Origin of the sequence: Streptomyces sp. NPDC001980 (assembly GCF_040296885.1) — a bacterium.
In the GTDB taxonomy this organism is placed as follows: Bacteria; Actinomycetota; Actinomycetes; order Streptomycetales; family Streptomycetaceae; genus Streptomyces.
Genome location: NZ_JBEOYD010000022.1, coordinates 113,237 through 162,056 on the forward strand (window position 1 = coordinate 113,237; position 48,820 = coordinate 162,056).

The 48,820-nt window shown below is 71.5% G+C and carries 38 protein-coding genes and 2 pseudogenes (1 of these 40 only partly in view); 14 read left to right on the plus strand and 26 right to left on the minus strand.

Translation table 11 applies throughout. The features are described 5' to 3' along the window. From ABT137_RS29965 to bldG, 9 genes are all read right to left on the minus strand, one after another. Nucleotides 1-555, minus strand: the start of a protein-coding gene (locus ABT137_RS29965; protein ID WP_351714227.1) for a DNA polymerase III subunit delta'. The gene continues 651 nt to the left of window position 1, outside the view; only the first 555 of its 1,206 coding nucleotides appear in the window; the start codon lies at nt 553-555; the stop codon falls past the left edge of the window. 253 nt (nt 556-808) lie between these two features. Next, nucleotides 809-4,108 carry a dTMP kinase gene (gene tmk, locus ABT137_RS29970; protein ID WP_351714228.1) on the minus strand — a complete coding sequence of 1,100 codons (3,300 nt, stop codon included), beginning with the start codon at nt 4,106-4,108 and terminating at the stop codon, nt 809-811. Nucleotides 4,109-4,309: 201 nt separating this feature from the next. Continuing rightward, nucleotides 4,310-7,144 (minus strand): type I DNA topoisomerase, encoded by a 2,835-nt coding sequence (topA, locus tag ABT137_RS29975; RefSeq protein ID WP_351714229.1) that lies wholly within the window; start codon nt 7,142-7,144, stop codon nt 4,310-4,312. Between the two features lie 254 nt (nt 7,145-7,398). Continuing rightward, nucleotides 7,399-7,596, minus strand: a complete 198-nt coding sequence (locus ABT137_RS29980; RefSeq protein WP_351714230.1) for a hypothetical protein — start codon at nt 7,594-7,596, stop codon at nt 7,399-7,401. 330 nt (nt 7,597-7,926) lie between these two features. Beyond that, complete coding sequence (locus ABT137_RS29985; RefSeq protein ID WP_351714231.1) at nt 7,927-9,456, minus strand: DUF7059 domain-containing protein; 1,530 nt, start codon at nt 9,454-9,456, stop codon at nt 7,927-7,929. Nucleotides 9,457-9,589: 133 nt separating this feature from the next. Further along, the gene (locus ABT137_RS29990; protein ID WP_351714232.1) at nt 9,590-10,264 is read right to left on the minus strand and encodes a small secreted protein; all 675 of its coding nucleotides are present in this window, start codon (nt 10,262-10,264) and stop codon (nt 9,590-9,592) included. A 349-nt stretch (nt 10,265-10,613) separates the two neighbouring features. Beyond that, nucleotides 10,614-13,025 carry a sodium-translocating pyrophosphatase gene (locus tag ABT137_RS29995; protein ID WP_351714233.1) on the minus strand — a complete coding sequence of 804 codons (2,412 nt, stop codon included), beginning with the start codon at nt 13,023-13,025 and terminating at the stop codon, nt 10,614-10,616. A gap of 382 nt (nt 13,026-13,407) precedes the next feature. Next, complete coding sequence (locus ABT137_RS30000; protein WP_351714234.1) at nt 13,408-13,842, minus strand: ATP-binding protein; 435 nt, start codon at nt 13,840-13,842, stop codon at nt 13,408-13,410. Between the two features lie 249 nt (nt 13,843-14,091). Then, a complete protein-coding gene (bldG, locus tag ABT137_RS30005) occupies nt 14,092-14,433 on the minus strand; it encodes an anti-sigma factor antagonist BldG (RefSeq protein ID WP_010986038.1) in 342 nt (113 codons plus the stop codon). A gap of 162 nt (nt 14,434-14,595) precedes the next feature. Between bldG and ABT137_RS30010 the strand changes: the two genes are divergently transcribed. Next, the gene (locus tag ABT137_RS30010) at nt 14,596-16,965 is read left to right on the plus strand and encodes a DEAD/DEAH box helicase (protein ID WP_351714235.1); all 2,370 of its coding nucleotides are present in this window, start codon (nt 14,596-14,598) and stop codon (nt 16,963-16,965) included. Between the two features lie 115 nt (nt 16,966-17,080). Here the strand turns inward: ABT137_RS30010 and ABT137_RS30015 are convergent. The 7 genes and pseudogenes from ABT137_RS30015 to ssd form a co-directional block, all read right to left on the minus strand. After that, a pseudogene (locus ABT137_RS30015) lies at nt 17,081-17,447 on the minus strand (Rv3654c family TadE-like protein); the annotation flags it as partial. 29 nt (nt 17,448-17,476) lie between these two features. Next, nucleotides 17,477-17,791 carry a TadE family type IV pilus minor pilin gene (locus tag ABT137_RS30020; protein ID WP_351714236.1) on the minus strand — a complete coding sequence of 105 codons (315 nt, stop codon included), beginning with the start codon at nt 17,789-17,791 and terminating at the stop codon, nt 17,477-17,479. Between the two features lie 28 nt (nt 17,792-17,819). Continuing rightward, the gene (locus ABT137_RS30025) at nt 17,820-18,008 is read right to left on the minus strand and encodes a DUF4244 domain-containing protein (protein ID WP_351714237.1); all 189 of its coding nucleotides are present in this window, start codon (nt 18,006-18,008) and stop codon (nt 17,820-17,822) included. Between the two features lie 66 nt (nt 18,009-18,074). Then, nucleotides 18,075-18,863, minus strand: coding sequence for a type II secretion system F family protein (locus tag ABT137_RS30030; protein WP_351714238.1), 789 nt, complete (start codon nt 18,861-18,863; stop codon nt 18,075-18,077). Continuing rightward, nucleotides 18,860-19,720, minus strand: a complete 861-nt coding sequence (locus ABT137_RS30035; RefSeq protein WP_351714239.1) for a type II secretion system F family protein — start codon at nt 19,718-19,720, stop codon at nt 18,860-18,862. Before ABT137_RS30035 ends, ABT137_RS30030 begins: the two co-directional genes overlap by 4 nt. 102 nt (nt 19,721-19,822) lie before the next feature. Further along, nucleotides 19,823-21,004, minus strand: coding sequence for a TadA family conjugal transfer-associated ATPase (locus tag ABT137_RS30040; RefSeq protein ID WP_351714240.1), 1,182 nt, complete (start codon nt 21,002-21,004; stop codon nt 19,823-19,825). Continuing rightward, nucleotides 21,001-22,101, minus strand: a complete 1,101-nt coding sequence (ssd, locus tag ABT137_RS30045) for a septum site-determining protein Ssd (protein ID WP_351714241.1) — start codon at nt 22,099-22,101, stop codon at nt 21,001-21,003. Before ssd ends, ABT137_RS30040 begins: the two co-directional genes overlap by 4 nt. Before the next feature lie 582 nt (nt 22,102-22,683). Between ssd and ABT137_RS30050 the strand changes: the two genes are divergently transcribed. Then, nucleotides 22,684-23,508 (plus strand): HAD family hydrolase, encoded by an 825-nt coding sequence (locus ABT137_RS30050; protein WP_351714242.1) that lies wholly within the window; start codon nt 22,684-22,686, stop codon nt 23,506-23,508. 390 nt (nt 23,509-23,898) lie between these two features. Here ABT137_RS30050 and ABT137_RS30055 read toward each other — a convergent pair whose 3' ends face one another. Further along, nucleotides 23,899-24,723, minus strand: a complete 825-nt coding sequence (locus tag ABT137_RS30055; protein WP_351714243.1) for a Fic family protein — start codon at nt 24,721-24,723, stop codon at nt 23,899-23,901. A gap of 101 nt (nt 24,724-24,824) precedes the next feature. Here ABT137_RS30055 and ABT137_RS30060 point away from each other — a divergent pair, with 101 nt between their 5' ends. Next, nucleotides 24,825-25,805 (plus strand): ATP-binding protein, encoded by a 981-nt coding sequence (locus ABT137_RS30060; RefSeq protein WP_351714244.1) that lies wholly within the window; start codon nt 24,825-24,827, stop codon nt 25,803-25,805. 25 nt (nt 25,806-25,830) lie between these two features. Here ABT137_RS30060 and ABT137_RS30065 read toward each other — a convergent pair whose 3' ends face one another. Further along, nucleotides 25,831-27,093, minus strand: a complete 1,263-nt coding sequence (locus ABT137_RS30065; RefSeq protein WP_351714245.1) for a polysaccharide deacetylase family protein — start codon at nt 27,091-27,093, stop codon at nt 25,831-25,833. Nucleotides 27,094-27,374: 281 nt separating this feature from the next. Between ABT137_RS30065 and ABT137_RS30070 the strand changes: the two genes are divergently transcribed. The 6 genes and pseudogenes from ABT137_RS30070 (at nt 27,375) to ABT137_RS30095 (ending at nt 35,430) form a co-directional block, all read left to right on the plus strand. Then, nucleotides 27,375-29,756 carry a SulP family inorganic anion transporter gene (locus ABT137_RS30070; RefSeq protein ID WP_351714246.1) on the plus strand — a complete coding sequence of 794 codons (2,382 nt, stop codon included), beginning with the start codon at nt 27,375-27,377 and terminating at the stop codon, nt 29,754-29,756. Between the two features lie 266 nt (nt 29,757-30,022). Then, complete coding sequence (acs, locus tag ABT137_RS30075; RefSeq protein WP_351714247.1) at nt 30,023-31,981, plus strand: acetate--CoA ligase; 1,959 nt, start codon at nt 30,023-30,025, stop codon at nt 31,979-31,981. 209 nt (nt 31,982-32,190) lie between these two features. After that, nucleotides 32,191-33,641: pseudogene (gene nhaA / locus ABT137_RS30080) on the plus strand (Na+/H+ antiporter NhaA). Between the two features lie 79 nt (nt 33,642-33,720). Next, nucleotides 33,721-34,206, plus strand: coding sequence for a phage holin family protein (locus tag ABT137_RS30085; RefSeq protein ID WP_351714248.1), 486 nt, complete (start codon nt 33,721-33,723; stop codon nt 34,204-34,206). Further along, a complete protein-coding gene (locus tag ABT137_RS30090) occupies nt 34,203-35,123 on the plus strand; it encodes an alpha/beta fold hydrolase (protein ID WP_351714249.1) in 921 nt (306 codons plus the stop codon). The genes ABT137_RS30085 and ABT137_RS30090 overlap by 4 nt, the downstream gene beginning before the upstream one ends. Before the next feature lie 127 nt (nt 35,124-35,250). Beyond that, a complete protein-coding gene (locus ABT137_RS30095; RefSeq protein ID WP_351714250.1) occupies nt 35,251-35,430 on the plus strand; it encodes a hypothetical protein in 180 nt (59 codons plus the stop codon). Between the two features lie 37 nt (nt 35,431-35,467). Here ABT137_RS30095 and ABT137_RS30100 read toward each other — a convergent pair whose 3' ends face one another. From ABT137_RS30100 to nth, 3 genes are all read right to left on the minus strand, one after another. After that, entirely contained in the window at nt 35,468-36,667 is a 1,200-nt protein-coding gene (locus ABT137_RS30100) for a MarP family serine protease (protein ID WP_351714266.1), read from the minus strand. A 13-nt stretch (nt 36,668-36,680) separates the two neighbouring features. Next, nucleotides 36,681-37,385 (minus strand): NUDIX hydrolase, encoded by a 705-nt coding sequence (locus ABT137_RS30105; RefSeq protein ID WP_351714251.1) that lies wholly within the window; start codon nt 37,383-37,385, stop codon nt 36,681-36,683. A 100-nt stretch (nt 37,386-37,485) separates the two neighbouring features. After that, nucleotides 37,486-38,511 (minus strand): endonuclease III, encoded by a 1,026-nt coding sequence (gene nth, locus ABT137_RS30110; protein ID WP_502984593.1) that lies wholly within the window; start codon nt 38,509-38,511, stop codon nt 37,486-37,488. Between the two features lie 276 nt (nt 38,512-38,787). Here nth and ABT137_RS30115 point away from each other — a divergent pair, with 276 nt between their 5' ends. Both ABT137_RS30115 and ABT137_RS30120 read left to right on the plus strand, forming a co-directional pair. After that, on the plus strand, nt 38,788-39,462 hold the full coding sequence (locus tag ABT137_RS30115; RefSeq protein WP_018547939.1) for a Crp/Fnr family transcriptional regulator: 675 nt from the start codon (nt 38,788-38,790) through the stop codon (nt 39,460-39,462). A gap of 55 nt (nt 39,463-39,517) precedes the next feature. Then, a complete protein-coding gene (locus ABT137_RS30120) occupies nt 39,518-40,348 on the plus strand; it encodes a nucleotidyltransferase domain-containing protein (protein ID WP_351714253.1) in 831 nt (276 codons plus the stop codon). 151 nt (nt 40,349-40,499) lie between these two features. On the opposite strand, the gene ABT137_RS30125 is transcribed toward ABT137_RS30120, so the two are convergent. From ABT137_RS30125 to sp36, 4 genes are all read right to left on the minus strand, one after another. Beyond that, complete coding sequence (locus ABT137_RS30125) at nt 40,500-41,342, minus strand: MBL fold metallo-hydrolase (RefSeq protein WP_351714254.1); 843 nt, start codon at nt 41,340-41,342, stop codon at nt 40,500-40,502. 2 nt (nt 41,343-41,344) lie between these two features. Further along, nucleotides 41,345-42,220 carry an NUDIX hydrolase gene (locus ABT137_RS30130; RefSeq protein ID WP_351714255.1) on the minus strand — a complete coding sequence of 292 codons (876 nt, stop codon included), beginning with the start codon at nt 42,218-42,220 and terminating at the stop codon, nt 41,345-41,347. Between the two features lie 123 nt (nt 42,221-42,343). Next, nucleotides 42,344-42,808: a RidA family protein gene (locus ABT137_RS30135; protein WP_351714256.1), complete on the minus strand. Its 465-nt coding sequence runs from the start codon at nt 42,806-42,808 to the stop codon at nt 42,344-42,346. Beyond that, a complete protein-coding gene (gene sp36, locus ABT137_RS30140) occupies nt 42,808-42,963 on the minus strand; it encodes a Sp36 family protein (RefSeq protein WP_181806301.1) in 156 nt (51 codons plus the stop codon). The genes ABT137_RS30135 and sp36 overlap by 1 nt, the downstream gene beginning before the upstream one ends. 107 nt (nt 42,964-43,070) lie before the next feature. Between sp36 and bagA the strand changes: the two genes are divergently transcribed. Both bagA and bagB read left to right on the plus strand, forming a co-directional pair. Continuing rightward, the gene (bagA, locus tag ABT137_RS30145; RefSeq protein WP_351714257.1) at nt 43,071-44,048 is read left to right on the plus strand and encodes an ATPase BagA; all 978 of its coding nucleotides are present in this window, start codon (nt 43,071-43,073) and stop codon (nt 44,046-44,048) included. Further along, nucleotides 44,045-45,499 carry an ATPase BagB gene (gene bagB / locus ABT137_RS30150; protein WP_351714258.1) on the plus strand — a complete coding sequence of 485 codons (1,455 nt, stop codon included), beginning with the start codon at nt 44,045-44,047 and terminating at the stop codon, nt 45,497-45,499. Before bagA ends, bagB begins: the two co-directional genes overlap by 4 nt. 31 nt (nt 45,500-45,530) lie before the next feature. On the opposite strand, the gene wblA is transcribed toward bagB, so the two are convergent. After that, nucleotides 45,531-45,869 (minus strand): transcriptional regulator WblA, encoded by a 339-nt coding sequence (gene wblA / locus ABT137_RS30155; protein WP_132856581.1) that lies wholly within the window; start codon nt 45,867-45,869, stop codon nt 45,531-45,533. Between the two features lie 561 nt (nt 45,870-46,430). On the opposite strand from wblA, the gene ABT137_RS30160 reads away from it, so the two are divergent. Next, nucleotides 46,431-48,713 carry a transglycosylase domain-containing protein gene (locus ABT137_RS30160; protein ID WP_351714259.1) on the plus strand — a complete coding sequence of 761 codons (2,283 nt, stop codon included), beginning with the start codon at nt 46,431-46,433 and terminating at the stop codon, nt 48,711-48,713. Nucleotides 48,714-48,820: the final 107 nt, after the last annotated feature.

Below are 48,820 nucleotides of genomic sequence, written 5' to 3' on the forward strand. Positions count from 1 at the left end.
GTTCAGGTGGCGGCAACGGGAGCGGATCGTGGGCAGCACGTCCTCCAGCGAGGGCGCGCACAGCAGCCAGACCGTGCGGGGGGCGGGCTCCTCGACGGCCTTGAGGACGGCGTTGGCCGACTTCTCGTTCAGCCGCTCGGCGTCCTCGACCAGGATGATCTGCCAGCGGCCGGTCGCCGGGGCCGTGTACGACTTGCGGACCGTGTCGCGCATGTCCTTGACCAGGATCTCGGCGCCGACGGCGGCGACCGTGGTGACGTCCGCGTGGGTGCCGACCAGAGCGGTGTGGCAGCCGTCGCAGAAGCCGCAGCCGGGGACGCCGCCCAAGGCTCGGTCGGGACTCACGCACTGGAGGGCGGCGGCGAAGGCCCGCGCCGTCTGGTTGCGGCCGGCGCCGGGCGGGCCGGTGAAGAGCCAGGCGTGCGTCATCTTCGACGACTCCGGCGGCGGCTGGCCGGTCGCGGCGGCGGTGACGAGGGCGTCGGCGTCCCGGGCGGCGGCGGTGAGCACCTCACTCACCCGCTCCTGCCCGACGAGGTCGTCCCACACGGTCATGGGTCACGCCGCCCTTTCGTCATATCGCCATGCGTACCGGTTCATATCGCCGTACGTACCGGTTCGAAGATCGGGGCCCACCGGTTTCCGTGGGCCGAAGTCCACGGTCTCGGTGGGCCGAAGTCCACGGTCCCGGTGGTCCGAAGTCCGCCGGTTTTGTGGTCCGGACTCCATTGTGCGGGTGCCCACTGACAACGGCGGGGCGGCACCGGTCGGCATCCCGACCCGCACCGCCCCCGCCGCGCCTGAACCCTCAGCCGCGCCGACCGCGACCCCGACGGCCCCGCTCGTCGTCGTACTCCGGCTCCTCGTACGACCCCAGCAGTTCGTCCGCCAGCGACGGCAGGTCGTCCAGCGGGGTCTCCTCGGCCCAGTCGGGCCGAGGGCGCCGGCGCCGGGCCGAGCCGTCGGCGGCGGCGTCCGCGTCGACCTGTGGCATCTCGCGGGTGCGACCCTCGGAGCCGTCGGGGTCGCCGCCCGCCCGCTCGTCCCGGAAGAAGCCGGGCGGCATCCGGTCCGCCGGGACGTCGGTGGGAGCGCCGGCGTCGTCGCGTACGGGAGGCAGCACGGCGGTCTCGTCCGCCGCGCCCGGCGTCACCGGCGGCAGCACGGCCGTCTCGTCGGCCGCGCCCACGGGAGGCAGTACGGCCGTCTCGTCGGCGGCGCCCGGCGTCACCGGCGGCAGTACCGCCGTCTCGTCGGCCGCCCCCGCAGGCCGCACCGGCGGCTGCGGCAGCTCCGCCGTCACCTCGGCGTCGGACTCGTGGGCCGCGGGTGCCTGCTCGTCCCGCACCGGGCGCAGCACCTTCGTCTCGTCGTCCCGGGCGTCCGGCCGGCCGTCCCCGGCCTCCGGCCGCACCACCGGCGTCGGCATGGTCGTCGCCTCCGGTGTGACGCCGGGAGCCGTCGGCCGGCGTGCGGCGGACTGCTGGGCGGCCACGTCGGCCGCTGCCGCCGCCTCCGCCGCGGCGCGCCGTGCCTGCTCGGCCTTGAGCAGGGCATCCTCGGCCTTGCGCTGCTTCTCCAGGCGCCGTTCCTCGGCCTCGGCGCGCAGCCGGGCCTCTTCCTCGGCCTGCTTGCGGCGCTCTTCCTCCTCGGCCTTGCGGCGGGCCTCGGCCTCCGCGCGGGCCTTCTCCTCGGCGAGCAGCCGGGCCTGCTCCTCCTCGGCCCGCCTGCGCGCCTCCTCGGCCCGCAGCCGGGCCTCCTCCGCCTGCCGTTCGGCCTCGCGGCGCTGCGCCTCCTCCAGCTCGCGGCGCTTGCGCTCCTCCTCCTCGGCACGGAGCTTGGCGAGCTGTTCCTGGCGCTCGCGCTCCAGGCGCTCCTCCTCGGCCTTGCGCGCGGCCTCTTCCTCGGCCTTGCGGCGAGCGTCCTCCTCGGCCTTCTTGCGTGCCTCCTCGGCCGCCTTGATCTCGGCCTCGGACAGCGGCAGCACGGTGTCGAGCCGGGCCCGGATGACGGTGGTGACCGACTCGGGCTCCTGGCCGGCGTCGACCACCAGGTAGCGGCCGGGGTCGGAGGCGGCGAGGGTGAGGAATCCGGCCCGTACGCGCGCGTGGAACTCGGCGGGCTCGGACTCCAGCCGGTCGGGCGCCTCGGTGAACCGCTCGCGGGCGGTCTCCGGCGCCACGTCCAGCAGGACGGTCAGATGCGGCACGAGTCCGGCGGTGGCCCAGCGGTTGATGCGGGCGACCTCGGTCGGGGACAGGTCGCGGCCCGCACCCTGGTAGGCGACGGAGGAGTCGATGTACCGGTCGGAGATGACGACCGCGCCGCGCTCCAGGGCGGGCCGGACGACGGTGTCGACGTGCTCCGCGCGGTCGGCGGCGTAGAGCAGGGCCTCCGCGCGGTGCGAGAGACCGGCGGACGAGACGTCGAGGAGGATCGAGCGCAGCCGCTTGCCGACGGGGGTGGCGCCGGGCTCGCGGGTGAGGACGACCTCGTGGCCCTTGGCGCGGATCCACTCGGCGAGGGCCTCGGCCTGGGTGGACTTGCCGGCGCCGTCGCCGCCCTCCAGGGCGATGAAGAAGCCGTTGGCCGTGGGGGCCTGCGCCGGGTCGTCGCCGCCGAGCAGCGCGTCCCGCAGGTCGTGGCGGAGCGGTACGCCCGCGCGGTCGTCGACCTTGGCGAGCACCAGCGCGGCTACCGGCAGCAGCAGCGCGCCGACCAGCATCAGCGTGAACGCGGCGCCGCCGTGCGCGAACACGAACTTGCCGTTCTCCAGGCGGTGCGGTCCGATCAGCGCGGCCACCAGGGGGGCGATCAGCGCGCCGAGCGCTATGGCGACCCGGACCACCGCGTGCAGGTGCTCGGTCGTCCGTGCCCGGCGGGAGTCCTCGGTCTCCTGGTCGAGCAGGGTGTGCCCGGTGTTGGCGGCCACGCCCGCGCCGATGCCGGCCAGCGCGACGATCAGCAGCACCGTGGTGACGTCGGGAACCAGGCCCGCGGCCAGCAGCGCGACGCCGGTGAAGGCGATCGCCAGGGACAGCAGGCGGCGGCGGGAGAGCGTCGGGAGCAGCGAGGGCGCCGTACGGATGCCGACGGCGACGCCGCCGGTCAGGGCGAGCACCAGCAGGCCGTACAGCACCGGGCCGCCGCCCAGGTCCTTGGCGTGCAGCACGGCGACGGCGACGGCGGCGGAGATCGCCCCGGCGACGGCGGCGCAGGCCAGCACCAGGAGCGGGATGACGCCGGTGCGGCCGGTGTCGGTGCCTGCGGCGGTCTTGGGGCGGCGCAGGCCCTCCAGCGGCGACCGCGCGCGGGGGGTGCGGGTGCCGGGCACCTCCAGGTAGACCAGCACCGAGAGGGACGCGGCGAACAGGCCCGCCGCCAGGTACGAGCCGAGGGCCGCCTGGTGCTGGGCGAACCAGGCGATGCCCGTGCCCAGCAGGTTGTTGACCAGCGACGCGACGACCAGGGCGGCGGCCGCGAGCGGGACCGCGAGGAACGTCGTCCGCAGCGAGAGGCGGCGCAGGGCGTCCAGGTGGTCGGGCAGCGGCCGTACCGTCGCGCCCTCCGGGGGCGGGGCGGGCAGCAGCGCGGGGGCCGCGCTCTCCCGGCAGACGGTCCAGAAGCGCTCGGCGACCCCGGTGACGAAGGCCGTCGCCAGGACGAGCGACAGGGCGTTCGCCGGGGTCCAGTCGATCCACAGGGGCGCGATGATCAGCAGAACCGTGCGCAGGCCGTCGGCGCCGACCATGGTCCAACGGCGGTCGAGCGGGCCGTCCTGCGCGGTCAGCGTGGTGAGCGGGCCCAGCAGGACCGCGCCGAACAACAGAGTGGCGAGAATGCGCACCCCGAAGACGACCGTCACCGCGAGCGCCGCACCGCGGTAGCCGCCGCCGAACGAGTTCTGGGCCACGGCTGCCTGGAGCGTGAGCACGACAAGCACCAGCAACGCCAGGCTGTCGCCGATCCCGCTCACGAGTTGGGCGCCCCACAACCGCCTCAGTTCGGGTCGGCGCAGCAGCGACCGGACGGCGCGCTCGCGGGAATCCGCTACCAGCGCGTCGTCCGGATCTGTCTGGGGGGCCGTTGGCTGCTCGGCTCGCGTCATGCTTTCAGCCTATCGGCAGCCGCGGACAGCCTGCCGCGACCGTCCACAGGTACGCACGCCCCGACACCAAGTTGATGCCGGGGCGTGCACAATGCGAAGCCGATGTGAGGATCTGAGGGCGCCTCAGCCGTTCCGGGCCGACCGCCTCGGGCCGACTCAGGCCGGCTCAGTCCCCCGCGGCCGCCTCGGAGACGGGCCGGCTCAGTCCTCCGCAACCGCCTTGGAGGCAGTCGCCTTCTTGGCGGGCGCCTTCTTCGCGGCCGTCGTCGTCTTCTTCGCCGCGGTCTTCTTGGCCGCCGTCTTCTTCGCCGGCGCGGCCTTCTTGGCGGCCGCGGTCTTCTTCGCGGGCGCCTTCTTCGCCGTCTTCTTGGCGGGCGCCTTGGCCCGCTTCTCGGCGAGCAGCTCGTAGCCGCGCTCCGGGGTGATCGTCTCGACGCTGTCGCCGGAGCGCAGGGTCGCGTTGGTCTCCCCGTCGGTGACGTACGGCCCGAAGCGGCCGTCCTTGACCACGACCGGCTTCTCGCTGACCGGGTCGGTGCCCAGCTCCTTCAGCGGCGGCTTGGCGGCGGCCCGGCCGCGCTGCTTGGGCTGGGCGTAGATCGCCAGCGCCTCTTCGAGGGTGATCGTGAAGAGCTGGTCCTCGGAGGTGAGCGAGCGCGAGTCCGTGCCCTTCTTCAGGTACGGCCCGTAGCGCCCGTTCTGCGCGGTGATCTCCTGGCCCTCGGCGTCGGCGCCGATGACCCGCGGCAGCGACATCAGCTGCAGCGCGTCCGCCAGGGTGACCGTGTCCAGGGCCATGGACTTGAAGAGCGACGCCGTGCGCGGCTTGACCGCGTTCTTGCCGGTCTTCGGGGTGCCCTCGGGGAGCACCTCGGTGACGTACGGGCCGTAGCGGCCGTCGCGGGCGATGATCTGGTGGCCGGTCTCCGGGTCGGCGCCCAGCTCGAAGTCGCCGCTCGGCTTGGCGAGCAGTTCCTCCGCGAGCTCGACGGAGAGCTCGTCGGGGGCCAGGTCCTCCGGCACGTCCGCGCGCTGGTGGCCCTCGGAGTCCTTCTCGCCGCGCTCGATGTACGGGCCGTAGCGCCCGACCCGCAGCACGATGCCGCTGCCCACCGGGAACGACGACACCTCGCGCGCGTCGATCGCGCCCAGGTCGGTCACCAGTTCCTTGAGGCCGCCGAGGTGGTCCCCGTCGCCGTTGCCGGCGTCGGCCGCGCCGCCGGGGGCCGTGCCCTCGCCGCCCTCGCCGAAGTAGAAGCGCTTCAGCCACGGCACGGCCTGGGCCTGACCTGCGGCGATGCGGTCGAGGTCGTCCTCCATCCGGGCGGTGAAGTCGTAGTCGACCAGCCGGCCGAAGTGCTTCTCCAGGAGGTTGACCACGGCGAAGCTCAGGAAGGAGGGCACCAGGGCCGTCCCCTTCTTGAACACGTATCCCCGGTCGAGGATCGTGCCGATGATCGACGCGTACGTCGACGGGCGGCCGATCTCGCGCTCTTCCAGCTCCTTGACCAGCGAGGCCTCGGTGTACCGGGCCGGGGGCTTGGTGGCGTGCCCGTCGACCGTGATCTCCTCGGCGGACAGCGGGTCGCCCTCGGTGACCTGGGGCAGCCGGCGCTCGCGGTCGTCCAGCTCGGCGTTCGGGTCGTCGGCGCCCTCGACGTAGGCCTTGAGGAAGCCGTGGAAGGTGATCGTCTTGCCGGAGGCGCTGAACTCGACGTCCCGGCCGTCGGCGGCGGTGCCGCCGATCTTGACGGTCACGCTGTTGCCGGTCGCGTCCTTCATCTGGGAGGCGACGGTCCGCTTCCAGATCAGCTCGTAGAGCTTGAACTGGTCGCCGGTGAGGCCGGTCTCGGCGGGCGTGCGGAAACGATCGCCCGAGGGGCGGATCGCCTCGTGCGCCTCCTGGGCGTTCTTGACCTTCGCGGCGTACGTCCGCGGGGCGGAGGGCAGGTAGTCGGCGCCGTACAGCTGCGTGACCTGGGCGCGGGCGGCCGCGATCGCGGTGTCGCTCAGCGTCGTGGAGTCCGTACGCATGTACGTGATGTAGCCGTTCTCGTACAGCTTCTGGGCCACCTGCATGGTGGCCTTCGCGCCGAAGCCGAGCTTGCGCGAGGCCTCCTGCTGGAGGGTCGTCGTACGGAACGGGGCGTAGGGCGAGCGGCGGTACGGCTTGGACTCGACCGAGCGGACCGAGAACCGGGTGTTCTCCAGGGCGGCGGCGAGCGCTCGGGCGTTCGCCTCGTCGAGGTGGAGGGTGTTCGCGGACTTGAGCTGCCCGAGCGAGTCGAAGTCACGGCCCTGGGCGACGCGCTTGCCGTCGACGGCCTGGAGGCGGGCGACCAGGGACGACGGGTCGCTGGAGTCGCCGGCCCGGCCGGTCCCGAAGGTGCCCGTCAGGTCCCAGTACTCGGCGGACCGGAACGCGATGCGCTCCCGCTCCCGCTCCACCACGAGCCGGGTCGCCACGGACTGGACACGGCCGGCCGACAGGCGCGGCATGACCTTCTTCCACAGGACCGGCGAGACCTCGTAGCCGTAGAGGCGGTCGAGGATCCGGCGGGTCTCCTGGGCGTCGACGAGCTTCTGGTTGAGCTGGCGCGGGTTGGCGACGGCGGCCCGGATCGCGTCCTTGGTGATCTCGTGGAAGACCATCCGCTTGACGGGGATCTTCGGCTTGAGGACCTCCTGGAGGTGCCAGGCGATGGCCTCGCCCTCGCGGTCCTCATCGGTGGCGAGGAAGAGCTCGTCGGAGTCCTTCAGCAGGTCCTTGAGCTTCTTGACCTGCGCCCTCTTGTCGGCGTTGATCACATAGATGGGCTGGAAGTCGTGTTCGACGTCCACGCCGAGGCGCCGGACCTCGCCGGTGTACTGCTCGGGCACCTCCGCGGCGCCGTTGGGAAGGTCACGGATGTGCCCGACGCTCGCTTCGACGACGTATCCGGGGCCCAGATAGCCCTTGATCGTCTTCGCCTTGGCAGGGGACTCGACGATGACGAGTCGGCGGCCGCCCTGTGCGGTCTCGCTGGTCGGGGACAACTTCGCTCTTCTCTCCGGTCGACGCTGGGGCCTCCCCAGGCCTTGCTCCCGGGGTCGCGGCACGGGCACGGAGCCCGCTCACTTGGTGACGCTGCGGAGTGTGACGGTACATCCCGCCCCCGTGTCAAACGGGAAAAGCCCACAACGGCCACTCGAACGGTAACCCGACTACCGCCATTCCTGCCGCCCGGAGTCCCCACTCGCCCTCTGGGCCCTGTCCGGAGCGTGATGCTCCGATTACCGGAGGGGCACCTTCAGAGGCGGGTGAGGCAGTACGCCCCGAGGCCCAGCGCGATCACCGCGGCGAGGCTCGCGAGGGTCGCCGATGCGACCTGACTCACACCCTGGGCGACGGGTTCGCCACGCCGGAGCCGGGTGCCGGTCCACACCAGCAGTGCACCTCCGAACAGGGCGAACACCACCCCCGCGAAGATCGCCGGTGCGCTCTCCATGGCTCGCGCTCCTCTTCCCTGCCGCCCGTGACTGCCCAGCGCCCGGAGACTGGCACGCACGGGCGGCGGGAGGGAGGCCGACGGGCGAAATCGAGGTGAACGAGCGGCCGCCATCATCTCGAACATCCGATCGACGGACGAGGGGCGGACCGGCGATGGACCGGCGATGGATTCCGGGGCGAACGTTCCGACCAGATTTTTCCGGCCTTTTTCTTCTCCGGCGTGTCCCGCAGGCCTGCCCGGGGGTCCTCCCCCAGCCCTCCTTCCCGCCCTCCCCCGTGCCCTCCCGCGAGGCGGCCGGGCACGCCGCCGGGCGCGTCTTCCGGCCCGTCAGACCGCAGGCTCCAGGAATCCCTGCTCCACCAGCAGCCGGATCTGTGCGGGCGTGCGGTCGCGCAGCAACACCGGATCCTCGCCCGTCAATTGGGCGATGGCATCGAGAATCCGCCCCGCGCTCAGCGTGCCGTCGCACACCCCTGCGAACCCGGCACCCACCGTGTCCACCTTGGTCGCACGGCGCATCCCGCGGTGCTGGCGCAGCACCACGTGCTCCGGGTCCTCGGCGCCGGGCAGCCCGACCTGCTCCTGGACCACCTCGACGGCGAGCCTGAAGTGGCCTTCCAGAAGATCCGCGTCGTCGTGGTCACGGAGGTAGTCGAGGCGGTCGAAGTGCGCGCGAATCGCCTCGCCGAGCGGCTGTTCGATCGGATGCGGCCACTCCTCGACGGTGACCGAGGGCACGGCGGCGCCCGTCTTCCGCAGCGTGATCCAGCCGAATCCCACCCCCTTCACCTTGCGCGCCTCGAACTCGTCGAGCCACGCGTCGTACCGCGCCTGGTACTCCGCCGGGTCCCCACGATGGTCGCCGGAGTCCCGGAGCCACAACTCGGCGTACTGGTTGACGTCCTGCACCTCGCGCTGCACGATCCACGCGTCGCAGCCGCGCGGCACCCACGACCTGACCCTGTCCTGCCAGTCCTCCCCCGCGACGTGCTGCCAGTTGGCGAGGAACTGCGCGAACCCGCCCTCGTTCAGCCGCTCCCCGGCCTGTTGAACGAGCGAGCGGCACAGATCGTCCCCGCTCATCCCGCCGTCCCGGTACGTCAGCCGGGCCCCCGGAGAGATCACGAACGGCGGGTTGGAGACGATCAGGTCGTACGTCTCCCCCTCCTTGACCGGCTCGAACAGCGAGCCCTCGCGCAGGTCGGCCGCCGGTGCGCCGGAGAGCGCCAGCGTGAGCGCCGTGATGTGCAGCGCGCGCGGGTTGAGGTCGGTCGCCGTCACACGCGTGGCGTGCTGGGCGGCGTGCAGTGCCTGGATCCCGGAGCCGGTGCCGAGGTCGAGGGCGGCGGCGACGGGCGTGCGGACGGTGATGCCGGCCAGGGTCGTGGACGCGCCGCCGACCCCGAGGACGACCCCTTCGTGCCGCTGGCCGATGCCGCCCGCGCCGCCGACGGCACACCCGAGGTCGGAGACGATGAACCAGTCCTCGCCGTCGGGGCCGCCGTACGGCCGTACGTCCACGGTGGCCGCGACCTCGTCGCCGCCCACACGGGTCAGCCAGCCGCTGTCCAGGAGGTCGTCGACGGGCAGCACGCCGGCCACGCGCGCGTGCGGCACGGGCTGCTGGAGGAGGAACAGCCGGACGAGCGTCTCCAGGGGCGTGTCCCCGCGGGTCGCCCGCAGCGCGGGCACCGTCTCGCTGCGGGCCAGCGCCGCGTAGGCGGGGGCGCCGAGCAGGTCGAGCAGCCCGTCGGCGGTGAACGAGGAGCCCAGCAGGGCGGTGCGCAGCCGGGCGGCGGCGTCGGGGCGGTCGGAGGCGGGCAGGATGGCGAGGCCGGAGTCAGTCACGCCCTCCATTGTGGCCCGCGGCCACGCCCGACCAAGGGCTCAGCACACGGCCGCGGACCGCCGAACTCCCCACGACGCGCGACCACGGACCGCCGAACTCCGCCGAACACACCGCCCCGGCCGCCGAGGCTCGGCCCCTGCCTCAGCCCGCGGTCGACGAGGCCGACGACGAAGCCGACGAATTCGACGAAGCCGACGACGACGGCGCCGACGCCCCGGTCGACGTCGTCGAAGAGACCTTCTTGCAGCTGGCCTGCTCGGCGATCGCGTCCTTGACCTCGCCCTGCTCCAGGGCGTTCAGCGCCGCGGTGCCGCTCTTGCTCTGCGTCTCCAGCTGCGTCGTCTGGGAGGCGATGTCCTGCAGACCGGAGGCGAACTTCGCCTGGTCCTTGGTGTCGAGCGCGTCGACCTTCTTCTTCAGGTCGGCGTAGGACGCGGAGAGGCTGTTGAGGGTCGTGACGACGTTCTGCTGACGCTTGGCGCCGTCGTCCACCCCGGGGGGCGCTCCGGCGCTGCTGATGGCCGCTGCGAGCGCCTTGTAGCCGTCGGACATGTCCTGGAAGGCCTGGGAGTCGGTCTTCTTGATGGTCGCGGCCGAACTCGTGGTGTCCGAGGCCGTCGTGGAGATCGCCTCGTTCGCCGCCTTGATCTTCGCGTCCTGCGCCGGCACCGCGTCGCACACGGTCTTGGCCCAGGCGATCAGCTTCGGGTCGGTGCCCTTGTTGTTGCTGCTGCACCCGGACAGCGCCACTACCAGTACCGCACCGCCGGACAGTGCGGCCGCGAGCTTCTTGTTCACCGGATCGGTCCCTTCCATGGCTCTCGGCCCCCGGAATCTACACGGCGGACGGACAGCACCCCCATGTAGGCACCCATTAAGTATGCTTTTGGGTAAATTTGCACCAAGGGAGAGAAGGCTCACGGCGAGACGACGCGCACATCCCCGCCCCCAAGCACACTCCGGCACGCCCCGACGCACTTCGCCGCACTCCGGCGCACGCCAGGCGGCTCGCGGCTGGAGGCAGGCGGCAGGCGGCAGGCGGCAGGTGGCAGGCAGCAGGCGCCCCGGCGTACGAAACAGGCGGACGGCGTGTCAGCACACGCCGTCCGCCCGCTCGTTGACCGGTCCCCTCTCGCGAGGGCCCCGGTGGGCGTCGTAAGACCGCCTACGAAACCACCGCGGGATCGGCCGGCTTGGCCACCCGTTCGGCACTGTCCTCGTCGTCGCCGACGGCGATACCGCGCCGCTTGGAGACGTACACCGCGCCGACGATCACGATCAGCGCGAGGACCGCGATCGTGATCCGGATGCCGATGCTCTTGTCATGACCGTAGGAGAACTTGATCACCGCGGGCGCGATGAGCAGGGAGACCAGGTTCATGACCTTGAGCAGCGGGTTGATCGCGGGTCCTGCGGTGTCCTTGAAGGGGTCGCCGACCGTGTCGCCGATCACCGTGGCGGCGTGGGCCTCGCTGCCCTTGCCGCCGTGGTGGCCGTCCTCGACGAGTTTCTTGGCGTTGTCCCAGGCACCGCCGGAGTTGGCCAGGAAGACGGCCATCAGGGTGCCCGCGCCGATCGCGCCGGCGAGATAGGAGCCGAGGGCCCCGACGCCGAGCGTGAACCCGATGAAGATGGGCGCCATCACGGCGAGCAGTCCCGGCGTGGCCAGCTCCCGCAGGGCGTCCTTGGTGCAGATGTCGACGACCTTGCCGTACTCGGGCGTCTCCGTGTAGTCCATGATCCCGGGGTGCTCGCGGAACTGCCGCCGCACCTCGTAGACCACCGAACCCGCCGACCTCGACACCGCGCTGATGGCGAGTCCGGAGAAGAGGAACACGACCGCCGCGCCGGCGATGAGACCGACGAGGTTGTTGGGCTGTGAGATGTCCATCGACAGGGTCAACGGAGCGCCCGCACCGGTCAGTTTCACCCCCACGTCCTGCACGTTCGTGGTGATCGCGTCCCGGTACGACCCGAAGAGCGCCGACGCCGCGAGGACGGCGGTGGCGATGGCGATGCCCTTGGTGATGGCCTTGGTGGTGTTGCCGACGGCGTCCAGGTTGGTGAGCACCTGCGCGCCCGCGCCCTGGACGTCGCCGGACATCTCGGCGATGCCCTGGGCGTTGTCGGAGACCGGCCCGAAGGTGTCCATGGCGACGATCACGCCGACCGTGGTGAGCAGGCCGGTGCCGGCCAGCGCCACCGCGAACAGCGCCAGCATGATCGACGTACCGCCGAGCAGGAACGCCCCGTAGACGCCGAGGCCGATCAACAGGGCGGTGTAGACGGCCGATTCGAGGCCGATCGAGATGCCGGCGAGGACCACGGTGGCCGGGCCGGTCAGCGAGGACTTGCCGATGTCCATGACCGGACGCCGGTTGGTCTCGGTGAAGTAGCCGGTCAGCTGCTGGATGACAGCCGCCAGCAGGATGCCGATGGCGACCGCGACCAGCGCGAGGATCCGCGGATCGCCGTCCTTGGCCCTGATGGCCGCGTCGGAGATGCCGTCGAGGTCGGCGTACTTCCCCGGCAGGTACACGTAGACCGCGATCGCGACCAGCACGAGCGAGATCACCGCGGAGATGAAGAAGCCGCGGTTGATGGCGCTCATGCCGCTGCGGTCGCTGCGGCGCGGGGCCACCGCGAAGATGCCGATCATGGCGGTGAGCACACCGATGGCCGGCACCAGGAGCGGGAAGGCAAGACCCGCGTCCCCGAAGGCCGCCTTGCCGAGGATCAGCGCGGCGACCAGGGTCACCGCGTACGACTCGAAGAGGTCGGCCGCCATGCCCGCGCAGTCGCCGACGTTGTCGCCCACGTTGTCGGCGATGGTCGCGGCATTGCGCGGGTCGTCCTCCGGAATGCCCTGTTCGACCTTTCCGACCAGGTCGGCGCCGACGTCGGCGGCCTTCGTGAAGATGCCGCCCCCGACACGCATGAACATGGCGATCAGGGCGGCACCGAGACCGAAGCCTTCGAGCACCTTCGGCGCGTCGGCCGCGTACACCAGCACCACACAGGAGGCGCCGAGCAGGCCGAGCCCCACCGTGAACATGCCGACGACGCCGCCCGTGCGGAAAGCGATCTTCATGGCTTTGTGCGAGACGGCGGTGAGATCCTTTTCAGGTTCGCCTTCCGCCGGGGTGGCTTCCCGGGCGGCCGCGGCGACGCGCACATTGCTGCGTACGGCGAGCCACATGCCGATATAACCGGTGGTCGCCGAGAAGACCGCGCCGATCAGGAAGAAGATCGATCGGCCGGCGCGCTGATTCCAGTCGTCCGCGGGCAGCAGCAGGAGCAGGAAGAACACCACGACGGCGAATACGCCGAGGGTGCGCAACTGCCGGCCCAGATAGGCGTTGGCGCCTTCCTGGACCGCCGCCGCGATCTTCTTCATGCTGTCGGTGCCCTCGCCCGCCGCGAGCACCTGGCGGACCAGGATCCAGGCGACCACGAGCGCGGCCAGCGCCACGGCGGCGATGACCGCCACCAGGACCCGGTTGTCGTCGGTCAGGACTGCGGCTGCGAAGGTTGTGGGGTGGTGGCCCAACTGATGAGGGGTAGAAAGCCCCGCCATTCGTCCTCCTTGACGCTTGGACTGAGCTCAAGATGTGGACGGATTCTAGGTACCCGCGAGTGATCTAAACAGGGGACGGTAAACGGAATTGGCCTTCTCGTGCTCTTCAGCAAATGATCGAGGTCGCGCCGACGAACCCGAAAGCGGTAATGCCCTAAAAGCGTTGACGGCGGCGTTTACTTGATCGAATTATCGCCTGATTGATCGTGAATGAATTCACTAAACCCATCGCACGAGATCACTGTACGACCGGCCGTGGGTGACGCGGGGCGCTGACGTGGGCGACGCCGGGCCGGCCACCGGCCGCGGACGTGCGGACATGCCGAAGGGCCCCACTCAGGGGGCCCTTCGGCACACGTACAGGGTGACGCGCGGGTGACTCTCAGGTGAGCGCGACTCCGGACGGGGTCGTCGGCCAGGTCATGCGGATCAGCCCGCCGTGCTCCCCTGCGGTGACCTCCACGTCGTCCACGAGGCCGCTGATGACCGCGAGGCCCATCTCGTCCTCCTCGGCCTCCACGTCCGCGTCCGCCGCGCCACCGGACGCCCGGTCGCCGGGAACGGAACGGGGTGCCTCGTCGCCGACCTCGATGGAGAACTGTTTCTCCTCCTCGATCAGCGCCACCCGCACCGGTTCGGTGATGCCGGCGGCCTGGTGCAGCCCCACGGCACGGGAACAGGCCTCGCCGACGGCCAGCCGGACCTCGTCCAGGACGGCCTCGTCCACTCCGGCCCTGCGAGCCACCGCCGCCGCCACCAGTCGGGCGGTGCGGACGTGCTCGGGCAGCGCGCTGAAGCGGAGTTCAACGGTGGCCATACGTCCCCCTCGGAACTACGGGCGTGCGATGGGGGGGCCGGGCCGCCGAAGAACCCGGAACCCCCCGATGAATTGCGTCCGCCGCGGGCACTGCGGCCCGTGCACGGCTGCCGGCACGGGCACGCAGGCCCGAACGGGCGGGGGTGACACGGACGTCCGTGCGGCGCGTGGCGCGCACGAGCCCGTGCCGGGGGCCGGCCGGACGGCACGAACCGATCGGCGGTCCGGGGTACGTCGGCCGGCCCGGGGTCAGTCGGTGGCCGCCACCGCTTCCTCGACCGAGGTGTGGATCGGGAACACCTTGGTGAGGCCGGTGATACGGAAGATCTTCAGAATGCGCTCCTGGTTGCAGACCAGGCGCAGCGAGCCCTCATGGGCACGCACCCGCTTCAGGCCGCCGACCAGCACGCCGAGCCCGGTGGAGTCGAGGAAGTCCACGCCCTCCATGTCGACGACGAGGTGGAAATTCCCGTCGTTCACCAGCTCGACCAGCTGCTCACGCAGCTTGGGCGCGGTATATACGTCGATTTCGCCACCGACCTCGACGACCGTACGATCGCCGACTGTACGAGTCGACAGGGACAGGTCCACGGATCCTCCAGCACCTTGCTATCGAGCGGTCGCCCCTCGGGACACCTCGGCTTGCGGCCCCCGGGACGGTTCGCCAGCCGCGATGGCATTCAATCACTTACGGCAGGCGTGCACGACGCCTTGGCCCCATTGTCCGTCACGCCAGTGACACACTCGGTCCCGATGGCCATAAATCACCGATCCGATCGACCGCCGGTTCCGGCCGTGTCCGGGTTCTCTCCGGGCACGGTCCTGGACCGGCTCGCCTCCGGGCCGAGCCGGGCTTCGCGCATCACTCATACGGAGCACTTGCCCCCGCGCGCGGGTCGGCATGCCGTCTGGCCTGACCGGATTCGTTCGGAGGTCGTCGCGGCCGTGCAGGAGTGCGGCATCGAACATCCCTGGGAGCACCAGGCGCTGGCCGCCGAGCACGCCCTGGACGGGGATTCGGTGGTGGTGGCCACCGGCACCGCCTCCGGCAAGTCCCTGGCCTACCTCGTGCCGGTGCTGTCGACCCTCCTGGACGGCTCCGAGGCCGCCAACGGCCGCGGCGCCACCGCCCTCTACCTGGCGCCCACCAAGGCGCTGGCGGCCGACCAGTGCCGTGCCGTGAAGGAACTTTCACAACCGCTGGGAAACTCGGTGCGCCCCGCGGTGTACGACGGCGACACCCCGTACGAGGAACGGGAGTGGATCCGCCAGTACGCCAACTACGTGCTCACCAACCCGGACATGCTGCACCGCGGGATCCTGCCCGGGCACGCCCGCTGGTCCTCCTTCCTGAAGTCGCTGAAGTACGTCGTCGTCGACGAGTGCCACACCTACCGGGGCGTCTTCGGCTCGCACGTCGCCCAGGTGCTGCGCCGGCTCCGCCGCCTGTGCGCCCGCTACGGCGCCTCCCCGGTCTTCCTGCTGGCCTCCGCGACCGCCGCCGAGCCGGCCGTGGCCGCCGGCCGCCTCACCGGCCTGCCGGTCGTGGAGATCGCCGACGACGCCTCCCCGCGCGGCGAGCTGGTCTTCGCCCTCTGGGAGCCGCCGCTGACCGAGCTGCACGGCGAGAAGGGCGCCCCGGTCCGCCGTACCGCCATCGCCGAGACCGCCGACCTGCTGACCGACCTCGCCGTGCAGGGCGTGCGCTCGGTCGCCTTCGTGCGCTCCAGACGTGGCGCGGAGCTGATCTCCGTCATCACGCAGGAACGGCTGGCCGAGATGGACCGTTCCCTCGCCCGGCGTGTCGCGGCCTACCGCGGCGGTTACCTCCCCGAGGAGCGGCGCGCCCTGGAACGCGCGCTGCACTCCGGGGAACTCCTCGGACTTGCCGCCACAACGGCCCTGGAGCTGGGCGTGGACGTCTCCGGGCTGGACGCCGTACTGATTGCCGGATACCCCGGTACGCGGGCCTCTGTGTGGCAGCAGGCGGGTCGCGCGGGCCGCGCCGGGCAGGGCGCCCTCGCGGTCCTGGTCGCCCGCGACGATCCGCTGGACACCTTCCTCGTCCATCATCCCGAGGCCCTGTTCGACCAACCGGTGGAATCGACCGTCCTCGACCCCGACAACCCGTACGTCCTCGCCCCCCACCTGTGCGCCGCCGCGGCCGAGATCCCCCTCACCGACGACGACCTCGACCTCTTCGGCCCCGCCTGCAAGGAGCTGCTGCCGCAGCTGGAGGCCGCGAAGCTGCTGCGCCGCCGGACGAAGGCCTGGCACTGGACCCGCCGGGAGCGGGCCGCCGAGCTGACCGACATCCGCGGCGAGGGCGGCCGCCCGGTACAGGTCGTCGAGGCGGGCACGGGACGCCTGCTCGGCACGGTGGACGCGAGCGCCGCGCACTCCACGGTCCACGAGGGCGCCGTCCACCTGCACCAGGGCCGCACCTACCTCGTGCGCTCCCTCGACCTGGAGGACTCGGTGGCCCTGGTCGAGCAGGCCGAGCCGCCGTACTCCACGGTCGCCCGCGACACCACGGCCATCTCCGTCCTGGAGACCGACGTCGAGGTCCCCTGGGGCGACGGCCGCCTCTGCTACGGCTCCGTCGAGGTCACCAACCAGGTGGTCTCCTTCCTGCGCCGCCGGCTCATCACCGGCGAAGTGCTGGGCGAGACGAAACTCGACCTCCCCCCGCGTACGCTGCGCACCCGCGCGGTGTGGTGGACCGTCACCGAGGACCAGCTCGACGAGGCCCGGATCAACCCGGAGATCCTCGGCGGCGCCCTGCACGCCGCCGAGCACGCCTCCATCGGCCTGCTGCCGCTCTTCGCGACCTGCGACCGCTGGGACATCGGCGGCGTGTCGATCCCGCTGCACCCCGACACCCTGCTGCCGACCGTCTTCGTCTACGACGGCCACCCAGGCGGCGCCGGCTTCGCGGAACGCGCCTTCCACACGGCCCGCACGTGGCTGACGGCGACCCGGGAGGCGATCGCCGCGTGCGAGTGCGACGCCGGGTGCCCGTCCTGCATCCAGTCCCCCAAGTGCGGGAACGGGAACGAGCCGCTGCACAAGCGGGGGGCGGTGCGCCTCCTCACGGTGCTCTTGAAGGGGGCGCCGGGGTAGGCGGGTGCGTCGGTGCGGGCCGGTGAGGGCTGGTCGCGCAGTTCCTCCCCCAGCCTTCGGCCGGGGGTACCCCCAGCGCCCCTCTGGGGCGCGTTGCAGGCGCCGCTCGCCGGAAAGGCCGCCGGGCCTGCTCTGGCCCTGACCTCGGCCGCGAAGGGACCCTCTCCCGACCTCGCCGACACATCCGAGACGTCCCCGACGATCACGCACCGCGTCAGCCGCGCGGCCTGTGCCTGCGCCACCCGGTCGGCTCGGGCGCAGGCCTTCGCCTGCCCGTCGGCCCAGTGGTCGGCAGCAGTGAGTGCCGCCATGTCGGCGCCACCCGCCGCGCGATGCCGGACGACTACGGCGTGCCCCAGCCCCAGCACCACCCCGAACACCACGCACAGCACGGCGATCGCACCGACGCTCCAGACTGTGGCGGACCCCCGGTCAGGCGCGCCACAGGGGCGCGGGGAACTGCGCGACCAGCCCCCACGCAGCGGCAGCCGAAAGACCAACCGTTGCCCCCTCACGGCTCCTCCGCCAACGCCACCGCCGACTCCCGCACCTCGAACGGCAACGCGCCCAGCACCGGCGGCCTCGCCACCACCGTCACCCGCACCACGTCGCCCTCCCGGCCCACCGTCACCGCAGCCCCGTCCGGCGCCGCCTCCTTCGTCACCGCGATCACCGCGTCCTCGGCGTCCTGCCGCGCCGCGGCCCGCGCCCCGGTGCGGGCGGCGTCCACGCACCGGATCTGGGCGGCCACCACGAGCAGCCCCCACACCAGCGCCATCGTGAACGCCACCAGCACCGGCAGCACCACGGCCGCCTCCGCGGTCACGAACCCCCGGTCCGCCCCGCGCCCCCGCTCACATCCGCGCACTGAGGGCTCGTTTCACGATGGCCTGGAGCTCCGCGCTGACCTGACCGCTCGTCACGACCGCGTAGAGGACCGCCGCGAACCCGACGGCGGCGATGATCCCCATCGCGTACTCGGAGGTGACCATCCCGGCGTCCCTGCGCAGCAGCTTCCACATCTTCCAGCACATCTCACGCATTTCGACTCCCTTGAACTCGCTTGGTTTTGACTTCAGTTCCTGTCGGCGGCCCCGCTGTCGCGCCCTTCATCCACCACCCCCTCGCAGCACCCCGCCCGCGAGTCCGATCACCACGGGCAGCACACCGACCGCGATGAACGCGGGCAGGAAGCACAGCCCCACCGGCGCCGAGATCAGCACGGCCGCCCGCCGTGCCCGCGCGGTCGCGCTCCTCGCCCACTCGGCGCGGGCGTCCGAGGCGAGCCGGGCGACGGGCGCGGCCGCCGGCATCCCGGACTCGTCCGCGCGTTCCAGCAGCCGGGCCAGGGCGGCGGCACCCGGCAGCCCCGCCAACCGCCGCCAGGCAACTGCCGGTTCGCCGCCCAGCCGCACCTCCGCCGCGCCCCGCGCGAGCCCCTCCCCGACAGGCCCGCCGAGGGCCTCTCCGACCGCCTGGGCGCCGACCACCGGACCGGCCCCCGCGGCGATGCAGGCCGCCAGGAGGTCGGCGGCGAGCGGGAGTTGACGCACGGCCTCGGCCGCCTCCGCCTGAGCCGTCCGGTCCGCGTCGCCCGCCCGGCTCCGCCACCGCCACAGCCCCACCGCGACGCCCAGCCCCAGCAGCGCCCCGACGACCCCGCCGACCAGCACCCAGCCGCCGCACACCACCCCGACGACCGGCAGCCACCTGCGGACGGCATCGCCGACGGCGGAGTGCATCTCCGCCTGCTCCAGCCTCTCCAGGCCGAGCAGTTCGGCCGCCTTGTGCCGAGCCCAGCGCCTGTGCCTGGCCCGCTCCAGCCGCCATGCCGACCAGCCCAGGGCCGCCAGCACCGCGACCGTCACCCCCAGCCTGTGGACAACCTCCGCGCTCACGCCGCCTCAGCTCCCCGCACGATCCGGGCCGCCCACCACATCCCGGCGCCCTCGAACACCGCGCCGACGACCAGGCAGCCCAGGCCGGCCCCGGTGTGCAGCAGCACCCGCAGCGGGTCGGCGCCCATGGCCGAGCCGAGCAGGAGGCCGAGGGCGGGCAGCGCGGCGAGCATCACCGCGGTGGCCCGGGCGCCCGACAACTGGGCGCGCAGATCGGCGCGTTGGTCGCGTTCGGCACGCAGGGCGGCGTCCAGGCGGTCGAGACCGGCCGCGAGTCCGGCGCCCTGGTCGACCGCCACCCGCCAGCAGGCCGCGAGCCCCAGCAGGCCGTCGGCGCCGGGCTGCCGCGCCGCCACCGCCAGCGCCCCCGGCACGTCCCCGCCGAAGCGCGCCGCCGCGACCACGGCCGACTGCGCCTCACCGAGCCCGCCGGAGTCCCGTGCGGCCCGCAACAGCGCCTCACCCGGCTGCCGTCCCGCGCGCACCTCACCGGCGAGCGCCCCGCACAGCGCGATCACCGCGTCGGCGCGCGCCTGCCGGGTCCGCCGCGCCCGGCGGACCAGCCGCACCCGGCGCAGCACCGGCACCCCGGCCGCCCCCGCGAGGACCGGAAGGACCGAGGCGGCGAGAAGCGCGAGCGCGACACCGGCGGCCAGGGCCCACCACTCACCCCGCCAACGGCCGCGCAGCCGTCGCAGTTCCCCGAGCGCCTGCTCCCAGGAGGGCGGCCCGGTGGCCACCACCCCACCGCCGGCGAGCAGCAGCCGCGTCCGCCGTACCTCGCGCTGCCGCTCGGCCAGCAGCCAGGCCATGACCCCGCCGCACACCACGGCCGCGCCGACCGTCGTCCCACCCATCACACAATCCCCTTTCAACTCATAGATCACTGAAGTCGCTTTTCAACTCATGGATCACTGACGTCACTTCAGACCGGACCGAGTTCACGGACCGGACAGAGCTCACAGACCGGTCGCGTCACTCCCGAGCAGCCCCCGCAGCCGCTCCCATCCCCGCTCCCGCGCGAACGCCGCCGCGTCCCAGCGCAGTGCCGGTACCGTCCGCACCAGCCCGGAGGAGTCCCGCTCCAGGACGTGCACCTCGGCGATCCGCCGCCGGCCCGCGCCGTCCCGTACGAGGTGCAGCACCACCGACAGCGCGGCGGCGAGCTGGCTGTGCAGGGCCGCCCGGTCGAGCCCGGCCGCCGTGCCGAGGGCCTCCAGGCGGGCCGGTACGTCCGCGGCCGCGTTGGCGTGCACGGTGCCGCAGCCGCCCTCGTGGCCGGTGTTGAGCGCGGCCAGGAGGTGGACCACCTCGGGCCCGCGGACCTCGCCGACGACGAGCCGGTCGGGCCGCATCCGCAGGGCCTGCCGGACCAGGTCCTCCAGGGTGACGAGGCCGGCGCCCTCCTGGTTGGCGGGTCTGGTCTCCAGCCGTACGACGTGCGGGTGTTCGGGCCTGAGCTCCGCCGAGTCCTCGGCGAGCACGATCCGCTCCCCCGGTCCGACCAGGCCGAGCAGCGCGCTCAGCAGGGTCGTCTTGCCGGTGCCGGTGCCGCCGCTGACCAAAAAAGAGAGCCGGGCCGCGAGGAGCGCCCGCAGGATCCGGTCGCCGCCCGGGGGCACGGTGCCGGCCGCGACCAGTTCGTCGAGGGTGAACGCCCGGGGACGGACCACCCGCAGGGACAGGCAGGTGCAGCCGACGGCCACCGGGGGCAGGACCGCGTGCAGGCGGGTGCCGTCGGGCAGCCGGGCGTCCGCCCAGGGACGCGCGTCGTCCAGGCGCCGGCCGGCCACCGCGGCCAGCCGCTGCGCGAGGCGCCGTACCGCCGCCGCGTCCGGAAAGGCGACCGGGGTGAGTTCCAGGCCGCCGCCGCGGTCCACCCAGACCCGGTCCGGGGCGGTCACCAGGACGTCGGTGACCGTGGGGTCGGCGAGCAGGGGCTCCAGGGGGCCGCTGCCGACCAGTTCGGAGCGCAGTCGCTCGGCCGCGCCGAGGACTTCGGCGTCGCCGAGGACCCGCCCCTGGGCGCGCAGTGCCTGTGCGACCCGCGCGGGTGTCGGTTCGGCGCCGCTCTCGGCGAGCCAGCGCCGTACTCCGTCGAGCAGGGCCGGGCCGTCCGCGCCCGCGGTGCCGGGCCTCATGCGGCACCGCCGGCCTCGACCAGCGTGCGCTCCCAGAAGCCCTTGCAGAAGCGGGCCAGCGGTCCGCGTGCGACGGACCCGGGCGGTTTCCGGTGCGGACGGGACAGGCCGGGTTCGGCGGGCACTTCGCCGGCCAGTGGCAGGCCGAGCAGCCGGGCCACCTCGCGGTCGTCGAGGCCCGGCGCGTACGGCCCCCGTACCGCCACCCTGAGGTCGCGCACGACCATGCCGACGGTGGCCGCCACCCGTCCGGCCGCGGCGACGGCGCGGAGTTCGGCGGGGACCACCAGGACGGCGAGGTCGAGCTGGGTGAGGACCTCGGCGACCTCGTCGTCCAGGCGGCGCGGCAGGTCGACGACGACCGTGCCGCCGCGCCGCCGGGCGGCGGCGAGCACCGCGCGGACGGCGGGCGGCGGGATCGCCACGCAGTCGCCGCGGTCCCAGCTGAGGATCCGCAGCGAGTGCAGCTCCGGCAGCGATTCCTCCAGGGCGCCGCTGCCGAGCCGGCCGCGCGAGGCGGCGAAGGCGGGCCAGCGCAGGCCTTCGGCGGTCTCGCCGCCGAGGAGTACGTCGATTCCGCCGCCCAGCGGATCCGCGTCCACGAGCAGGGTGCGCAGTCCCTCCCGCGCGGAGGTGACGGCGAGCGCGCAGGCCAGCGTGGAGGCACCGGCCCCGCCCCGGCCGCCGATGACGCCGACGGTGAGGGCCGGGCGGCCGACGCCCTCGACGACGTCGGCGATCCGGTCCACGAGCCACTGCTCGCCGTCGGGCAGCATCAGGACGTGGTCGGCGCCGATCTCCACGGCCCGTTTCCACACGTCGGGGTCGTCCTGGTCGAGGCCCACCAGGACCACCCCGCGTCGGCGCGTGGCCCCGCGCACCCGCCGTGCGGCGTCGTCGCCGACCAGGACGAGCGGGGCGGACTCCCAGCCGCCGCCGCGTTCCGGCGGGCCGTGGTGGACCTCCGGTTTGGCACCGGCCGCGGCGCACAGGCGCAGCAGGTCGTCGAGGAGTTCGGCGTCCTCGGTGACGATCATCGGGCGTCCGGGCCGTCCCGAGGCGGCGGACGGCGGGTCGTGGGTGACGGTTCCGGCCACGTGAGCTTCCCCCTTGGCTGCGTTCTCCCGCATGGCCCCTGCGGCCACGCGATTCCCAAACGTGCGAAGAACCGGCAGGCGGCTCCTTATGCACGGCCGACAGAAACCGGCCATTGGCGCCCGACAAACGGAACCGGCCATGAACTCGCCGCCGCCGGAGCGCGCTGGAATCACGGTGTCGCGAACCCGGAAATCGTGTGGATCTTGGTCCAAAACTGTGGACAACTCGACGGTTGTGAATATCGCCGTCACCCATGCCGGTGAGGCCCGTTCCGGGGTCTGCGCGACTTCCACAGCGCAGCGCTACGACTACCCACCGTGACGGATCATGGGCATAGGAAAGGGCGGCCGAAGCCGCCCGACCAAGGCCTCACGGCCTGCGAGAGAGGAGGAAAAACCCGTCCGGACATGCGACGACCCCCACCGGGGGGGAGAGTGGGGGTCGTCTCCACGGCCGACTCGGGGGGGGAGGAGCCGGACCGGGTTAGCACGGTCGCGAACGATCCGTGACTTCCATGGTGTACCCGAGAGCCCTCTCAGGCAAACCCACGCGCCCCACCTTACGCCGAATGGTGGGCGCCTATGCTCGGGGGCGTGGAAAGCCACTCCTTGCCTCGCACAGCGGCCTTCTTTGACCTGGACAAGACGGTCATTGCGAAGTCGAGCACGCTCACCTTCAGCAAGTCGTTCTACCAAGGCGGTCTGATCAACCGCCGGGCGGCGCTGCGCAACGCGTACTCCCAGTTCGTGTTCCTGGTCGGCGGTATGGACCACGACCAGATGGAGCGCACGCGCGCGTACCTGTCCGGCCTCGTCCGCGGCTGGAATGTCCAGCAGGTCAAGGAGATCGTCGCCGAGACCCTGCACGACCTGATCGACCCGATCATCTACGACGAGGCCGCCTCCCTCATCGAGGAGCACCACAAGGCCGGCCGGGACGTCGTCATCGTCTCCACCTCGGGTGCCGAGGTGGTCGAGCCGATCGGCGAACTCCTCGGCGCCGACCGGGTGGTGGCCACCCGCATGGTCGTCGGCGACGACGGCTGCTACACCGGCGAGGTGGAGTACTACGCGTACGGGCCGACCAAGGCCGAGGCCGTCCGGGAGCTGGCCGCCTCCGAGGGGTACGACCTCGACCGCTGCTACGCCTACAGCGACTCGGCGACCGACCTGCCGATGCTCCGGGCCGTCGGGCATCCGCACGCCGTGAACCCGGACCGCGCGCTGCGCCGCGAGGCCCTCGCCCGCGGGTGGCCGATCCTCGACTTCAACCGGCCTGTACGGCTCAAGCAGCGGATCTCCGGGCCCCCGCGCCCGGCCCTGGTCGCCGCGGCGGCCATAGGAGCGGCGGCCGCCACCGCGGGCCTGGTCTGGTACGCGAGCCGGCGCCGGAGCACGGTCGCCTGAACCGGCCGCTCCGGGCGTGCTTCACCCGTTCGGCCCACCGGCGCCCCTTTGGTACGTCTTTGAACCTAAAAGTAAAGAACTGTAGGCAGGACTTCCGCTTGCTCCGGGCTTGCAGTACAAAGGGGTTAGCGGCCCGCGAGACCGAAGGACATCCGCGAGGATCACCTTTAAAACGCATTTGGCCCACGGACCCAGCATGGACACTGAGCACCCACGCGACGTCGACCCGTCGATTACGGGCCAGCCGCACCAGGTGACGGGCAAAGTACCCGACCTGATGGGCGACATATCGAGGACGCTTGGTAACCCGGTGAGCATGCCAGCGGCGGTACGAGTCCTCGTACCGCCGCAACCCTTTTCCGGGGCGCCCCGCGACCTTCCGGACGAGTCCTACGCCGCCCCGCGCTGCAGCGCCTCGCACACCGCCGTCGACTCGCGCACGCCGAGTTCGACCGCCCGCCCGCAGTGCGCGATCCAGGCCGCCATCCCTTCCGGAGTACCGGAGACATAGCCGTCCAGAGCCGCCAGATAGGAGGCGCGGCCCAGTTCGGCGTGGCCGACCTCGGCAGGGCAGATCGCCTTGGGGTCGAGGCCGCTGCCGATCAGCACGATCCGCTCGGCCGCGCGGGCGACCAGCCCGTTGCACGAGGTGAAGGGGCGCAGCCCGAGCAGTTCGCCGTGCACCACGGCGGCCGTCACCAGCGCGGGCGCCTCGCTCCCCGCGACGATCAGTTCCGAGAGCCCCTCCAGGCGCCCCGACACCTCGTCGGCGTCCGGCAGCTCCAGTTCCACCAGCGGCTCGTCGACGCCCTCGCCGGCCCGGCGCGGCCGGCCGACCTCGTCGTCACCGGTCGCGGCCGCCACCAGGTGCAGCCGGGCCAGCACCCGCAGCGGCGACTGCCGCCAGATGGACAGCAGTTGGCCCGCCTCCGCGGTCAGCCGCAGGGCCGCGCCGACCACGCGCGCATCGTCGTCCACACCGAAGTCGGAGCGCCTCCGCACCTCCTCCAGCGCCCAGTCGGCACCGGACAGTGCGGCGCTGCCCCGGGCGGCCCGCAGCGCGGCCTCCGAGGTGACGGCGTTGCTGCGGCGCCGCATGATCCGGTGCCCGTAGACCCGGTCCACGGCCTTGCGCACGGACTCCACGGACTCGGCCACCCCGGGCAGCGAACCCAGGGCCACGAGCGGATCGGCGGTCGCACCTGTCGTACTCATGAGTACGACAGTACGCACCCCGCCCCCAGGGCTCCACGAAGGAGTGGTCTTCTTCACTTCATGTGACACGTACAGCTACCGGCCGACTACCCTTCGTGAACATGAAAATTGCTTTCGTCGGGAAGGGCGGCAGCGGCAAGACCACGCTCTCCTCCCTGTTCATCCGCCATCTCGCGGCCGCCGGCGCGCCGGTCGTCGCCGTCGACGCCGACATCAACCAGCATCTGGGCCCCGCGCTCGGCCTCGACGAGACGGAGGCGGAGGCACTGCCCGCGATGGGCGAACGGCTCTCCCTGATCAAGGACTACCTGCGCGGCCACAACCCGCGCATCGCCTCCGCCGCGACCATGATCAAGACCACCCCGCCGGGCGAGGGTTCGCGGCTGGTCCGGGTGCGCGAGCCCAATCCGGTGTACGACGCCTGCGCGCGGCCGGTGGAACTCGACGGCGGCGCCGTCCGTTTGATGGTCACCGGGCCCTTCACGGACGCCGACCTGGGGGTCTCCTGCTACCACTCCAAGACGGGAGCGGTGGAGCTGTTCCTGAACCACCTCGTCGACGGCCCCGACGAGTACGTCGTGGTGGACATGACGGCGGGCTCGGACTCCTTCGCCTCCGGCATGTTCACCCGCTTCGACATCACGTTCCTCGTCGCCGAGCCGACCCGAAAGGGGGTCTCCGTCTACCGCCAGTACAAGGAGTACGCCCGGGACTTCGGCGTCGTCCTGAAGGTCGTCGGCAACAAGGTGCAGGGGCCGGAGGACATCGACTTCCTGCGCTCGGAGGTAGGGGACGACCTGCTGGTCACGGTCGGGCACTCGGACTGGGTGCGCGCCATGGAGAAGGGCCGGCCGCCCCGGTTCGAGCTCCTGGAGACCCCCAACTCCCGCGCCCTGCGCGCCCTCAAGGTGGCCACCGACGCGACGTACGAGCTGCGGGACTGGGAGCGCTACACCCGGCAGATGGTCCACTTCCACCTGAAGAACGCCCTCTCGTGGGGCAACGAGCGCACCGGAGCCGACCTGGCGGCGCAGATCGACCCCGGCTTCGTGCTCGGCGAGGGAGTGGCCACCCCCGCCTGACGGGTGGCCGGCCCCGGCTCTGCGCCTACTGCTTGACGGCCGGCGCCCCGGGCACCCCCTTCGGTGCCGGGGCGGGACGGCCGGAGAGGAAGGACTCCCAGCCCTGCCGCGGGGCCTCGCCCACGTTCAGGGTGCGCAGCCTCGCCAGGACCTGCGGGTCCTGGGCGTCCAGCCAGTCGGCCAGCTGACGGAAGGAGACACAGCGCACCTCGGGCTTGTTGCAGACGTCCGCGACGACCTCGTCGAGGGCGCGCATGTAGGTGCCGCCGTTCCAGGACTCGAAGTGGTTGCCGATGACGAGCGGTGCGCGGTTGCCGTTGTAGGCCCGGTTGAAGCCCTGGAACAGCCCGTCGCGCATCTGGTCGCCCCAGTAGTCGTACTTGTCGGGGTCACCCTGGGTCGACGTGCCGGACTGGTTGACCATGAAGTTGTAGTCCATGGTCAGTTGCTCGTAGGAGTGGCCGGGGAAGGGGACGAGCTGCATCGACAGGTCCCACAGCCCTTCTCTCCTCTTGGGCCAGACCTGGTCGTTGACACCACTGGTGTCGTAGCGGAAGCCCAGCTGGCTCGCCGCCTTCACGAAGTTCTTCTGCCCCTCCAGGCAGGGGGTGCGGGCGCCGATGAGCTCCTTGTCGTAGTCGAAGGGCAGCGGTGCGGCGTTCTTCATGCCGGTGTTGGTCTTCCAGGTCTTCACGAACTGCTTGGCCTGGGCGATCTCGCTCTTCCACTCGGCCACCGACCACTCGCCGACCCCGCCGTCGGGGCCGCAGAAGTGCCCGTTGAAATGGGTGCCGATCTCGTTGCCCTCCAGCCAGGCCAGCCGTAGCTGCTTGACGGTGTCGGTGATGCCCTGCTCGTCGTTGAAGCCGATCTCGGAGCTTCCGGGCGAGTGCTGCGGGGGCCGGTACAGGTCACGCTTCTCCTCGGGCAGCATGTAGACGCCGCTGAGGAAGAACGTCATGTTCGCGTGGTTCTCCTTGGCCACCTTGCGGAAGTGCGAGAACAGCTTCTGGCTGTCCTCGCCCGCGCCGTCCCAGGAGAACACCACGAACTGCGGTGGCTTCTCACCGGCCTTGAGCCGCTCGGGCCGGGGCAGATGCGGCTGCGCCCCGGTGTACGCGGTGGACCCGTCGCCGATCAGACGGACCACGCTCTGGGGCGCCGGCGCTCCTTTCTCCGGCCCGGGCGCCCCTTGCTCGGAGTTGGTACCGGTCGCGCAACCGGCGACCGACGCGGCACAGGCCGCGGCGGCCACGGCGCCGACCGCAATCCTCTGGGTGGCGGCCAATTCCGCTCACCTTCTTCCTTCTCTCGGCGAACGCCGGTGACGGCGTTTTATGGCGATGTGCCGGATATCTGCCGACAGCGCGGCCAAGATCGCATAGGACCGAGAGAGGGATTAATACGACAAGCCGATGAACTGCTCACTTCACCCATTGAGGTGAGGCGGTGCCCCATTTGCGTAATAAATCCATGCCTGACCTTTACTCTGCATTACGATTCATTTACTGAACGTTGGTTCATCCCGCCCAGATCCGCGACCACGCTGCCCCGGAGGAGACGGGAAACATGTCATCAGCCTGCGTACCCACCCACCTCGAGAGCCTCGGCCTCGCCCGAGCCACAACTCCCCCCGCCGTCACCGGCGCTGACCGGCCGCACCACCCGTCCACGCCCCCGCGTCGCCGCCTCCCCGTCGTGGGCGCCGACCTGTCCGCGTCCGTCGCGGTGTTCCTGATCGCCCTCCCGCTGTCCCTCGGCATCGCCCTCGCCACGGGTGCCCCGCTCCAGGCCGGCCTGGTGGCGGCGGCCGTCGGCGGCCTGGTCGCCGGCCGGCTCGGCGGCTGCCCGCTCCAGGTCAGCGGCCCCGCCGCGGGGCTCACCGTGGTCACCGCCGACCTGATCCACCGGTACGGCTGGCGGGCCACCTGCGGCATCACCGTCCTCGCCGGACTGGCCCAACTGGGCCTGGGCTGCCTGCGCGTGGCCCGCACCGCGCTCGCCGTCAGCCCGGCCGTGGTGCACGGCATGCTCGCCGGCATCGGCCTCACCATCGCCGTCGCCCAGCTGCACATCGTCCTCGGCGGTAACCCGCAGAGCTCGGTCCTCGCCAACGTGCGCGCATTGCCCGCCCAGTTGGCGAACCTGCACCCGGCCGCCGTGGCGATGAGCGCGCTGACCTTGGCCCTGCTGCTGGGCTTGCCCCGGATCCCGGGCAGAGCGGGCCGTCTGCTGCGCACGGTCCCGGCCGCCCTGGTCGCCGTCGCCGGTGCCACCGCGACCGCCGCGCTCACCGGGCTCACCTTGCCCCGGGTCGACCTGCCGTCCTGGAGCAGCCATGCCCTGGCGGGGCTGCCCGAGGGGCCGGCGCTCGGCCTCGTCGCCGCCGTGCTCACCACCACTCTGGTGTGCAGCGTGCAGTCGCTGCTGGGCGCGGTCGCCGTGGACAAGCTGGTGGCAGGCCGCACCGGACCCCAGTCCCGGCTCGGCCGCTCCGACCTGGACCGGGAACTGCTCGGTCAGGGCGCGGCCAACGTCGTGTCGGGGGCGCTCGGCGGGCTGCCGGTCGCGGGGGTCGCGGTGCGCAGTTCGGCGAATGTGCAATCCGGTGCCGTGAGCCGGAACTCCACGATGCTGCACGGCGTTTTCGTAGTAGTCGCCGCGCTGCTGATGGTCCCGGTCCTGGACCTCATCCCGCTCGCCTCGCTCGCCGCCCTGGTGATGGCCGTCGGCATCCAGATGGTGTCCCTGCACCACATCCGCACGGTGACCCGCCACCGCGAAGTGCCGGTGTACGCCGTCACCACGCTAGGGGTGGTTCTCCTCGGCGTCCTGGAGGGCGTGGTCCTCGGGGTCTCCGTGGCCGTCGCCGTCGCCCTGCACCGCCTCGCCCGCACCCGCATCACCCACGAAGAGAAGGAAGGAGTCCATCACGTACACGTAAGAGGACAGCTGACGTTCCTCGCGGTGCCCCGGCTCAGCAGAGTCCTGCATCTCGTACCCCAAGGCGCCCACGCCGTGGTGGAGTTGGACGGTTCGTTCATGGACCACGCGGCGTACGAGTCACTGCGGGACTGGCGCAGGGCCCACACCGCACAGGGCGGCTCCGCCGAGCTGACCGGCTGCCGCGCGGGCGTCCGCGCACCGGAGTACGGCCACGGACCGGAGCACGGTCGCCGCGCCGAGCCGCACGCGGGTCACGGTCCCGGTCCCGGTCCACGTGCAGGTCTCGGTCCCTGGCGTCGGCTCGGGGGATCGGCCGGCTCGGGTCATGAACTCGCCCGTGGGATCAGCGCGTTCCAGCGCCACACCGCGCCCCTGGTGCGGGGCGAGCTGGCCCGGCTGGCGCGCGAGGGGCAGCGGCCGTCGCAGCTCTTCCTCACCTGCGCCGACTCCCGGCTCGTCACTTCGATGATCACCTCCAGTGGTCCGGGTGACCTGTTCGTGGTCCGCAACGTCGGCAACCTGGTCCCTCTTCCGGGTGAGGAGAACGGCGACGACTCGGTGGCGGCCGCGATCGAGTACGCGGTGGACGTGCTGAAGGTGCGGTCCATCACGGTGTGCGGACACTCCGGGTGCGGGGCGATGCAGGCACTGCTCGACTCCGGGACAGGCGGTGCGGCGACCCCGCTCCGGCGGTGGCTGCGGCACGGGTTGCCGAGCCTGGCGCGGCTGGCCGACGAGGGCGGAACGGGGGTCCGGCTGGCCGGGCGGGCAGCGGCGGACACGGTGGAGCGGCTGTGCCTGACCAACGTGGTCCAGCAGTTGGAGCACCTGCGCGCGCACGACTCGGTGGCGCGGGCGCTGGCGGCGGGTGCGCTGGAGCTGCACGGGATGTACTTCCATGTGGGCGAGGCGCAGGCGTACCTGCTGAGCCGGGGCGGTGCGGACGGAGAGGGACGGGTGTTCCAGGGGGTGCCCGGTACGGAGGAGCTGCCCAGTCCGGCGTGAGTGAGGGGACGGCCGGGCCTGCCGGCGCCGCACGGTCCGGCACCGGCGGGTCCGGCGGGTCCGGCCTGCATAGGCGGGTCCGGTGTGCACCGGCACGTCGGACACTGGCAGGCTCGGCATGCCCGACCGCGGCAGCCCTGCCGCACCCCGCCTCGCCGCACGCCGATAGGTCTAAACCAATTGTCCGGCGGCCCTTGTCACCGGGGCCCCAGGTCTGATGAGCTGTGGCCTGGGACACAACGGACACCCTTCGAAAGGGAGATGTCGTGAGCAACGAAAGCCTGGCCAACCTCTTGAGGGAGGAGCGACGCTTCGCGCCGCCTGCTGACCTGGCCGAGAACGCCAATGTCACGGCCGAGGCGTACGAACAGGCCAAGGCTGACAGGCTCGGCTTCTGGGCCGCGCAGGCCCGCCGGCTGACCTGGGCCAAGGAGCCGACCGAGACGCTGGACTGGTCGAACCCGCCGTTCGCCAAGTGGTTCAAGGACGGCGAGCTCAACGTCGCGTACAACTGCGTGGACCGGCACGTGGAGGCCGGGCTCGGCGACCGGGTCGCCATCCACTTCGAGGGCGAGCCCGGCGACAGCCGCGCGATCACCTACGCCGAGCTGAAGGACGAGGTCTCCAAGGCGGCCAACGCCCTGCTGGAGCTCGGAGTTCAGAAGGGCGACCGGGTCGCGGTCTACATGCCGATGATCCCGGAGACGGCGATCGCGATGCTCGCCTGCGCCCGGATCGGCGCCGCGCACTCCGTGGTCTTCGGCGGCTTCTCGGCGGACGCGCTGGCCACCCGTATCCAGGACGCGGACGCCAGGGTCGTCATCACCTCCGACGGCGGCTACCGGCGCGGCAAGCCGTCCGCGCTGAAGCCGGCCGTGGACGAGGCGGTCGGCAAGGTGGACAACGTCGAGCACGTGCTGGTCGTGCGCCGCACCGGGCAGGAAGTGGCCTGGGACGACTCGCGGGACGTGTGGTGGGACGAGATCGTCGAGCGGCAGTCGGCCGAGCACACGCCGGAGGCGTTCGACGCCGAGCACCCGCTCTTCATCCTCTACACGTCCGGTACGACGGGCAAGCCGAAGGGCATCCTGCACACCTCGGGCGGCTACCTCACCCAGGCGTCGTACACGCACTGGGCGGTGTTCGACCTCAAGCCGGAGACGGACGTGTACTGGTGCACGGCCGACGTCGGCTGGGTGACCGGCCACTCGTACATCGTGTACGGGCCGCTGGCCAACGGCGCGACCCAGGTGATGTACGAGGGCACCCCGGACACCCCGCACCAGGGCCGGTTCTGGGAGATCGTGCAGAAGTACGGGGTGACGATCCTGTACACGGCGCCCACCGCGATCCGCACGTTCATGAAGTGGGGCGACGACATCCCCGCGAAGTTCGACCTGAGCAGCCTGCGGGTGCTCGGCTCGGTCGGCGAGCCGATCAACCCCGAGGCGTGGATCTGGTACCGCAAGCACATCGGCGCCGACCGGACGCCGATCGTGGACACCTGGTGGCAGACCGAGACCGGCGCGATGATGATCTCCCCGCTGCCGGGCGTCACCGCGACCAAGCCCGGTTCCGCGCAGACCCCGCTGCCCGGCATCTCGGCGACGGTCGTCGACGACGAGGCGCACGAGGTGCCGAACGGCGGTGGCGGCTACCTGGTGCTGACCGAGCCGTGGCCGTCGATGCTGCGCACGATCTGGGGCGACGACCAGCGGTTCCTGGACACGTACTGGTCGCGGTTCGAGGGCAAGTACTTCGCCGGTGACGGTGCGAAGAAGGACGACGACGGCGACATCTGGCTGCTCGGGCGGGTGGACGACGTCATGCTCGTCTCCGGGCACAACATCTCGACGACCGAGGTGGAGTCGGCGCTGGTGTCCCACCCGTCGGTCGCCGAGGCGGCCGTGGTCGGTGCGGCGGACGAGACGACCGGTCAGGCGATCGTCGCCTTCGTGATCCTGCGCGGCACGGCGAACGCCGAGGACGAGAATCTCGTCGCCGACCTGCGCAACCACGTCGGCGCGACGCTCGGCCCGATCGCCAAGCCGAAGCGGGTCCTGCCGGTGGCGGAGCTGCCGAAGACCCGCTCCGGCAAGATCATGCGCCGGCTGCTGCGCGACGTCGCCGAGAACCGTCAGCTCGGTGACGTCACCACCCTGACCGACTCGACGGTCATGGACCTCATCCAGGCGAAGCTCCCGGCGGCGCCGAGCGAGGACTGACCCCGACCGGCACGGCCACGAAGGGCTCGAAGAGCTGAAGGGCGCCCGGCGCGAAACGCGCCGGGCGCCCTTTTTGCACCTACCGTGAGACTCACCTGGCAACTCCCGTCACACCTTAGGTAAACTAAGCAAAGTAACGTGGTCCCAAGGTGTGCCGGGAAGTCTGGTCGGCAAGTAGCCCCGTCCTGCCCACCGACCGGAGGTTCCCCGTGTCCCCGCCCCGCACCGCGCCCGTCCGGAAGGTCCTCGGGCGGCTCTCGCTGCCCGAGCGGACCATCGTGGCGGACGCGCTGCGGACCGAGACCGTCGGCGGCGTGCTGCTGCTCGTCGCCGCGATAGCCGCGCTGGTCTGGGCGAACATACCCGCGCTCCACCACAGCTTCGAGAGCGTCGCCGACTTCCACTTCGGCCCCGGGATCCTCGGCCTGGACCTCTCCGTCGCCCACTGGGCCGCCGACGGCCTGCTCGCGGTCTTCTTCTTCGTCGCCGGCATCGAGCTCAAGCGGGAGCTGGTGGCAGGCGACCTGCGCGACCCGAAGGCGGCCGTACTGCCCGTGGTCGCCGCGCTGTGCGGGATGGCCGTACCGGCGCTCGTCTACACCCTCACCAACCTCGCCGGCGGCGGCTCCACGCAGGGCTGGGCGGTGCCCACGGCCACCGACATCGCCTTCGCGCTGGCCGTGCTGGCGGTGATCGGCACCTCGCTGCCGGGTGCCCTGCGCGCCTTCCTGCTCACTCTCGCGGTCGTCGACGACCTGTTCGCCATCCTGATCATCGCGATCTTCTTCACCGAGCGGATCGACTTCGCCGCGCTCGGCGGCGCGGTCCTCGGCCTCGCCGTCTTCTGGCTGCTGCTGCGCAAGGGCGTGCGCGGCTGGTACGTGTACGTCCCGCTCGCGGTCGTGATCTGGGCGCTGATGTACAACAGCGGCGTGCACGCGACCGTCGCCGGTGTCGCCATGGGCCTGATGCTGCGCTGCACCACCCGCGAGGGCGAGCAGCACTCCCCCGGCGAGCACATCGAGCATCTGGTGCGGCCGTTGTCGGCGGGGCTGGCCGTACCCCTGTTCGCGCTCTTCAGCGCCGGCGTGAAGGTGTCCGGAGGGGCGCTCGGCGACGTCTTCACGAAGCCGGAGACGCTCGGGGTCGTCCTCGGCCTGGTGGTCGGCAAGGCGGCCGGGATATTCGGCGGGACCTGGCTGACCGCCCGCTTCACCCGGGCCTCGCTCAGCGAGGACCTCGAATGGGCGGACGTCTTCGCGGTGGCCTCGCTGGCCGGCATCGGCTTCACGGTCTCGCTGCTCATCGGCGAACTCGCCTTCGCCGGCGACGCCGTCCTCACCGACGAGGTCAAGGCCGCCGTACTCACCGGCTCGCTCATCGCGGCCCTGTGCGCCACGGTGCTGCTGAAGATACGCAACACCCGCTACCGCAGGCTGGTCGAGGCCGAGGAGCGGGACGACGACCTCGACGGCATCCCGGACGTCTACGAGGAGGACGACCCGGCGTACCACCTGCGGATGGCGGAGATCTACGAACGGAAGGCCGCCGAACACCGCAGGATCGCGGAGGAGAAGGCCGCTTCCTAGGGGTCGGCGGGCGGGACGCGCGTGCCGAAGTACCGGGCGGGGCAGGCGAGCAGGGCGACCGTCCGGCATGATCTGACGAGACGGTACAAAAGGACCGGTACAAAAACGCCGGCACAGAAGACGACGACGAAGACGCAGAGGGAGACCGCGATGAGCGCACCCGACGGCAGCCCGGTCGGTGCCGAACGCAGCATCGGCCAGCTGTTCGCCTCGGCCACGGCCGAGATGTCGGCGCTGGTGCACGACGAGATCGCGCTGGCCAAGGCCCAGCTGAAGCAGGACGTCAAGCGCGGCGCGACGAGCGGCGGCGCGTTCTCGGCGGCCGGGGTGCTGCTGCTGTTCTCCCTGCCCATGCTCAACTTCGCGCTGGCGTACGGCATCCGGACCTGGAGCCACTGGAATCTCGCGATCTGCTTCCTGCTCTCCTTCGCGGCGAACGTCCTGGTGGCCGTCGTCCTCGCGCTGGTCGGCGTGGTGTTCGCGAAGAAGGCCAAGAAGGGCCAGGGCCCGCAGAAGGTGGCCGCGTCCATGAAGGAGACCGCGGGCGTGCTGCAGAACGCCAAGCCGCATCCGCGCCCGGAACTCCCCCGGGACGAGGTGCCGGCCATCGAGGCTGTGGCACGCTCGACCTCATGACGGATCCCGCTCCCTCGGCCGTACGGCCGGAGGGCCCCTGGACGCACCGGGACGTCGCCGCGAACGGCGCCCGCTTCCACATCGCCGAGCTCGGCGACGGACCGCTGGTCATGCTGGTGCACGGCTTCCCCCAGTTCTGGTGGGCCTGGCGGCACCAGCTGGTCGCGCTCGCCGACGCCGGCTTCCGGGCCGTCGCCATGGACCTGCGCGGCGTCGGCGGCAGCGACCGCACCCCGCGCGGCTACGACCCGGCGAACCTCGCCCTCGACATCACCGGCGTGATCCGTTCCCTCGGCGAGCCGGACGCCGCGCTGGTCGGCCACGACCTGGGCGGCTACCTGGCCTGGACGGCGGCCGCGATGCGCCCCAAGCTGGTACGACGGCTCGCGGTGGTGTCCATGCCACACCCGCGGCGCTGGCGCTCGGCGATGCTCCGGGACCGCCGGCAGACCGCCGCCGCCTCCTACATCTGGGGCTTCCAGCGGCCTTGGATCCCGGAGCGGCAGCTCACCGCAGACGACGGCGCGCTGGTCGGCCGGCTGATCCGCGACTGGTCCGGGCCGCGGCTGCCGGACGACGAGGCGGTGGAGACGTACCAGCGGGCCATGTGCATCCCGTCCACCGCGCACTGCTCGATCGAGCCGTACCGCTGGCTGGTGCGCTCGCTGGCACGCCCGGACGGCATCCAGTTCAACCGCAGGATGAAGCGCCCGGTACGCGTCCCGACGCTGCATCTGCACGGCTCCCTGGACCCGGTCACCCGCACCCGCAGCGCGGCCGGCTCCGGCGAGTACGTCGAAGCGCCGTACCGCTGGCGGCTGTTCGACGGACTCGGGCACTTCCCGCACGAGGAGGATCCGGTGGGCTTCTCCGCCGAACTGGTCAACTGGCTGAAAGACCCCGAACCCGATCGGTGACCGCGCCGATGCGCCCGGTATCCGGATCTGCACACCTGTTCTACGAACGGCCACATGCCCGGCGCATAGGCCGATTGAGGGGCGTGCGGGAGGTTATCGACCTTGGGGCAGGGGCAGACGTCGGGGTATGGGCTGGACGCACGACTACAGTGACGCACCCCGCAACCGCCGTACGACAGGCGGCCTGAACTCCCACCGAGGAGGTGCCCCGCAGCTGCCGGGAACCGACCTCAGGGTGGGGATTCCGCACATCCTGCGCCGCCGGGCCCGCTGGGTCTCGGTACGTCTGCGCCATACCCGCGGCTGACACCTCGAAGGACCCCCGCAGCACCCGGACGGGGCTCCTAGAGGGCGCAGCTGTCGGTGCCCACCTGCTGGCTCGCGGTACGGCCCCGGGCGATGTCCGCCTGGATCTCGTCGGCCGTGAGGGCGTACCCGGTGTCGGCGTCGTCCAGTGACTTCGCGAATACGACCCCGTACACCCTGCCCTGGGGCGTGAGCAGCGGGCCGCCGGAGTTGCCCTGGCGGACGGTCGCGTACAGCGAGTAGACGTCACGGCGGACGGTGCCGCGGTGGTAGATGTCCGGGCCGTTGGCCGTGATCCGGCCGCGCACCCGGGCCGGCCGGACGTCGTACGACCCGTTCTCCGGGAACCCGGCGACGATCGCGCTGTCGGTGGTCTCCGCGTCCTTGGCGGAGAACTTCAGGGCCTTGGCCCGCAGGTTGGGCACGTCCAGTACGGCGATGTCGCGCTGCCAGTCGTAGAGGACGACCTTGGCGTCGTACTTGCGGCCCTCGCCGCCGATCTGGACGGTGGGCTCGTCGACGCCGCCGACCACGTGGGCGTTGGTCATGACACGGCGGTCGGCGAAGACGAAGCCGGTGCCCTCCAGGATCTTGCCGCAGCTCTGCGCGGTGCCCGTCACCTTGACGATGGACTGCTTGGCGCCGGTGGCCACCGCGCTGCCGGCGAGGGCCGGGTCGGGCGGCGAGACGTCGGTGATCGGCTCGTTGGCGAAGGGGCTGAAGACCTGCGGGAAGCCGTTCTGCGCGAGGACCGCGGAGAAGTCCGCGAACCAGGTGTCGGCCTGGTTGGGCAGCGCTCTGGACACCCCGAGCAGCACCTTGGAGTTGCGTACCTCCTTGCCGAGCGTCGGCAGGGTGGTGCCCGCGAGGGCGGAGCCGATCAGCCAGGCGACCAGCAGCATCGCCACCACGTTGACCAGTGCGCCGCCGGTGGCGTCCAGGGCGCGGGCCGGGGACCAGGTGATGTACCGGCGCAGCTTGTTGCCCAGGTGGGTGGTCAGGGCCTGGCCGACGGAGGCGCAGACGATGACCACGACCACGGCGACGACCGCTGCGGTGGTGCCCACCTCGGCGTTGTCGGTCACCGCGTCCCAGATCACCGGCAGGACGTAGACGGCGACGAGTCCGCCGCCCAGGAAGCCGATCACCGACAGGATGCCGACGACGAACCCCTGGCGGTAGCCGACGATCGCGAACCACACGGCGGCGACCAGCAACAGGATGTCCAGCACATTCACGGTGGACACCCTGTCATGACCGCCAGTCGAGCGGGACCAGCTTCTCGCGGTCCCAGGAGCGCTCCCATCCCGCATAGTGCAGCAGGCGGTCGATCACCCCGGCCGTGAACCCCCACACCAAGGTCGATTCGACCAGGAATGCCGGACCTCGGTGGCCGCTGGGGTGCACGGCGGTGGCCCGGTTGGCCGGATTCGTGAGATCCGCCACGGGGACCGTGAAGACCCGCGCCGTCTCGTTCGGATCGACCACGCCCACCGGTGTCGGCTCGCGCCACCAGCCCAGCACCGGGGTGACCACGAACTTGCTCACCGGGATGTACAGCCTGGGCAGCACCCCGAAGAGCTGGACACCGGCCGGATCCAGCCCGGTCTCCTCCTCGGCCTCGCGGAGAGCGGCCCGCAGCGGCCCGTCGGCCTTCAGGTCGCCGTCCTCGGGGTCGAGGGCGCCACCGGGGAAGGAGGGCTGCCCGGCGTGCGAGCGCAGCGAACCGGCCCGCTCCATCAGCAGCAGCTCGGGCCCCTGCTCTCCCGCGCCGAACAGGATCAGCACGGCCGACTGCCGCCCCGCGCCGTTCTCCGGCGGCAGGAAGCGGCTCAGCTGGAGCGGCTGGACCGTCTCGGCGGCCCGCACCACCGGGTCCAGCCACTCCGGCAGACCCTCCTTGCTGAGCGCCACACCTCCGCGTGGACCGTCCGTCTGCGCCTTGCTGTGTGTCACGGCATCCCCCGTCCTGCCCTGCTCCCCCGTCCTGCTGCCCGTTCCAACGCCCGAAGTCTCCTTGATCGTTCCGTTCTCCGTCCCTGAGAAGACCCCTGGGTCATGTCCCTGATACGGCGCCCAGCGGCGGCGCCGGCCTGCCGCCCGCGTCCAGATACGCCTGCGGCGGCTTGAGCCGCTGGCCGGGGAAGCCGCCCTTCTCGTACTTGAGCAGCTTCTTCGCCTTCTCCGGGTCGGTCTCGCCCTCCCCGTAGGCCGGGCAGAGCGGGGCGATCGGGCAGACGCCGCAGGCGGGCTTGCGGGCGTGGCACATCCGGCGGCCGTGCCAGATCACGTGGTGCGAGAGGTCGGTCCAGTCGCTCTTGGGGAACAGCGCGCCGACGGCCGCCTCGATCTTGTCGGGGTCGGTCTCCGCGGTCCACCGCCACCGCCGGACCAGGCGCTGGAAGTGCGTGTCCACGGTGATGCCCGGGCGCCCGAAGGCGTTGCCGAGCACGACGAACGCGGTCTTGCGGCCGACGCCGGGGAGCTTGACGAGGTCTTCGAGCCGCCCCGGCACCTCGCCGCCGAACTGCTCGACCAGCCCCTTGGAGAGCCCTATCACCGACTTGGTCTTGGCCCGGAAGAACCCGCACGGCCGCAGGATCTCCTCGACCTCCTCCGGGTTGGCGGCGGCCAGGTCCTCGGGGGTGGGGTACTTCGCGAACAGCGTCGGGGTGGTCTGGTTGACCCTGAGGTCGGTGGTCTGGGCGGACAGCACCGTGGCGACCAGGAGCTGGAAGGGGTTCTCGAAGTCGAGTTCGGGGTGGGCGTACGGGTACACCTCGGCGAGCTCGCGGTTGATCCGGCGGGCCCGGCGGACGAGCGCGGTCGGCGACTCGGGCTTCCCGGCCGGCTGCGGCTGCCCGGCGGCGGCCTTCTCGACCGCCGCTTTCTTGGACGCCGTCTTCTTGGCCGCCGTCTTCTCCGACGCGACTCGCTTGGCTGCGGTCTTCGCAGGCGCCGCCTTCTTCGCCGCAGCCTTCTTCGCCGTGGTCGTCTTCACCGCCGCCTTCTTCACGGCTTTCACCGCTTTTGCCGCCTTCTTCGGTTCACCGGAGGAGGCATCGGACCCTTGTTCGCACACAGCGGAATCACCTCGTACAACCACCCGCCCAGCCCCCTTGGCCTGTGCTCTCACCGGCGATTTGGACACCCGGCCAGCCTAAAGCCCGGCACTGACATCCGCCCCGGACCCGGAAGATCAGCCCCCGATTGGACCCCTGCCGCTTACCTCGGCACACCTGTGCGGCATCCTTGTGACAGATCACACTGTTTGGACCGTCCGGCAAAATGGGGAGCACGGTCCCCTGGTACCAAGGGGGAGCAAGATCCCCTGAGCAGGTCGACAAGGAGAGAACTCGTGGACGACGTTCTGCGGCGCAACCCGCTCTTCGCGGCGCTCGATGACGAGCAGTCCGCGGAGCTGCGTGCCTCCATGAGTGAGGTGACCCTCGCGCGTGGCGACTCCCTGTTCCACGAGGGCGACCCGGGCGACCGGCTCTACGTCGTCACCGAGGGCAAGGTCAAGCTCCACCGCACCTCCCCCGACGGCCGCGAGAACATGCTCGCCGTCGTCGGCCCCGGCGAGCTGATCGGCGAGCTGTCGCTGTTCGACCCGGGCCCGCGCACGGCGACCGCCACCGCGCTGACCGAGGTCAAGCTGCTGGGCCTCGGCCACGGCGACCTCCAGCCCTGGCTGAACGCGCGCCCCGAGGTGGCCACCGCCCTGCTGCGTGCCGTCGCCCGCCGGCTGCGCAAGACCAACGACGCCATGTCCGACCTGGTCTTCTCCGACGTGCCGGGCCGGGTGGCGCGCGCCCTGCTGGACCTCTCCCGCCGCTTCGGCGTGCAGTCCGAAGAGGGCATCCACGTCGTCCACGACCTCACGCAGGAGGAGCTGGCCCAGCTGGTCGGCGCGTCCCGCGAGACCGTGAACAAGGCGCTGGCGGACTTCGCCCAGCGCGGCTGGCTGCGTCTGGAGGCGCGGGCCGTGATCCTGCTGGACGTCGAGCGGCTGGCGAAGCGGTCCCGGTAGGGCGCCGGTTTCTGAGGCGGCCGTAGGCTCCGGACGGGCTGGTATTCGGTTCCCCATGCCTGAAACAGTCGCGTCCCGGGGTCTCGACGCCCTGGGCTTCATCGAGCGCGAGGGCTCGCACGCGCGCGTGCCGCACGTCTTCCGTCCGGTGGTCGCCGCCGCCCGCGACCGGCTCCTGGACGTCTTCGGGGCGCGCCTGGACAGCGCCTACCTCAACGGCTCGATCCCGCGCGGCACCGCGCGGGTGGGGCGCAGCGACCTGGACGTGGTGGTCGTCCTGCGCGAGGAGCCGACCGGCGCCGACCGGGACGCGGCCCGTGCCTTCGGTGAGGCCGTCGACAAGGAGTTCCCGCAGATCGACGGGGTCGGGACCCTGCTCTTCTCCCGCGCGCGGGTGCTCAGCGAGGTGGAGCGCCACGACATCGGGTGGTTCGTGGCCTGCCTGTGCACCCCGCTGCTCGGCGAGGACCTCGCTGAGTTCCTGCCCCGCTACCGCCCCGACTCGCTGCTGGCCCGCGAGACCAACGGCGACCTGGCCCGCTACCTGCCGCGCTGGCGGGACCGGATCGCGGCCGCGGACGACACCGAGGAAGCCCTGCGGCCCCTGGTGCGCTTCATGTCACGGAATCTCGTCCGCACCGGCTTCACCCTCGTCATGCCCCGCTGGAACGGCTGGACCAGCGATCTGCGGGAGATGGCCGAGGCGTTCGCCGGCTACTACCCGGAGCGGGCCGAGCAGCTGCGCCGCGCCGCCGAGGCGGGGTACGAGCCGGTCGGCGACCGGGCGGTGCTGCGGTCGTACGTCGACGACCTCGGCCCCTGGCTCGCCGCCGAGTACACGCGCGTGCACGGCGTGAAGGCGCCCCGGCCGGAGGGCTGGGACTGAGCGCTCCGCTGGAAGTGCCGCGATGTGCCGTCTGCCGTCTGCGCCGCCGTCATGGCTGGTCGCGCAGTTCCTCCCCCAGCCTTCGGCTGGGGGTACCCCCAGCGCCCCTTACGGGGCGCTGCCGAACCGCAGCGGACCTCGCCGGACCCGCTTAGACCTCGGACTGGATCAGCCCGTGCTCGGTCAGGTAGTCCAGCTGGGCCCGTACCGACAGTTCCGCCGCCGGCCACAGGGAGCGGTCCACGTCGGCGTACACGTGGGCGACGACCTCGGTGGGGCTGCGGTGGCCGTTCTCCACGGCCGTCTCGACCTGGGCCAGCCGGTGGGCGCGGTGGGCCAGGTAGAACTCGACGGCGCCCTGGGCGTCCTCCAGGACCGGTCCGTGGCCCGGCAGGACGGTGTGGACGCCGTCGTCGACCGTCAGCGAGCGCAGCCTTCGCAGCGAGTCCAGGTAGTCGCCAAGACGGCCGTCCGGGTGCGCCACGACCGTCGTACCGCGCCCCAGGATGGTGTCACCGGTCAGGACCGCGCGGTCGGCCGGCAGGTGGAAGCTCAGGGAGTCGGCGGTGTGGCCCGGGGTCGGTACGACCCGCAGCTCCAGTCCGCCGGTCGTGATCACGTCACCGGCGGCCAGGCCCTCGTCGCCGAGCCGCAGCGCCGGGTCGAGGGCACGCACGCGCGTGCCGGTCAGTTCCGCGAACCGTACGGCGCCCTCGGCGTGGTCCGGGTGGCCGTGGGTGAGGAGGGTGAGCGCGATGCGCTTGCCGGCCTTCTCGGCCGTGTCGACGACGTTCTTGAGGTGGCCGTCGTCCAGCGGGCCCGGGTCGATCACCACGGCCAGGTCGGAGTCGGGCTCGGCGACGATCCAGGTGTTGGTGCCGTCCAGGGTCATCGCGGAGGCGTTGGGCGCCAGCACGTTGACGGCCCGCGCGGTGGCGGGCCCCGGGAGGACTCCGCCGCGCGGCTGGCCGGGGAGGGCTGCTGCGTCCGTCATGGTCAGGCTCCACCGGTCGTCAGGTCGGTCGGTATGTGCTTGGTGAACTCGTCGTGGCCCGGCCAGGTCAGGACGATCTCGCCGTCCGCCAGCCGGGCGCGGGCCAGCACCGGGGTCATGTCCCGCGCGGGCGCCGCCGCGAGCGTCTCGGCGGCCGTGGCGTACGGCAGGAGCTGGCGCAGGGTGGCGATGGTGGGCGGCATCATCAGCAGCTCGCCCTTGTCGTAGCCGGCGGCGGCCTCCGCCGGGCGGATCCACACCGTGCGGTCGGCCTCCGTGGAGGCGTTGCGGGTGCGCTGGCCCGCGGGCAGGGCGGCGACGAAGAACCAGGTGTCGTAGCGGCGGCTCTCGAACTCCGGGGTGATCCAGCGCGTCCAGGCGCCCAGCAGGTCCGAGCGCAGGACCAGGCCCCGCCGGTCCAGGAACTCCGCGAAGGACAGCTCGCGGGCGACCAGGGCCGCGCGGTCGGCCTCCCAGTCGTCCCCGGTGGTGTCTCCGACGACGGCGTCCGGGGCAGGACCGGCGAGCAGCACACCGGCTTCCTCGTACGTCTCCCGGACGGCCGCGCAGACAATCGCCTGGGCGCCCGCCTCGTCGACGCCGAGCCGGTCGGCCCACCACGCGCGCGTGGGGCCCGCCCAGCGGACCTGGTGATCGTCGTCGCGCGGGTCGACACCGCCGCCCGGATACGCGTACGCGCCTCCGGCGAAGGCCATGGAGGCGCATCTGCGCAGCATGTGGACGGCGGGACCGTCCGGGGTGTCCTTCAGGAGCAGCACGGTCGCCGCACGCTTCGGGGCCACCGGCACGAGGGTGCCCTCCGCGTGTGCGCGGATGCGGTCCGGCCACTCGGGGGGATACCACTGTCCATCGGCCATTACCGGAGGCTATCCCGTGGGAAGCGAATGTTCGAGAGGGGCTTCAGCGGGCCACGACCGCGGCCACGACTGCGACTGCGACCGCGTCCGCGACTGCAGCTGCGACTGCGGCCATGGCTGCAGCTACGGCTCCAGCTCGACCTGGACCTCCACCTCGACCGGCGCGTCCAGCGGCAGCACCGCGACGCCCACCGCGCTGCGCGCGTGCACGCCCTTGTCGCCGAGGACCTCGCCGAGCAGTTCGCTGGCGCCGTTGATCACGCCCGGCTGCCCGGTGAAGTCGGTCGCGGAGGCGACGAAGCCGACGACCTTCACCACGCGCGCGACACGGTCCAGGTCACCGGCGACGGACTTCACCGCGGCCAGGGCGTTCAGCGCGCAGACGCGGGCCAGCTCCTTGGCCTCCTCGGCGGTGACCTCGGCGCCGACCTTGCCGGTGACCGGAAGCTTGCCGTCCACCATCGGCAGCTGGCCCGAGGTGTAGACGTACGCACCGGACCGCACGGCCGGCTGGTAGGCGGCGAGCGGCGGGACGACCGCCGGCAGCGCGAGACCGAGTTCGGCCAGCTTGGCCTCGACGGCACTCATTACGGCTTCTCCCGCTTCAGGTAGGCCACGAGCTGCTCGGGGTTGGGCCCGGGCACCACCTGGACGAGCTCCCAGCCGTCCTCGCCCCAGGTGTCCAGAATCTGCTTCGTGGCATGGACGAGCAGCGGCACGGTTGCGTATTCCCACTTGGTCATGTGGCCGACTGTATCCGCTGTGACGGACGGGACACGTGGCCCACCGCACGCACGGTTATCCACAGCCTCCCGCGTGAGTGTCCGGCCGACTGGTTAGTCTCGAAGATGTGAGCAGGCTCCAGGTCGTCAGCGGCAAGGGCGGGACCGGAAAGACGACGGTCGCCGCCGCACTCGCGCTGGCCCTCGCGACCGAGGGGAAGCGGACGCTTCTCGTGGAGGTCGAGGGTCGGCAGGGCATCGCCCAGCTCTTCGAGACGGAGGCGCTGCCCTACGAGGAACGGAAGATCGCGGTCGCGCCGGGAGGGGGTGAGGTCTACGCGCTCGCCATCGATCCCGAACTGGCCCTTCTGGACTACCTCCAGATGTTCTACAAGCTCGGCGGGGCGGGCCGGGCGCTGAAGAAGCTCGGCGCGATCGACTTCGCCACCACCGTCGCGCCCGGCCTCCGGGACGTCCTCCTGACCGGCAAGGCGTGCGAGGCGGTGCGCCGGAAGGACAAGGCCGGCCGGTTCATCTACGACTACGTCGTCATGGACGCCCCGCCGACCGGCCGCATCACCCGCTTCCTGAACGTCAACGACGAGGTGGCCGGGCTCGCCAAGATCGGCCCGATACACAATCAGGCGCAGGCCGTGATGCGGGTGCTGAAGTCCAAGGAGACGGCCGTGCACCTGGTCACCCTGCTGGAGGAGATGCCGGTCCAGGAGACCGCCGACGGCATCGCCGAACTGCGGGCCGCGCGGCTGCCGGTGGGCCGGGTCATCGTGAACATGGTCCGGCCGGAGGTGTTGGACGCCGCCGATCTGGAACTCGTACGGACCGTGCCGCGCACCGCCGTGGCGCAGACGCTGTCGGCGGCCGGGCTCGGCGGGGCACGGCGCGGCGGGAAGGCCGAGCAGCTGGTGGACCCGCTGCTCGCGCAGGCCGCCGAGTACGCCGAGCGGTACGCGCTGGAGCACGAGCAGCGCGCGGTCCTCGCCGAGCTGGACCTGGAGCGGCACGAACTGCCGCTGCTCGCCGAGGGCATGGACCTGGCGGGCCTGTACGAACTCGCCACCGAGCTGCGGAAACAGGGGATGTCATGACTCCGGATCCGGACCCGGCCAAGGAACCTGCCACGGACCCTGCAAAGGACCCCGCCAAGGAACCGGCGCAGGACGGCGCACGCCGGCTGGCCCACGCGCCCGCGCTCGACGTCGATGCGCTGCTCGACGACCCGGACACCCGGATCGTGGTGTGCTGCGGCTCGGGCGGCGTCGGCAAGACCACCACCGCGGCGGCCCTGGGCCTGCGGGCGGCCGAGCGCGGCCGCAAGGTCGTGGTGCTGACCATCGACCCGGCCAGGCGGCTCGCCCAGTCCATGGGCATCGACTCGCTGGACAACGTGCCCCGGAAGGTGAAGGGCACCGAGGGCCCCGGCGAACTGCACGCCATGATGCTCGACATGAAGCGCACCTTCGACGAGGTCGTGGAGGCGCACGCGGACGCCGAGCGGGCGGCCGCCATCCTGGCCAACCCCTTCTACCAGTCGCTCTCGGCGGGCTTCGCGGGCACGCAGGAGTACATGGCGATGGAGAAGCTCGGCCAGCTGCGGGCCCGGGACGAGTGGGACCTGATCGTGGTCGACACCCCACCCTCCCGCTCCGCCCTGGACTTCCTGGACGCGCCGAAGCGGCTCGGCTCCTTCCTGGACGGCCGGCTGATCCGCCTGCTGACGGCCCCCGCGAAGCTCGGCGGCCGCGCGGGCATGGCCTTCCTGAACGTCGGTATGTCGATGATGACCGGCACGCTCGGCAAGCTGCTCGGCGGGCAGCTGCTGAAGGACGTACAGACGTTCGTGGCGGCGATGGACACGACGTTCGGCGGGTTCCGCACGCGCGCGGACGCGACGTACAAGCTGCTTCAGGCGCCCGGTACGGCGTTCCTGGTGGTGGCGGCTCCGGAGCGGGACGCGCTGCGCGAGGCCGCGTACTTCGTGGAGCGGCTGGCCGCGGAGGACATGCCACTGGTCGGTCTGGTCCTCAACCGGGTCCACGGCAGCGGCGCCGTCCGGCTGTCGGCCGAGCGTGCGCTCGCCGCCGCGGAAAATCTTGAGGAGCCCCGCATTGTGGATCAGGGGGGCGGGAAAGCTGGACTTCGTAACTCTCCCGACACGTACGGCAGTTCTGAATCACCCGCGCCCGTGCCGTCCGAGTCCCGGCCCGACGGATCCCCCTCGTCAGGGCCCGCGGACACGACAGTGGACATGACTGCGGACACGACTGCGGACACGACTGACGAATCCCCCTCGTCAGAAAGCCCGTCGTCAGAAAGCCCGGACCGCACCGTCGACCAGCTCACCGCAGGCCTGCTGAGGCTGCACGCCGAGCGCATGCAGCTGCTCTCCCGCGAGCAGCGCACACGTGACCGCTTCACCGCTCGCCACCCCGAGGTGGCCGTGGTGGAAGTGGCCGCGTTGCCCGGCGACGTGCACGACCTCACGGGACTGCGGGACATCGGTGACCGGCTCGCGGCCGGCCGGCCGGAGCTGCCGTAGACCTGTCAGGTCTGTCGTAGACCTGCCCGGTCTAGCTCACGGCCGCGTAGTTCTCGTACACCTCGTCGCTGTCGAGGGGGACGATTCCGGTCCCCCGCTCGTACTCCGAGCGCGCTGTCTCCAGGAGCCTGCGCCAGGAGGTCACGGTGGGCCGCCTGCGCAGCAGTGCGCGACGCTCCCGCTCCGTCATGCCTCCCCACACGCCGAACTCGACGCGATTGTCCAGCGCATCGGCCAGGCATTCCGTGCGTACCGGACATCCGGTGCACACCGCCTTGGCCCTGTTCTGCGCTGCTCCTTGAACGAACAGTTCATCCGGATCGGTAGTGCGGCAGGCAGCCTGCGCACTCCAGTCGGTTACCCAGCCCATACCGGCGCCGTCCTCTCCCGAATCGAGGCTCCCCCACGGCGGCAGCGGCATATTCACCGCCGCCAGTTGAGGACGTTACGGAAGGTGGGCACAGCGCAACACCCCCTTCGGGCCCAATCTTGAATGGCCCGAACGGACTATGGGTAAGCGGCAGATCACCCGCGGGAGTGAGCTGGCGACATGCGTGATGATGGCGGCAAACCAGGACAGCCGTGGTGCGCCACAACGGACGCCGAGTGACACACGAGGCGGATTCGGACACGCCATCAACACCTCACCCGAAAAAAAGTGGGCAGGTTCCGGAACGATTCGGGGTCGCCGGACGTATTGATACGTGGCCGCACTGCTGTGACAGTTGAGAGCAGCTTAGGCCAAGGCCTGTACGTGTGTCCGGCGAATGGCAAGGTAGACCGTTCATGTCGTCGTGCCGTCAGGCACGGCGCTGCCGCGCCCTCGACCCGGGCAAGTCGGCCTGCCCTCTATGTCACGATCCGGCACTCGAACATCCCGAGAGCCACCCGCTCCCCCGGAACGGTCATCACTACGGATTAGGCTGCCCCCATGCCAAAGAAGCGCTCGGGCGGTGGTCTGTCGACCACGCAGCAGGCCGCCAAGTTCCTCGGTGTCAGTGTGCTCGCGGGAGCCGTGATGGCGGGCATCGCGCTGCCCGCGGCCGGGGCCCTGGGCCTCGCGGCCAAGGGTTCGGTCCAGGGCTTCGACGAGATCCCGGCCAACCTGAAGAGCCCGCAGCTGAGCCAGCGCACCACCATCCTGGACAGCCAGGGCAACCAGATCGCCCAGGTCTACTCCCGTGACCGCACGGTGGTGGACCTCAAGGACATCTCGCCGTACATGCAGAAGGCGATCGTCGCGATCGAGGACTCGCGCTACTACCAGCACGGCGCCATCGACCTGAAGGGCGTGCTGCGCGCACTGAACAAGAACGCGCAGAGCGGCGGGGTCGCCCAGGGCGCGTCCACGCTCACCCAGCAGCTGGTGAAGAACTACTTCATCGAGGAGGCCGGCGACGACCCGACCAAGGTCGCCGAGGCCACCCAGCAGACTCTCGGCCGCAAGGTCAAGGAGCTGAAGTACGCGATCCAGCTGGAGGAGAAGCTCGGCAAGAAGAAGATCCTCGAGAACTACCTGAACATCACCTTCTTCGGCGAGCAGGCCTACGGCATCGAGGCCGCCGCCCAGCGCTACTTCTCCAAGCACGCCAAGGACCTCAGCCTCCAGCAGTCCGCCCTGCTGGCCGGCATCGTCCAGTCGCCCAGCCGCTACGACCCGGTCAACGACGAGGCCGAGGCCACCAAGCGGCGCAACGTCGTGCTCGAACGCATGGCCCAACTCGGCGACATCTCCCAGGCGGAGGCCGACAAGGCCAAGGAGACCCCGCTGGGTCTGCACGTCACCCAGCCGAAGAACGGCTGCATCACCGCGGTCAAGGGCGCCGGGTTCTTCTGCAAGTACGTCGAGAACGTCTTCCTGACCGACCCGACCTTCGGCAAGACCCGCGAGGCGCGCGCCAAGCTCTGGAACCAGGGCGGCCTGACCATCCGTACCACCCTGGACCCGCAGGCCCAGAACTCGGTGCAGAGCTCGATCAAGGACCACGTATACAAGGCCGACTCGGTTGCGGCCGCCGCCACCCTCGTGGAGCCCGGCACCGGCAAGATCCTGGCGATGGGCCAGTCGAAGCCGTACGGCTACAACAAGAACGAGACCGAGTACAACTTCTCGGTCGACCGGGACTACGGCGGCTCCAACTACGGCTTCCCGACGGGTTCGACGTTCAAGCCGTTCGTGGCCGCGGCCGCCATCGAGGGCGGCAAGTCGGCGACGCAGGAGTACTCGTCGCCGTACAAGATGAACTACCCGAGCCCCGTGCAGCAGTGCGACGGCAAGCAGTGGGTCAACACGGACAACGAGCAGGTCCAGAACGAGAACGAGTCCGAGGTCGGGCCGTACCAGATGAAGAAGGCGATGGCGAAGTCCATCAACACCTACTTCGTCCAGCTGATCTCCGACATCGGTCTGTGCCCGGTGGTCAAGATGACCGACTCGCTCCACGTCCACCAGGGCGACGGCTCAAAGCTGCCGCAGACCCCGTCCATCGCCCTCGGCGCGATCGGCCTCTCCCCGCTGACCATGGCGAGCGCGTACGCCTCCTTCGCCGACCGCGGCATGTACTGCACGCCGGTCGCCATCGAGTCGATCACCCAGAGGGTCGGCAACGAGCAGAAGTCCATCCCGGTCCCCAAGTCGACCTGCTCGCGGGCGATGAGCGAGAAGACCGCGGACACGATCAACACCCTGCTGCGCGGTGTGATCGACTCCGGTACCGGTCAGCAGGCCGGTCTGGACGACCGGGAGAGCGCGGGCAAGACCGGTACGACGGACTCCCGCAAGAACGCCTGGTTCGTCGGCTACACGCCCAACCTCGCGGGCGCGGTCTGGGTCGGCAGCGCCAAGCAGAACATCGAGATGACCAACATCACCATCGGCGGCGTCTACCACTCCGAGGTCTTCGGCGCCGACACCCCGGGCCCGATCTGGAAGGACGCCATGACGGGCGCCCTGGAGGGCAAGCAGTCCGAGTCCTTCAACCTCGTCGACATCCCGGACGAGAACGACCACAACAAGGGCAACGGAAACGGGAACGGCAACAGCAACGGGGGCGACAACACCGGCGGCCTGATCGGCGGTCTCATCGGCGGCACCAACGACGGCGGCACGACGGACGGCGGCACCAACCCGACCCCGACCTTCTCCCTCCCCGACGGCTTCATCCAGGGCAACACGAACGGGGGGCGCAACGGGAACGGCGGGAACCGGGGCTGATCTTCCGCTCCGACCCGGTACGACGGTGGGGCCGCACCTCTCGGAAGAGGTGCGTGGTGTAGTGTCCCGACCACACGTCAGCCTCACCCGGCGGTCAACTGCCGCCG

Excerpts from the sequence above, each read along its gene's own strand:
- tmk (WP_351714228.1), bottom strand. The coding sequence starts at position 4,108 with ATGACGCGAGCCGAGCAGCCAACGGCCCCCCAGACAGATCCGGACGAC.
- ABT137_RS29980 (WP_351714230.1), bottom strand. The coding sequence starts at position 7,596 with ATGGAGAGCGCACCGGCGATCTTCGCGGGGGTGGTGTTCGCCCTGTTC.
- ABT137_RS29985 (WP_351714231.1), bottom strand. The coding sequence starts at position 9,456 with ATGGAGGGCGTGACTGACTCCGGCCTCGCCATCCTGCCCGCCTCCGAC.
- ABT137_RS29990 (WP_351714232.1), bottom strand. The coding sequence starts at position 10,264 with ATGGAAGGGACCGATCCGGTGAACAAGAAGCTCGCGGCCGCACTGTCC.
- ABT137_RS29995 (WP_351714233.1), bottom strand. The coding sequence starts at position 13,025 with ATGGCGGGGCTTTCTACCCCTCATCAGTTGGGCCACCACCCCACAACC.
- ABT137_RS30000 (WP_351714234.1), bottom strand. The coding sequence starts at position 13,842 with ATGGCCACCGTTGAACTCCGCTTCAGCGCGCTGCCCGAGCACGTCCGC.
- ABT137_RS30010 (WP_351714235.1), top strand. The coding sequence starts at position 14,596 with ATGGCCATAAATCACCGATCCGATCGACCGCCGGTTCCGGCCGTGTCC.
- ABT137_RS30025 (WP_351714237.1), bottom strand. The coding sequence starts at position 18,008 with ATGCGTGAGATGTGCTGGAAGATGTGGAAGCTGCTGCGCAGGGACGCC.
- ABT137_RS30035 (WP_351714239.1), bottom strand. The coding sequence starts at position 19,720 with ATGGGTGGGACGACGGTCGGCGCGGCCGTGGTGTGCGGCGGGGTCATG.
- ABT137_RS30040 (WP_351714240.1), bottom strand. The coding sequence starts at position 21,004 with ATGAGGCCCGGCACCGCGGGCGCGGACGGCCCGGCCCTGCTCGACGGA.
- ABT137_RS30050 (WP_351714242.1), top strand. The coding sequence starts at position 22,684 with ATGCTCGGGGGCGTGGAAAGCCACTCCTTGCCTCGCACAGCGGCCTTC.
- ABT137_RS30055 (WP_351714243.1), bottom strand. The coding sequence starts at position 24,723 with ATGAGTACGACAGGTGCGACCGCCGATCCGCTCGTGGCCCTGGGTTCG.
- ABT137_RS30060 (WP_351714244.1), top strand. The coding sequence starts at position 24,825 with ATGAAAATTGCTTTCGTCGGGAAGGGCGGCAGCGGCAAGACCACGCTC.
- ABT137_RS30070 (WP_351714246.1), top strand. The coding sequence starts at position 27,375 with ATGTCATCAGCCTGCGTACCCACCCACCTCGAGAGCCTCGGCCTCGCC.
- ABT137_RS30085 (WP_351714248.1), top strand. The coding sequence starts at position 33,721 with ATGAGCGCACCCGACGGCAGCCCGGTCGGTGCCGAACGCAGCATCGGC.
- ABT137_RS30090 (WP_351714249.1), top strand. The coding sequence starts at position 34,203 with ATGACGGATCCCGCTCCCTCGGCCGTACGGCCGGAGGGCCCCTGGACG.
- ABT137_RS30095 (WP_351714250.1), top strand. The coding sequence starts at position 35,251 with ATGGGCTGGACGCACGACTACAGTGACGCACCCCGCAACCGCCGTACG.
- ABT137_RS30120 (WP_351714253.1), top strand. The coding sequence starts at position 39,518 with ATGCCTGAAACAGTCGCGTCCCGGGGTCTCGACGCCCTGGGCTTCATC.
- ABT137_RS30125 (WP_351714254.1), bottom strand. The coding sequence starts at position 41,342 with ATGACGGACGCAGCAGCCCTCCCCGGCCAGCCGCGCGGCGGAGTCCTC.
- ABT137_RS30130 (WP_351714255.1), bottom strand. The coding sequence starts at position 42,220 with ATGGCCGATGGACAGTGGTATCCCCCCGAGTGGCCGGACCGCATCCGC.
- ABT137_RS30135 (WP_351714256.1), bottom strand. The coding sequence starts at position 42,808 with ATGAGTGCCGTCGAGGCCAAGCTGGCCGAACTCGGTCTCGCGCTGCCG.
- sp36 (WP_181806301.1), bottom strand. The coding sequence starts at position 42,963 with ATGACCAAGTGGGAATACGCAACCGTGCCGCTGCTCGTCCATGCCACG.
- bagB (WP_351714258.1), top strand. The coding sequence starts at position 44,045 with ATGACTCCGGATCCGGACCCGGCCAAGGAACCTGCCACGGACCCTGCA.
- wblA (WP_132856581.1), bottom strand. The coding sequence starts at position 45,869 with ATGGGCTGGGTAACCGACTGGAGTGCGCAGGCTGCCTGCCGCACTACC.
- ABT137_RS30160 (WP_351714259.1), top strand. The coding sequence starts at position 46,431 with ATGCCAAAGAAGCGCTCGGGCGGTGGTCTGTCGACCACGCAGCAGGCC.